Below are 57671 nucleotides of genomic sequence, written 5' to 3' on the forward strand. Positions count from 1 at the left end.
GCGACGTCGTCTACACCAAGCTCGACGAGGCACTGCTGCGCCAGGAGGCGAAGGGCGAGCCGAAGGAGGAGGTCGACGCGGTGGTGAAGATGCTGGCGGGACGCTGGATGGAATCGAAGGCGTCCGAGCCCGACACCAAGGACATGATCGAGTTCTGTGATGTGAAGGGGCTGCTGAAGGACCTTGAGGCGAACGACTCCGAGGCGAGCAAGGCGGGCGAGACGAAGATCGGCGGCAAGGCCGCCCTGCGGCTGACGGAGAAGGACGGCAAGGAGACCCACACGCTCGTGGTGGCCGCCGAGGGCGACCCGTACATCCTGCGTCTGGCGTCCAAGGGCGGCAAGGAGCCGATGACGATGGACCTGTCCGAGTTCAACGAGCCGGTCTCGGCGAAGAAGCCCGCCGCGAAGGACATCGTCGACCTGGGGCAGTGACGTCCGCCCGGGTGAGGTGCGCCCGGGTGAGGTGCGCTCCTGGGTGAGGTGCATGCCCAGGAGCGCACGGCCCGCTTCCTGAGCCCGGCAACGGCAGCGCGGCCCGCAGGTGCTTGCCGCTGGGCCGCACCGGGGCGACGACCTCGCCGAAGCCGTACCGCCCCGCGTTCTCCCGCAGCGCGGCCGGCATGCGGCCCGAGATCCCCTTCCCCTGGGGACGCTGCAGGCGCGTGTTCCCCTAGGGACGCTGCAGGCGCGTGTTTCCCCGGGGACGCTGTAGGCGCGTACGACTACGGTGCCGTCCGGGTCGGTGGCGACCAGTACGTACCGCGGGAACTCGACGGCGACCGCCCGTAGTTCCGTGGGGCCGACCCTAGTCGGCCCATACCCCCTGTGAACAGGCGTTTTCGACGTGACAGGCCCCTGGGAGGACCGACCCCGGGGGCCGTTTCGCTGAGGTCAGAACCGAGGGAACCGTGAGGTGTCCATGCCGCGTCCCCACCCGTGACTTCGTACCCGCGACGTACCCGTGACCTCGTACTCATGACGTCGTAGCCGCGACGTACCCATGACTTCGTACTCATGACGTCGTACCCGCGACTTCGTACCCATGCAGCACGCGATGAGGAGCAGCACCCATGACCCAGCCAGGCAGTACGCCGTCCCGCCCCCGGAGAGGCGCCGGGTGTTTGCAGAGCCTGCTGGTGCTGGCGGTGATTCTCGGCCTGGCCTACGGCGCGTCCAAGATCTTCGGCGACAAGGACTCCTCCTCGGCCTCGTCGCCCTCCTCCTCGGCCTCCCCTTCCTCCGCCTCGGACGGCAAGGGCGGTTCCTGGAAGGTGGGCGACTGCGGCGGGCCGGACCCGGAGAACAAGCCGGACGGCTACCGCGCGTTCGACTGCGACGACTCCGGGGCGACCTTCGAGGCGCTGGAGATCAAGAGCGCGAGCATCCTGCCCAACGCGATCCAGTGCCCGGCCGGTACGGACCTGATCATCCAGGTCTCCCGGGTCTTCGGCTCCGGCGGTGACAAGAAGGGCGGCGGCATCCCCACCAACACGGTCTGTGGCCGCAACCTGACGGGGGACCACCCCGGGGACGCGGGTGCCGGGGGCGGGCAGTTGGTGAAGGGCGACTGCATCACGTCGACCGCCAAGGAGATCGCCTGCGCCTCCGCCGGGACCGACGCCTTCAAGGTGCTCGACCTCGTCAAGGAGAAGGAGGAGTGCCCGCCGGCGACCACGGAGCCGATGCAGTTGATGATGGCGATGGGCAGGCCGTACAACGTGATCTGCGGGGGCAAGGTCTAGGGGCTGTCCGGCGGATCAGGGCCGGATGGGCCGCGGCGTCCGGTGCGGTGCGTCGCAAGGCGCTGGAACGTCCTCGTCGCGGAGCGGTTCGGGCGTCTCGGCAACGCCGCGAGGGATGGGGGCCTCCCCTGCTCGAGCGAGGCCGGGAGCTCGGGGAAGGGCCAGGGGCCGTGGATCCGGTCAAGATCTGCCGGACAGTCCCTGGGTCCCGTGGCCCGCCCGCCCCTTGCGGAGCCTGAAGGTCCGGGCCGCGCGGTCGGCCTGTGCCCTGCGGAGCCGTGGTGCGGCTCCGCAGGGCACAGGCGGCGTCCGGCTTACGGCCTCAGCCCCCGCACTGGGCCAGCATGGCCCGCTTGTCCGGTGCGGTGACGGGGAGTTCGTACTTGAGCGAGACCTGTGCGAACCGCAGCGCGTAGGAGCAGCGGACCGGCTTGTACGGCGGCAGCCAGGACGCGGGGCCCGAGTCGCGCTTGGCGCTGTTGGCCGGCCCGTCCACCGGCAGGAGGTTGAGCGGGTCGTTGGCGATCTGCTGCCGCTTGGCCTCGTTCCAGCGGGCGGCGCCCATCTGCCAGTTGTAGGACAGCGGCATCACATGGTCGATCTGCACCTTGGCCGCCTGCTGCTTGCGCCAGTCGATGCTCTTGCCGGTGTAGGGGTCCTTGAGCTTCAGCGAGACGACGACGCAGTTGGAGCCCGATCGGTGCTCTATGTCCTTGCCGTCGCGGGCGAGGAGGTCGTTGCGGGTGTCGCAGCCGTTGCGCGCGAGCGGGATGCCGTCGACCCCGTCCTTCCAGGCGGACCCGAACTTGCTCCGCTCATAGCCGGTCTTCGGGCCGCGCCCCTTGGTGGCGACCTTCTCGATGACCTTGCGCGCGGCGGCCCGGTCGGCGTCCGTCGTGAGGGGCGCCAGGCCCGGCTTCGTACCGTCGGGGTTGTCCAGCGGGCTGACGCCGAAGCCCTTGGCGGACTGCGCCCCGCCGTTCGCGCCCCCGCTCGTGCCGCCGCCGCTCTCCGCCGCGAGGTCGTCGGGGTCGCACCCGGCCAGGGCGAGCACGACGAGGGTGCTGAGGGCGGGCAGGGCCACTGCTCGGTACATACGGGGAGGTATCACGTGAAGCCATCCTGACGGGGAGAAAGCCGAACGCCGTGAATCCTATGGGCGTCTTCCCCGTGGACGGCGATTTCATGACTGGCCTTCAGCCCGTTCCGGCCCCGGAGCCGAGTTTCCGTCTTCGGCCGGCCCGGCCCCCACCCCCGCCCCCTCCGCCCTCGGAACCGGCCCCGGCACCGACCCCGGCTCCGGAACCGACCCCGGAGGCCGGGCTCCCGCTTTCGCCCGCCCGTCCCCTCACACCTTCCCGATGCCGAGGGTGTTCTCCCCGGGCAGCATCCCCGAGCCGATGGTCTCCAGCCAGGGCTCCCCCAGCAGCTCCACCAGCCGCTCGCGCCCCTCCTCCCCCAGGGCCCGCCACGGCGCGGCGGCCTCCTCGTCGGTGCGCAGCTCCACCTTCGCGCGCAGTTCGCGCCCCGCGTCCGTGGCCGTACCGTCCGCCTCCAGCAGCCCGCGCTCCCGGAGCCGCCGCCGGGCCGCGTCCCACTCCTGCGCGCTCCACCCACGGCTCGCGAACACCTCGGGGCGGGCCGCGCCGACCGCCGCGAAGGAGACCAGCGACTCGACCGGGTCGAGCCCGGCCGCGACGAGCGCGCCGATGTGCCCGTCGCCCCGGTGCTCGCGCAGGACGGTCGCCGCGTGCCAGAGCACCAGGTGCGGCGCGTCCGGCCAGGGCAGGGCGGAGTTGGCGGGGCCGAGAGACGGGCCACCGCCCCCGGCACGGCCTCCCGATCCCCGGGCGTCGCCCACGCTCCCCGCCGCCCGGAGATCCGGGGCGGCCGCCTCCGCCGCCGGGAGGCTCGGGGCACCCTCCGTCGCCCGGAGATCCGGCGCGGCCCCTTCTGCCCCCCGGAGGCCCGAGGCACCCTCAGCCGCCCTGAGGCCCGACGCGGCCTCCTCCCCCGCCCAGGCGCCCGAGGCCCCCTCCGCCGCCCGGCGCACCAACGCGGCGGCCTCGGCGAACTCCGCCCCCTCCACCCGCCGTTCCCCGAACAGCGCCCGGTAGGACCGGTCGACCGCCCGCAGCCGGGCCGCGCGTACGGCCTCGGGGTCGGCGGTCTCCCAGGCGGCCGGCACGTAGTCGTCCACCATCGCCGGAGCGAAACTGTGGAACGCCCTCGTCGCCTCCTCCGCCCCGACCGCGCCGAGCGGGGCCGCGCGCCAGGCGAAGTAACTGGCCCAGCGCTCCTCGGTGTCGTAACCCAGCGCGGCGGCCTCCGCGAACGCCTGCGGCGCGTAGTAGAGGACCGCGTGCAGGGGCTCCAGGAGGTGCCACATCTGCCGTACGCGGGCCGGTTCTCCGCTCATGATCTCCATCTCCGCCTCCCACTTCCGCATCCGCATCCGCATCTTGCCAATGACTAGATCGAGCTCCCAGCATGCGCACCACCCAGCAAACTTGTCAATGACAAGATACGGCGTAGGGTGCTGCCATGAGCAGCGAGCGCGAGCGCACCTATCACCACGGCGACCTGCGGCGGGCCATCCTGACCGCCGCCCTCGACGTCATCGCCGCCCACGGCCCCGCCGCCCTCAGCCTGCGCGACCTGGCCCGCCGGGCCGGGGTCTCGCACGCCGCGCCGGCGCACCACTTCAAGGACCGCACGGGCCTGCTGACCGCCGTGGCCGCCGAGGGGTACGCCCTGTTCGCCGACGCCCTGGCCGGAGCGCCGGATCTACGGGAGCGGGGCGTCGCGTACGTACGGTTCGCGGCGACGCACCCCGCGCACTTCCAGGTGATGTTCCGGCCGGACCTCTACCGCACCGACGCCCCGGAGGTGACCGCCGCCCGGACCCGGGCGACCGAGGCACTGCGCGCGGGCGTGGCGGACCTCCCGCCGGGCGGCCGGGGCGAGGACGGCCGGCTCGCGGGGGTGGCCGCCTGGTCGCTGGCGCACGGCTTCGCGACCCTGCTGCTCAGCGGCAACCTGTCCGACGCGATGGAGGGCCGGGACCCGGAGGCGGCTTTCCGGTCCCTCACCGGCCTGATCTTCACACCGGAGAACCGGCGCGACGACGGGGAAGCCGGCCTCTAGGCTGCCCCTCGTGGGCGTTTCCTGAGCAACGAACGAGGTCCCTCACCCGGGACCGAGAGCCGCCCGGCTCCGGCCGCCGGGCCCTGTTCGCCTGCCTGCCCACTCCGGGAGACCCGCACCATGCCGCACGCTCGCCCCTCCCGTACGCCCCACACCCCCCGCTCCTCCCGTACGCCCCCGCCCGCCGACGCCCTGAACCGCCGCATCGAACTGCTGCGGTCGACGGCCGAGGCCGACCCTCGTATCGAGGGCGTCCTCCTCTACGGCTCGTGGACGCTCGGCGAGGCCGACGCCCACTCCGACCTGGACGCCTTCCTGTACGTACGCGAGGAGGACGTCGAGACCTTCGACGGACGGGAGTTCGTGGCCCGGCTGGCCCCGCTCAAGCTGGCGTACACCAACATGCACGGCATCCTCGCCGTGGTCTTCGACGACCTGATGCGCGGCGAGTTCCACGTCGAGGCCACCGGCCCCGGCATCGCCGAGATCGCCACCTGGCGCGGCCAGGTCCACTTCCCCCGCCCCGAAGCGGCCGTGCTCCTGGACCGCACCGGCCACCTGGCCGCCGCAGCCCGCGAACTGGCCACGTTCCGCCCGCCGGACCCCGCCGCCACCGCCCAGCAGCTCACCGACGAACTGGCCAACTGGACCCTGATGCTGGCCCACATCCAGACCCGCGGCGAAACGGCCCGCGCCCACAACCTGCTGCACGCCGTGATCGCCCCGCTCCAGCTGAAGCTCTGCCGCCTGCTGCGCGGCTCGACCGTCCACTGGCTCACCCCGAGCCGCGCCCTGGAGGCGGACCTGCCGCCGGCGGACATCGAGCGGTACGCCACGACGACCGGGCCCCTGACCCCGGAGGCCCTCCGCACGGCGGCGGCGAACAGCTGGCGGTGGAGCCGCGACCTGGCGGCCGAGGCAGCGGACCGGTGGGGGACGCGGCTGCCGCTAGGGCTGCACGAGGAGATCGCGGTGGCGCTGTCGCCGGGGCGGTGACCTCAGCCGGTTTCGGGCGTGAACTCGTACTGCACCTCGTACAGATGCCCCGCCTTCACCATCACCGTCGCCTCGATGGGCCGGTCGTCGTCGCTGAACACCACCCGCAAGGTGCGCAGGACCGGCAGGTCGCCGGGGAGGCGGAGGAGGCGGTACTGCTCCTGCGTCGCGACGCGGGCCGAGACGCGGTCGACGCTGAGCCGGGGCGGGTGGCCGAGCGAGGCCAGAAGGGTGGGCGTGCCTCCCGGGATGCGGCGGCGCTCCGTGATGGCGGTGCCTTCAGCGATCTCCGGCGGGTAGTACGACGCGACGAGTTCGGCGGGCTCCTCGTCGATCGACAGCAGTTGGTAGCGGAGGATCGCCGTGCCGCCCGGTGGGAGCACCAGCGCGTCCGCGACATCCGCCGGAGGTTTGACCTCCATGACGTCCAGCAGCGTACTGCGGGCGCGTGCGCCGGAGTTGGCCGCTTCGACCAGCCAGCGGTAGGGCTCACCCGAAGGGGACGGCGCCATGTACGTGGCCGGCCGTATCGTGTGCTGGCGGTGTTCGCGTACGGTCACCGACGCGCCCGCCCGGCCGACCACGAGGCGCTCACTCTTGAGGCGCTGCACGGCCTTCTGGACCGTGGCGTTCGCCACCCCGAACCGGTCCTTCAGCTGAGCGGTGGAAGGCAGACTGTCGCCCGGCGCCAGTTCCCCGGACATGATGTCGTCCCGCAGGTCGGCCGCGATCCGCTCGTGCAGCGGACGACCGTCCACCTCTTCCGTCTCCGGTCCGCGCATCGTCATCCGATCCTGATCTCGTACCGCAGCTTCTGGCCCCGCGGAGGCATGATCATCACGTCGACCTGGACAGGCCGGTCATCCACGTCCAGGATGAGCCGGGTCAGTTCGAGGACCGGCTCGTCGGCTTTCAGGGCCAGCTCCGCCCGCTCGCTCTCGGAAGGCATGCGAGCGGCCACGTCTTCCCTGGCACGGACTCCCACATGCCCGAGTTCGGCGAGCAGCCGGACTGCTCCTCCTCGGATCTTCGCCGTGCCGGCGAGCCCCGTGCCCCGCGCGATTTCCACAGGGTAGTAGCTATCGGTCAACTCGCAGGGTTCGCCGTCGAGATACATGATCCGCCGCCGTGCGACGACCTGTCCGCCGGGTTCCACCGCGAGCAGGCCCGCCACGCGCCCCGGGGCGGCGACTTCACCGGCACTCACGATCTTCTGCGTGCCCCGTCGCCCCGCCGACGCCGCCTCGGCACTCCAGACGTCACCTCCGCCCTCAGTCGGCGTCAGGTAGTGAGCGGACGCGCTGATCACTTCACCCTCGCCCATGGTCTCCTCCTTCACCGACGACGGACCTTGCCGCTGCACACGGTAGGCGACTCCGTCGAACACCCCAAAGAATACCTTGCCGCCTTTCGCGAATAGCAGTACGGTTATCCCGTTACGATCCACGAGCAAGGCGGTGAACCACCGTGTCTCCTTCGCAGTTACGGCGCTTCCCCCGACGGCGCACATCCGTCGGTGCCTCACGCGATTTCGTCGTCGATGTCCTCACCGAGTGGCAGCTCACGGCCCTGATCGACGACATAGAGCTCTGCGTCTCGGAGCCGGCGACCAACGCCCTGCTCCACGGCGTCCCGCCGGGGCGGGAGTTCGCCGTCCGGCTCGACCTGGCCGATGACCTCGTACACCTGAAGGTCCGGGACAGCGGCGACGGTCGGCCGGAGGTTCAGCACCCGGACGAGAGCAGTTGCTCGGGACGCGGGCTGTTCCTCGTCGGTGAACTCGCCGTGGACTTCGGCATCGACCACCACGTCGTGGGCAAGACGGTGTGGGCCGCGTTCAAGCGGCCCGCGAAGCCATAGCGGCCCCGGGCCAGACGCGTCGGCCCCGCCGGAAACCCGGCGGGGCCGACGTACAGCGAGCTCCGGGCCTACGACCCCAGAATCGTCGTCAGGAACTCCCCCGTCCACGACAGCAGTTCGCGCCCCACCACCGGCTTCCCGCCGATCCTGCCCGTCGTCGGGCGCGGGACCAGGATCTGGTGGGCGGCGGGCTTGATGATGGTCTTGGGGTGCAGGCGCTTGAGGCGGAGTTCCTGGGACTCGCGGAGCTCCACCGGGGCGAAGCGGATGTTGGGGCCCTGGAGGACGATCTCGCCGACTCCGCAGGCGCGGGCCAGCATGCGCAGGCCGGCCACCAGGAGGAGGTTCTCGACCGGCTCGGGCAGGGGGCCGTAGCGGTCGGTCAGCTCCTCGCGGACCGCGCGGATGTCGTCCTCCGAGGTGGCCGAGGCGATCGCGCGGTACGCCTGGAGGCGCAGCCGCTCGCCGGGGGCGTAGTCGTGCGGGACGTGCGCGTCGACCGGGAGCTCGATCTTGACCTCCAGCGGGGGCTCCTCCTCCGCCCCGCCCTCCATCTGCGCCCGGTAGTCGGCGACCGCCTCGCCCACCATGCGTACGTACAGGTCGAAGCCGACGCCCGCGATGTGGCCCGACTGCTCGCCGCCCAGGAGGTTGCCCGCGCCGCGGATCTCCAGGTCCTTCATCGCCACGTACATGCCCGCGCCCATCTCCGTGTGCTGGGCGATGGTGGCCAGGCGCTCGTGAGCCGTCTCGGTGAGCGGCTTCTCGGGGGGATAGAGGAAGTAGGCGTAGCCCCGGTCGCGGCCTCGGCCCACCCGGCCGCGCAGCTGGTGGAGTTGGGACAGGCCGAAGTTGTCGCCGCGCTCCACGATCAGGGTGTTGGCGTTGGAGATGTCGATGCCGGACTCGACGATCGTCGTGGAGACCAGGACGTCGAACTTCTTCTCCCAGAAGTCCACCACCACCTGTTCCAGGGCCTGTTCGGACATCTGCCCGTGGGCCGTGGCGATCCGCGCCTCCGGGATGATCTCGCGGAGGCGGGCGGCGGCCCGGTCGATGGACTCGACCCGGTTGTGGATGTAGAAGACCTGGCCCTCGCGCAGCAGTTCACGCCGCACGGCCGCGCCGATCTGCTTCTCCTCGTACGGGCCGACGAACGTCAGCACCGGGTGGCGCTCCTCCGGCGGGGTGGTGATCGTGGACATCTCGCGGATGCCGGTGACCGCCATTTCGAGCGTACGGGGGATGGGCGTCGCGGACATCGTCAGCACGTCGACGTTGGCGCGGAGCTTCTTCAGCTGCTCCTTGTGCTCGACGCCGAACCGCTGCTCCTCGTCCACGATGACCAGGCCGAGGTCCTTGAACTTCGTCTCGGAGGAGAACAGCCGGTGCGTGCCGATGACCAGGTCGACCGAGCCCTCCTTCAGCCCTTCGAGCGTCGCCTTGGACTCCGTGTCCGACTGGAAGCGGCTCAACGCCCGCACGTTCACCGGGAACTGCGAGTAGCGCTCGGTGAACGTGCCGAAGTGCTGCTGGACCAGGAGAGTCGTGGGCACCAGCACCGCGACCTGCTTGCCGTCCTGGACCGCCTTGAAAGCCGCCCGGACCGCGATCTCCGTCTTGCCGTAGCCGACGTCGCCGCAGACCAGCCGGTCCATCGGGACCGTCTTCTCCATGTCCTCCTTGACCTCGGCGATCGTGGACAGCTGGTCGGGCGTCTCCGCGTACGGGAACGCGTCCTCCAGCTCCCGCTGCCACGGGGTGTCCGGGCCGAACGCGTGGCCGGGGGCCGCCATCCGGGCCGAGTACAGCTTGATCAGGTCCGCGGCGATCTCCTTGACCGCCTTCTTCGCCCGCTGCTTCGTCTTCGTCCAGTCCGCGCCGCCGAGCCGGTGCAGGGTCGGGGCCTCGCCGCCGACGTACTTGGTGACCTGCTCCAGCTGGTCGGTCGGGATGTACAGCCGGTCGCCGGGCTGGCCGCGCTTGGCGGGGGCGTACTCGACGAGCAGATACTCGCGGGTCGCGCCCTGGACCGTGCGCTGCACCATCTCCACGTACCGGCCCACACCGTGCTGTTCGTGCACGATGTAGTCGCCGAGCTCCAGCGTCAGCGGGTCGATCGTCTTCCGGCGGCGGGCCGGCATCCGGCCCAGGTCCTTGGTGGCGGTGCGCTGGCCGGTGAGGTCGGTCTCGGTGAGCACGGCGAGCTTCAGCGCCGGGTCCACGAACCCCTGGTCGATCGCGCCGCAGGAGACGTGCACGAGGGAGGGGGTGATCTCCCTGAGGTCCGCGTCCAGCCGGGCCGGGATGCCCTCGCCGCCCAGCACCTCGACCGTACGGGAGGCGAGCCCCTGGCCCTCGGTGACGTACACCGTGCGCCATCCGTCGGCCAGCCACCCCTTGGTGTCCGCGAGCGCGCGGGCGGTGTCGCCCCGGTACGCCTCCGGGGCGTGCATCGACAGCTTGAGCGTGTCCTCGTCCAGGTCCGCGTCGTCGGCCGCGAACGGGGAGGTGGACCACCACATCATCCCCAGCTCGCGGGCCCGGTCCCGGACGTCCGCGATGCTCCACAGCGAGGCCGCGCCCACGTCGATCGGGGCCTCGCCGCCGCCCGCCGTCGCCGCCCACGACGCCTGGAGGAACTCCTGACTGGTGGCGACCAGGTCGGCCGCCCGGGTCCGGACCCGCTCCGGGTCGCAGACCAGCGCCATCGCGTCCTTCGGCAGGACGTCGAGCAGCAGCTCCATGTCGTCCACCAGGACCGGAGCCAGGGACTCCATGCCCTCGACCGCGATGCCCTCCGCGATCTTGCCCAGCAGCTCGCCCAGCTCCGGGTGCGCCTCGGCGAGGGCCGCGGCCCGCTCCCGTACCTCGTCGGTCAGCAGCAGCTCACGGCAGGGCGACGCCCACAGCCCGTGCTCCGCGACCTCCAGGGACCGCTGGTCCGCGACCTTGAAATACCGGATCTCCTCGACGTCGTCGCCCCAGAACTCCACCCGAAGGGGGTGTTCCTCGGTCGGCGGGAAGACGTCCAGGATCCCTCCCCGTACGGCGAACTCGCCGCGCTTCTCGACCAGCTCCACCCGGGAGTACGCGGCCGCCGCCAGCGCCTCCACCACCTCGCCCAGGTCGGCGTTCTGCCCGCTGGTCAGCGCCACCGGCTCCAGGTCCCCGAGCCCCTTGACCTGCGGCTGGAGCACGGAGCGGACCGGCGCGACGACCACCGACACCGGACCCGTCTCCGGGTCGTCCTCGCGCGGGTGGGCCAGCCGACGCAGCACGGCCAGGCGGCGCCCCACGGTGTCCGAGCGCGGCGAGAGGCGCTCGTGCGGCAGGGTCTCCCAGGACGGGAACTCCGCCACCGTGTCCGGCGGCAGCAGCGTACGCAGGGCGGCGGCCAGGTCCTCGGCCTCCCGGCCGGTCGCGGTGACGGCCAGCACGGTCCTGCCGGTCTGCCGGGCCAGCGCGGCCACGGTGAACGGCCTGGCTCCGGGCGGACCCACCAGGTCCACATGCATGCGGTGGCCGTCAGCGGCGGCTTTCACCGCCTCGGCGAGCGCCGGGTCCGTTACGACGAGATCCAGCAGACCGTGCAGGCTCATAGGGGCATCCGTCCGGGTCATGAGGTCATGAGGCGTGTCATGAGGTGTTGCTGGCAGCCGGCTGCTGCCAGGGGGCAACGCGAAGGGCCCGACGCGTAGAACGAGCCGGGGGTTCCAGCGTACGACCCGGGACTGACAGCCGCTCCCGCAAGCGGGGCGGCGGGGGCCGCGTACCGGGCCCCCAGGGGGGCCGTGCGGCGGCGTACGGAACGGGGCCGGGTCGGGCCCGTGCGGCGGCGTACGGAACGGGGCCGGGCCGGGTTGGGCCCGGGTGGCGGCGGCTCGGTCGCGGTGCGGGCGGGGAGGGGGTGGCTCAGGCCCAGCCCGGAGCGGGGAGGCAGCGGGCCGGTCCCGGTCCGGGCGGGGATCGGGGCCGGTCCCGACCCCCGGCGGGGAACGGGACCGGCCCCGGCGGAGAGGCGGCGGCTCGGTCGCGGTCCGGCCGGGAGGGCGACGGCTCGGCCCCGACCCCCGGGCGGGGAACGGGTTCGACCCCGGGGCGTTCCTCCGAACGCCCCGGGGCCTGCCGGTCATCTCATCGCACGGCCGGCCACCGCAGTCGGCGCCGGCCGCTCGACGGCCCTCTCAGCCGTCCGTCGCGATGGCGTTGAGCACGTTCATCCGGCCCGCCCGGAAGGCCGGGACCAGTGCGGCGAACAGGCCGACCAGCGCCGAGCAGGCGAAGACCGTGATGATCGTCGGCCACGGGATCTCCAGAACCTCCAGGCCCTCCAGGGCCAGCAGCTTCTGGGCGGCCGTGCCCCAGCCCATCCCCAGGCCCAGTCCGAGCAGCGCGCCGAAGAGGGCGATCACGACGGACTCCAGCCGGATCATCCGGCGCAACTGGCGGCGGGAGAGCCCGATGGCCCGCATCAGGCCGATCTCCCGGGTCCGCTCGACCACGGAGAGGGCGAGCGTGTTCACGACGCCGAGCACCGCGACGATGATCACCAGGGCGAGCAGGCCGTACACGATGTTCAGCAGCTGCCCGATCTGGTTCTTCAGCGTCTCCTTGAAGTCGGCCTGGTTCTGCACCTTGTAGACCGGGTACTCCGCGAGTGCGCTCTTGAGGGCCGCGTACGCCTCCTTCTCCTTGCCCTCCTCGGCCTTCCCGAACATCGCGACGTTCTGCGGCATCTTGTCGGCCGGAACGTAGGAGGCGGCCGTGGTGAGGTTGGCGTACATCGCGCCGCGGTCGATGTTCGTGTCGTCGGAGGTGATCGCGGCGACCTTCAGCTTCGCCGTCTCCCCCGCCCTGAACGCGACGGTGAGGGTGTCCCCGACCTTGACCCCGTGCTTCTCGGCGTAGGTGTCGCCCACGGACATCGCGTCCTTGCCGTACGCCTTCGCCAGGTCGCCGGAGACGGCCGTGCGGCGGACGTCCTGCCGGTACGTCGGACTGGCGGCGCTGATGCCCTCGTCCACCGTCGTGCCGTCCGGGGCGGTGATCTTCGCCCTGAGGAATGTGTACTCGGACAGGTGCTCGAGGCCCGGGACGGCGCGCACGGCCTCGGCAGCCTGCGGGACGATCGGCCGGCCCATGTCGTTCTGGACGATGAAGTCCGCGCCCACCGAACGGTCCAGCTCGTCCGTGGCCGAGGCCACCATGGAGGACCCGACGACGGAGAGCCCGGCCACCAGGGCGAGGCCGATCATCAGGGCGGCGCCGGTGGCTCCCGTACGCCGGGGGTTGCGCAGGGCGTTGCGCTCGGCCAGGCGTCCGACCGGGCCGAAGAGGCGCAGCACGACCGCGCCGAGGGCCCGGACGACCACACCGGCGAGCAGCGGGCCGATCACGATGAAGCCGATCAGGGTCAGCACCACGCCGAGCCCCAGGAACATCGAACCTTCGGCCGCCTTGTCCGCCTGCGTCGTCGCCAGCAGGGCGGCGGCGCCGGCCGCGGTGAGGACCAGGCCGATACCGGCCCTGACCCAGCCGGACCGCCCGTCCGCGGGGGTCCCGGCGTCGCGCAGCGCGGCCATCGGGGACACCTTGCCGGCCCGGCGGGCGGGGATGTACGCGGCCAGGACGGTGACGACGACGCCGAGCACGAGCCCGACGACCGGGGTCGTCCAGACGACGGTGAGGTCGCCGGTGGACAGCTCCATGCCCACGGCGCCCATCGCCTTCATCAGCCCGACCGCGAGCCCGACGCCGGCGGCGATGCCGAGGAGCGAGCCGACGATGCCGAGGAGGACAGCCTCCACCAGCACGGACCGGTTGACCTGCTTGCGGCTGGAGCCGATGGCCCGCATGAGCCCGATCTCGCGGGTCCGCTGGGCGACCAGCATCGAGAAGGTGTTGACGATGAGGAAGATGCCGACGAGCAGCGCCAGCCCGGCGAAGCCGAGCATCGCGTACTTCATGACGTCCAGGAACGCACCCATGGAGTCCTTGTTGGCCTCCGACGCCTCGTGCTGCGTCTGGAGCCGGTACGCGGCGGAGCCGTCCAGTGCGGCGGCCACGTTCTTCTTCAACTGCTCGTCGCTGACGCCCTCTTCACCGGTCACCGAGACCTGGGTGAAGACGCCGGGGGCCCCGAGGAGGTGTTTCTGCGAGGTGGCGGTGTCGAGGTAGACGACAGCCGCGCCGGGGTTGGTCACGGTGAAGGAGGCGATGCCGCTGATCTTCGCCCTGACGTCGCCGGTGGCGGCGATGACGCGCAGCTCGTCGCCGAGCTCCAGGCCGTGCTTCTTCGCGGTGTCGCCGTCGACCATCACCTCGGTGGGGCCGCGCGGGGCCTGGCCCGAGGTGATCTTCATGGACCGGAGGTCGTTCTCGGTCCAGTTGCCGGCGAAGGTCGGGGCCCCGGTGTCGGACCCCAGGTTCTTGTTGTCGCTGTCGACGACGGTGACCGCCATGGAGACGACGGCGCCCTCGGCCTGCTTCACCCCCTCGGCCTTCGCGACCTGCTCGACGACGGAGGCGGGCAGCGAGGCGGGCTTGCCGTTGTCGGGCTGCTCCCCCTCGTCCACCGCGGCCTTGGGGCTGACGGTGACGTCGGGCGACGTCACGGCGAAAAGCTTGTCGAAGGTGGTGTTCATCGTGTCGGTGAAGACGAGCGTGCCGCACACGAACGCCACCGACAGCATCACCGCGACGGCGGAGAGGGCCATCCGGCCCTTGTGCGCGAGGAAGTTGCGCACCGAGGTCTTCCAGACGGTCATGAGGTCCGCCCGCGCGCGTCGAAGTGCTTCATCCGGTCGAGGACCTGGTCCGCGGTGGGGTTGCGCATCTCGTCGACGATGGAGCCGTCCGCGAGATACAGCACCCGGTCCGCGTAGGAGGCGGCGACGGGGTCGTGGGTGACCATGACGATGGTCTGGCCCAGCTCGTCGACCGACTTGCGGAGGAAGGAGAGGACTTCGGCCCCGGCCCGGGAGTCCAGGTTCCCGGTGGGCTCGTCACCGAAGATGATCTCCGGCTGGGCGGCGAGCGCCCGGGCGACGGCGACGCGCTGCTGCTGGCCGCCGGAGAGCTGGGTGGGGCGGTGCTTGAGGCGTTCGGCGAGGCCGACCGTCTCCACGACCTGCCGCAGCCACGCGGCGTCGGGCTTGCGGCCCGCGATGTCCATCGGCAGCGTGATGTTCTCGATCGCGTTGAGCGTCGGGAGCAGGTTGAACGCCTGGAAGATGAACCCGATCCGGTCGCGGCGGAGTTGGGTGAGCTTCTTGTCCTTGAGCTGGGTGATCTCGGTCTCGTCGAGGAAGATCTCGCCCGACGTCACCGTGTCGAGCCCGGCCAGGCAGTGCATCAGCGTCGACTTGCCGGAGCCGGAGGGGCCCATGATCGCCGTGAACTGCCCGCGGGCGATGTCCACGTCGACATGGTCGAGCGCGACGACCCGGGTCTCCCCGCTGCCGTACGCCTTGACGACCTGCCGCGCTCGCGCCGCGACGGCCGTACGCCCTCCTCCAGTGCCCCCGTGCCTGGGAATGGTCACAGCCGTTGTCACGGTATGTCTCCTATGTCGGTGTATGGCTCGACGCCGCAGAAGGGAATGCGGTCCGGCCCGGGTCCGCGTACGGGTAGAGCTCAAGTCTGGGTTCGGGAGGCGGTCCGGCGCGATGGTGCCCAGCGCAGACCTGAGGTGGGGTTATCCCCACCCGCCCCCTGATGTGCGCCGCCGCCGCGACGTAGGAACAGATTAAGGAAACCCCCTCGCCCACCACGTCCTCCGCCGGGAGGAAGGGCCCCTGGCCACTATGAGGGGGTGCCCCCTAGGGGGAGTCGTCCTCCGGTGGGAGGCGAGGTCAGGGGTGCTTTCCGCCCCGGCAGACCCCCGCCCCAACCGGAGCGGAAGCCTCCGCCGTACGGGGACGAGTCCGGGGCCGGGGACCGGGACCGGAGGACCCGGGGGGGGCGGAGGCCGGGCAGCGGAACCCCGGCGTACCCGGACCCGACCCCGGCCGCCGGCCCCGAACCACCCGGTGACACCGCCGAACCGCCGTTACGCCCCCACGCCCGTTCCCCGGATGAGACAGTGCCCGGGGAGATACGTGCATAGGGAAGGAAACCCGGTGAGCGGCACGGAAGCCAGGGGCGGCAAGGGCAGGGGACGGGGCACGGGCGGCACGGACGACACAGGAGACGCGGGCGGCACGGGCGGCCCGGAAGGAAAGGGCGGTACGGAAGACACGGACCGTAGGGAAGGTAGAGGCGGTACGGAAGGCAAGGGCAGTACGGACGACCGGCGCGGCAAGGACGGCACCGGCGGCCCGCCCATCCCGGGCGACGCCGCCGGGCCAGGGCCCGCCCTCACCACCCCCCGGGGCCGCCGCCCCGTCGTCGCGGCCCTCATGCTCGGCATGGCGCTGGCCGCCATCGACGGCACCATCGTCTCCACCGCCGTACCCCAGATCGTCGGCGACCTCGGCGGGTTCACCGTCTTCTCCTGGCTCTTCTCCGGCTACCTGCTCGCCGTCACCGTCACGCTCCCGGTGTACGGGAAGCTCTCCGACACCTTCGGCCGCAAGCCGGTCCTGATCGCCGGCATCATCCTCTTCCTCCTCGGCTCCCTGCTCTGCGCCGCCGCCTGGAACATGGGCGCGCTCATCGCCTTCCGCATCGTCCAGGGCCTCGGCGGCGGCGCGCTCCAGGGCACCGTCCAGACCATCGCCGCCGACCTCTACCCGCTCAAGGAACGCCCGCGCATCCAGGCCAAGTTGTCCACCGTCTGGGCCACCTCGGCGGTGGCGGGACCGGTGGTCGGCGGACTGCTCGCCGGGTACGCGGACTGGCGCTGGATCTTCCTGATCAACCTGCCGGTCGGCGCGATCGCCCTCTGGCTGGTCGCCCGCCACCTCCACGAACCCGCACGCCCCCGCCCCTCGACCCGCCCCCGTATCGACTGGGCGGGCGCGCTCGCCGTCTTCGCGACCGGCGCCCTGCTGCTCACCGCGCTCGTCCAGGGCGGGGTCGCCTGGCCCTGGCTCTCGGCGCCCTCGCTCGGCCTGTTCGCGGCGAGCGCGGCGCTGGCCGCCCTGACCGTCGTCATCGAACGACGGGCGGCGGAACCGATCATCCCGGGCTGGGTCTGGCGGCGGCGCACCATCGCCTCGGTCAATCTGGCGCTGGGCGCGATGGGCCTGCTGATGGTCGCGCCGACCGTCTTCCTCCCCACGTACGCGCAGTCGGTCCTGGGCCTCGGCCCGATCGCCGCCGGTTTCGTGCTCTCCGTGATGACCCTGAGCTGGCCGGTCTCGGCGGCCCTGTCGGACCGGGTCTACAACCGCATCGGCTTCCGCCTGACCGCGATCATCGGCATGAGCGCCGCCCTGCTGATCCTGCTGGCCTTCCCGCTGCTCCCCTACCCCGGCGAACCCTGGCAGCCCGCCCTGATCATGCTCCTCCTCGGCGCGGCCCTCGGCCTGTTCCAACTCCCCCTGATCGTGGGCGTCCAGTCGACGGTCGGCTGGTCCGAACGCGGTACGACGACGGCGTCGGTCCTCTTCTGCCGCCAGGTGGGCCAGAGCATCGGCGCGGCCCTCTTCGGCGCGGTCGCCAACAGCGTCCTGGCCGCCCGCCTCCTCGACGCCCCCGTACCCGGCCTCCCCGACGACCTGGACGCGGTCGCCCGCACCCTGGAGGACCCGGGGGCGCTCTCGGCGGCGGCGACGGACTACCTGCGCCGGGCGGTCGACGCGGCGGTGGACTACGTCTACATCGGGGCCGCCGGAGCCGCCGCCCTGGCCCTGCTCGCCCTCATCACCCTCGCCCCGCGCCGCTTCCCCGTACTCCCCGACACGGAGACGGGCACGGGCACGGGCACGGACGCGGCCGGGACCGCCGACGCCTCCGACCGGCAGAACGCCGCTCCCTAGCCCCGTGGCCGGAAAAGATCGCCGGACGCCCGTCGCCGACTGCCGTCACCGTGACGCCGTCTACGATGCTTTGCATGCACCGAACAATCATTCCGCTACTCTTGACCGCCCTCCTGATACCTGCGGCCGCCGCTCCCGCGACGTCCGCGCCGAAGGCCAAGAGCGCCTACGTGGACACCAGAGTCCGCGACTGCAAGGGCAGCGGCCCCGGCTGCCGCCCGGGCCTGGTGGTGTACCACTGGCACAAGCGCGGCGCCAAGGTGCGAGGGGTCAGCTGGGTGTACGCCTCGAACGAGAGGGTGAAGTCCGGTACCGCCCGCTGGATCGTCAAGAAGCCCGGCGGCAAATGGAAGACCGGCGGCAAATGGAAGAAGGCGGTCCACAAGGGCGGCTTCGTGGAGACCACCTGGGGCCGGGCCGGTCACACCGGCCCGAAGTACCCGCGCGGCACGAAGATCTGCGCCGAGTTCCGCAAGCTCACCACGAAGGCGTGCGTGACGCTGAAGTAGCCTTCCGGACCGACCCGACGCGCCCCCGCCCGAGCGGGGGCGCGTTCGTTCGCCTTGGCGGGGGCCCGTTCGTCTTGGCGGGGGCGCGTTCGTCCCGGCCGGGGGGGCGCATTCGTCCTGGCCGGGGGCCCGTTCGTCCTACTGCGGCCCGCCGCCGGTCCCGACGAACTCGCTCATCCTTCCCCACCGTCCTCTTCGCGGTTCAGCGCGGCGCTGCCCGCCCAGAGCCCCAGAACCCCCACGACGGCCACACCCGTCCCCACGGCCGCTTTGCGCCCCGCCTCCGCGGCCGCGTTCTTCAACTGCCTCGGGTCCCGGGCCGCGTCCCACCACCGGGTCTCCTCCCATGAACGCCGACCGGACTCGATGCCGAGCGGCCTGTGGAATTCATCGACGGCGATGCCGACACGGTTGATCGAACCCACCACGGCCCGGTGCGTCGGCAGATGCAGCAGCACATGCGAGTTGGCCGTGCCGGCAGCCGCGTCCATGCGCGCCATCAGGTTCTCGATCCTCCGCAGGATGAGTTCCCGCCGCTTGTGCCGGTCGTCCTTCAGCACGAGCCGACGCCCGTCCAGCTCGTCCGGAGACGCCTCCAGCACCCGCTGCAACCGCAACACGTCCAGTGCGCCCTGCAATTCGAAGCAACGAGCCACAACGGCCAGCAGCTCCTGGACCTCGGGCTCCGCCTTCTTCATCGTCCCGGCGAGATCAGCGACCTTCGCCGTGCCCTCCATCCTCTCCGCGAGGGCGTCGAGCCGGCGCAGCGCCCACCCCAGGGCGTCCGTGACCGTATGGGTCCTGGCCTGCACGGTCGACCAGGTGTCGTCGTCGACCCGCCCCGTCCGTTCCAGGGCGTTCACGGCGGAATCGATGTCGAGGCCCGCTCCGAACATCCTCCCCAACTCGACATCCCGCTGACCTCGGATCACGTCGTCGATCTTCTTGTCGATCGACACGAGATAGCTCTTGATCTCGCTCATCTCCTGCTGCATCGCGAGCTGCGCCATGATCCCCGCGGCGCCGGAGAGAAAAGCCGGGTTGGTCGAAAACGAGCCGGGCCCCTCCGCGATCCGGATCCATGAGTCGATGGAGCCCCGTTTCCCCACCATCGCGTAGCTGACGCCCGGCTTCTTGCCTTCCATCAGCCCGAACTCCTTGACCAGGCGCGCGGATTCCTCGGTCATCTTCAGCCAGCGTCCCGATTCGGCCGCGATGCCGGAACCTGCCTGCGCGGCTACGGCCCCCGCGCGAAGGAGCGGTCGGAGCCTGCGCCGTCCGAGGTCCTTCGCCGACGCCAACAGCCCCTCGGAAGCGAGGAAGCCCTCGACATCCGTCCGGCTCCCGATGACCGCGAGTCCATCGTCGTCGCTGACCAGCTGAATCGTGTTGTCCATCGCCCGCCCCCTGTAGTGACTCCTCGCGGCTGAGAGTAGTCAGGATGCGCGGCGCAGGAGCTTCCCTCACCGGAAGACGTCAGCGTCGTCCCCCCGAAGACGTCGGCGTCGTCGCCGGCCCGGTCGTGTCCCCGCGACGGGGCCGCCCCGCGTGCCACGATCTGGGCACGAGACCCTCTGAGCGCACCGACACCCGGCGGCTCGGAGCCGACACACCGGGAGCGCCGCATGCGAATCCATCTGACCAGCGTCTTCGTCGATGACCAGGACAAGGCCCTGCGCTTCTACACGGACGTGCTGGGCTTCGTGAAGAAGCACGACGTCCCCATGGGGGCCGAGGACCGCTGGCTGACCGTCGTCTCACCGGAGAGCCCCGAGGGCGTCGAACTGCTGCTGGAGCCCGACAAGCACCGTGCCGTGAAGCCGTACACCACCGCCCTGGTCGAGGACGGCATCCCCGCCACGTCCTTCGCCGTCGACGACGTACGGGCGGAGTACGACCGGCTGCGCGGACTGGGGGTGCGCTTCACCCAGGAGCCGCTGACGATGGGCCCCGTCACCACCGCCGTACTGGACGACACCTGCGGCAACCTCATCCAGATCGTGCACAGCGGGTAGGACGGCCCTTCCACAACCCTTCCTACGACTCACCGCCCGGCCGAGCCGGGCGTCCGAGACCTCGATGATGATCCGCCAGTGCTCCATGGACCTCGCACACCTCGCACACCCGCACACCCGCACACCCGCCCACTCGACCCTCGATACTCGACACTCGACACTCGACACTCGACGAGACATGACGACCGATCGTGAGACGAGACATGACGACCGATCGTGAACGGACCGGGCCCGCCTGGGGGACCTTCCTGGAGCTGGAGTCCCCCGCTGAGGGGCCGCTGCACGCGCGGCTGGCCCGGGCGCTGCGCATCGCCGTCACCGGCGGACGTCTTGCCGCGGGCAGCACCCTCCCCGCGAGCCGGGTCCTCGCCGCGGATCTGCGGTGCTCGCGGTGGGTGGTGACCGAGGCGTACGCCCAACTCGTCGCCGAGGGCTACTTCGAGGCCCGCAGCGGCTCGGCCACGCGGGTGCGGGCTCCTGCCGGACCCGCCGGCGTACGGGGTGGCGCGCGTGAGGACAGGGGCCGCTGGACACCGCGGTTCGACCTGCTGCCGGGGGTCCCCGACCTCCGCGCGTTCCCGCGTAAGCGCTGGGCCGACATGGTGCGCGCGGCGACCACCGAGCTGACCTGGGACGAGCTGGGCTACCCCGACGCGGCGGGGCTGCCACGGCTGCGCCGGCAGCTCGCCTCGTACCTCGCGCGCGGGCGCGGCGCCCGGGTGGAGTCCGGACAACTCGTCGTCTGCGCGGGCACGTTGGACGCGGTCATGCGGCTGTGCCGGGGCCTGCGGGCCGCCGGGCACACCGACATAGCGGTCGAGGACCCCGGCTGGACGCAGCTCCGCCTCACCGTGGCCGCTGCCGGACTGACCCCCGTGGCCGTACCGGTGGACGAGCACGGGCTGCGCGTCGACCTCCTGCGTCGGGCCGCCGGGGTCCGGGCCGTGATCGTGGCGCCGGCCCACCAGTTCCCCACCGGCGTCGTCCTCGCCCCCTCCCGCCGCGCCGAACTCGCCGACTGGGCCCGCGAGGTGGACGGCCTGGTCATGGAGGACGACTACGACGCCGAGTTCCGCTACGACCGCCATCCCGTGGGAGCCTTGCAGGGGGTCGCGCCGGAGCACGTCGCCCTGCTCGGTTCGCTCAGCAAGACGCTCTCCCCCGCCGTGCGGCTGGGCTGGATCGCCGCTCCCGAACGGTGGACCGACGCCCTCACCGCGAAGGCCACCGGAGGCGCCCCGCCGCCCGTCATCGACCAGGACGCCTTCACCCGCTTCGTCGCCTCCGGCTCGTACGACCGCCATCTGCGGGCCTCCCGCCTGCGCTACAAGCGCCGCCGCGACCACCTCCTCCGCGAACTCGAAGCCCGGCTGCCCGGCCGGCCCGTCAGCGGGGCGGCAGCCGGGTTCCACCTGCTGCTGCCCCTGAGGGACTGCCCGGCGGGCGCGGTGGTGGACGAGGCGGCACAGGCGGACGTACGCCTGGCGAGCCTGGACGACTACCGCGCGGCCCCGGCCGCCACGGGTACCCCGACAGCCTCCACCCTCGTCATCGGCTACGGGAACCTCACCGACCAGGCCGTGCCGGGCGCGGTCCAGCGTCTGGCCCACGCCATCGAACGCGTACAGGCCGCAGAGCACGGCACACGGGTCAGACGGCCGGGCTGAGCGCCGCCGTGTCCAGGCGCTCCTTCAGCTCCCCCGGCAGCTCCAGCTCCACCGCCCCCAGGATCTCCTCCAGCTGCTCCACCGAGCTCGCCCCCACGATCGGGATCACCGGCCGGTCACCGGCCATCAGCCAGGCCAGCACCACCTGGTTCACGCTCGCCCCCAGCTCGTCGGCCACCTCACCGAGCACCGCGAGACGCCGCACGCTGCCCGGGTGGTCGTACGCCTCCGGCAGCGGCTTGTCCGGCCGCGTGTAGGCGCCCGAGATCAGCGACGAGTACGCCATGAGCGTCATGTCGGCCTCGCCCCGCACATAGTCCAGCAGCTCCTGCGTGACGTGCACATGGGCGGTCTCCGGCAGGCCCAGGTCGAAGCGCGGCTGGAGGTAGGAGTAGCGCTGCTGCACGCACGTGTACGGGGTCATCCCGGCCGAACGGGCCACGCTCCGGGCCCGTTCGGTCAGCCAGGTGGCGTGGTTCGAGCAGCCGAGCACAGCCGCCTTCCCCGTCCTGACCAGCGCGTCGAACGCCTCCACCGTCTCCTCCAACGGGACGGTCCGGTCCTCGATATGGGACCAGTAAAGGTCGACCCGGTCCGTGCCGAGGCGCCGCAGGCTGTCCTCCGCCGCCTTCCGGATGACCGGCCCCGACAGGCCCTCCGCCGTCTCCAGGCCGGTACCGGGCACCGTGGGCCGCGCGCCCGTCTTGGTGGAGAGCAGCACCTGGTCACGCAGGCCCGGTCCCCGGGCGGCCAGCCACCGGCCGATGGTGGCCTCGCTCTCGTCGCCGGTCCCGCCCGGCGCCCAGAACGCGTAGTTGTTGGCGGTGTCGAGGAGGTTGCCGCCCGCCTCCACGAACCGGTCCAGGATGGCGAAGGACGTCTCCTCGTCGACCGTCGTGCCGAAGGGCAGCGTGCCCAGGGACAGGGCACTGGCAAGGGGACCGGCAGGTCCTCCGATACGGCGTCGCAGCATGCGGAACTCCTCGGGGTGTCCGGATTCTCACGCCGGGCGTGCGCCCGGCGGAACTGGCACCACCGTAGGCACCGAACGGATCGGTATCCCGGGCCAATTCCGCGGCGATAAACCAGACCGCTTTCCCTCGGGGGCCCGCAGTCGCCGCCCCCTCGGTCCTCAGTCCTCCCCCGACCCGGCAGCCGCCCTCTCAGTCCTCCCCCGCCCCCGCCGTCACCCGCCCCGTCAGCGCCGCCAGGGAGCTGCGGACGTGGGCCATGTGGGCCTGGACCTCCTCGCGGCCCTCCTCGTGCTCCCGCAACACGCGCTCCGTCTCCCGGACGATCCGCTCCTCCCGGACCCGGGCCCGGGACAGCACCTCCGCCGCCCGCGCCTCCGCGTCCTCCTGGCCGTGGCGGGCCGCCTCCCGGGTCTCCGCCAGGCCGCGCGCCGCCTCCGCGAGCAGGGCCTCCGCGCGCTCGGTCAGCGCCGTGTGGCGGGCCTCCAGCGCCGCTTCGGCGGCGGCGATCTCCGCCTCGGCCGCCTTCAGGCGCTCCGCGTGCTCCTGGTCCTGATGGGCCAGCACACTCGTCGTACGGCTGCGGGTCTGCGCCATCGCGGCCTCCGCCTCCCCGCGCACCTCCCCGGCCTCCTTGCGGGCCGCGCCGAGCACCCCCTCGGCCTCCCGCACCGCCTCGGCGACCCGCTCCTCCGCCGCCTCCACCGCGGCAGCCCGCACCGCGTCCGCCGCCGCCCGCGCCGCGTCCGCCAGGGAACGGCCCTCGGCGTCGGCCGCGTCCGCCAGCTCCTGGCCCGCCGCCACCGCGTCCGCCCGCAACGACTCGGCCTGCTCCCGCGCCAGCCCCAGGATCTGCTGGGCCCGCTCCCCCAGCTCCGCGTAATCCTGCTCGGGCAGCGCCGCCACGGTCTCCGCCAGCCGGGCCGCCTCCGCCGCCAGCTCTTCCGCCAGCCGCCCCAGCCGCACCAGCTCGGTGAGCGCCGCGTCCCGCTCGGCCGTCAGGGCGGCGGTGGCCCGGTCCACCTGCTCCGGACGGTAACCCCGCCCCCGCACGCCGACGACGTCGTACCCAGACACCGGTCCAGCACTCATCCCTGAAACCTCTCTCCGACAGCCGGGCAGGCAGACACGCGGGCACGCGGATCGCCCCGCTATACGCCAAGGATGCGGTAATTGGTGCCAGAAGTCGGAATCGATCAGGCGGATTCCAGACGGAAAGCGACCGGCGTCACAAGCCCGGAACGCGGCAAGGCACCCGTTCCGTCCCCGGCCCGGGCGCCTCGTACCCCGCGTATCAGCCAAGCCTCCGGCTCAGAGCAGGCCGTCCCACATCTGCTCCAGCAGCACCGACCACCAGCTCTCCGGCGACGCCAGCGCCGCCGGATCCAGCGCCGCCAACTGTGCCTGGAAATCGACGGTCCAACGCCCCGCCTGCTCCGGCGTCAGCCCGAACCGCAGCCGCCACATCCGGCCCAGCAACGCCATCGACCGCACGAACTCCGGCAGCCCCGTGTTCACGAACTGCGGAGCCGCCGACTGCCCGCCGGGACCCGCCTCCACCGGCACGGCCACGATGTTCGCCGTCCCGTACTGGACACAGATCGCCCGCCCGAAGTCCGTACCCATCACCAGATACGACCCCGCGTCCGGCGCGGCCCGCACCTGCCGCTGCGCCGCCAGCTCACCCAGCGTCGGCACCACCGGCTGCCCCGGCTGCGCCCAGAAGAACGGCCCGAAATCAGCGGGCAGCCCCGCCCACACCAGCGTCACCGCGACCGCCTCGGGCACGCCCTGCCGGGACACCGCCCGCTGATCGAACCGCAGGATCCCCTGCGGACCGAACGCCTGCACCAGCTCCTCGGCCACCCCCTCCGGCGGCAGCACCGGCGCGGGCGGCATCTGCGGCAGCGGAGCGCGCACCGGGGCCGGCCGCGCCGGACCGTCCGCCACCTGGTGCAGCTCGCCCTGGTGCGTCAGCAGATGCTGCATGCCCTGCTGCCGGCTCGCGTGATCGGCGCCGTACGGGGCGACGCTGGTGATCCGCACCTGCGGCCAGGTCTCCCGGATCATCCGCGCGCAGTACCCGCCCGGCAGCTCACAGGACTCCAGCTCCGTGTGCAGCTCGATCACCTGCTGCGGGGAGACGTTCATCGCCCGCAGCTCGTGCAGCATCTGCCACTCGGGGTGCGGGGTGCCCGGCGCGGAACGGCGGATCAGCTGCTGCTCACTGCCGTCCGGCGCGCGGAACCGCAGCACCGCCTGATAGCCCGGGCCCACGGTCGGCAGACCGCTGGGCTGCTGCGGATAGCCGTACGCCGCCGGAGGCGGGGTGTGCGCACCGGGGGGCGGAGGCGGCTGCGGTACGTGACCGGGGACGCCGCCCCCCTGAGGAGCCCCGGGCGGACCGGGGGGACCCGGAGGACCGGGCGGGCCCGGAGGGTTGGGCGGGCCGGGGACGGGGATCGGGCCGGAGTTCGCGAACATCGTCTCGGCGTGGTGCACCCCGGGGGGCGGAGGCGGCGTGGCGCCCGGCGGCCCCGGAGGGCCGGGAGGCTGCGGAGCGCCCGGGACGCCGGGAGGGCCCGGCGGGCGGGGCGCGCCCGGGGCCGGGACGCCCGCGCCGATGCTGCTGCCGTCCGCGAACATCGTCGCCGCGTGGTGCACCCCGGGAGGCGGAGGCGGCGTGGCGCCCGGCGGCGGCCCCGGAGGGCCGGGAGGCTGCGGAGCGCCGGGCGGGGGCGTGGCGCCGGGCGGACCGGGCGGGCCGAGCTGGGAGACGAGCTGCGTCGGGATGTACCCGCCGGCCGGAGCACCGGGCGCACCCGGCCCGGAGGGCGGCGGCGTCGCACCGGGGCGCACGCCGGGAATCCCGGGCGCACCGGGCGGCGGCGGGGTCGCCGAACCGCCCCCGCGCGCACCACGCGGCGGCACCACGGCCTTGCTGGTCGCCGCGTCCGCGATGTCACCGGCACCCGGAGGAACGTGGGAGCCGTGGGAGGGCGGGGACGCCTGGGAGCCGTGGGAGCTGTGCGGGTCCGGGGAGTCCTGCGAGCCCTGGTCCGGCCTGAGGGCCGGCGCCACCTGCGTACGCGGCAACTGGCTGCCCCCCGACATCAGCGCGGTGGGCGCCTCCGCCGACACCACCGGCGGCGGGGCCTCCTCGTCGTCCGTCCCGGACAGCGGCGGCGCGAACACCGTCGCCGGCAGCGGAACGGCCCCGTCGTCGGAGTCCGAGGAGTTGGTGTCCGTACCCGCCCACGGAGTCGCTCCGACAGGTGTCCCCCCGGAGGCCCCGGGGGCCCCAGCCGCGCTGCCACCGGCAGCGGGCCATGACGTCGCGCCTGTACCCGCGTCCGCGCCCGTACCCGAGGACGAAGACTCCTCAGCGGCATCGGCATCGGATGTGGATGCGGGGGCGGACGCGGCACCGGTCGTGGGGGCCTCCGCCGCTTCCGGCCGGCTCCGCTCCACCCGGTGGTCCGGGATCCCCAGCTTGTCCGCCGCCTCCTGGAGCCACTCCGGCGGGCTCAACAGGAACGACGTCTGGTTCAGGTCCACCCGCTGCGGCGGCTCCGGCGCGGCGGCCGGCGCACTCGTGGTGACCCCGTACTCCTCCTCGTACCGCCGGATCACCTCGCCCACCGGCAGCCCCGGCCACAGCGTCGCCTCACCGCTGTCCCGGGCGATCACCAGCCGCTGACGGCCCCCGTCCGAGACCGGGCCCTCCGCCCGGTCCTCGGCCCACACCACGAACCCGAGCTCGAACTCGCGGACCCGGACCTCTCGGTGCTGATACGCGGGCACGTCACCGTTGACCCACTCGTCCGCCCGCTCCTGCGCCTGCGCGAAGGTCACCACCGCGCTCACCCCTCCACCGGGACGGCGCGCGCGAAGCCGCCGTCCACCATCAGGTTCGCCACCGTCTCCAGCTCCGGCGGATTGCCCGCCAGACGCTGAAGGAAGACGTCGAAGTCCGCACCACAGGGCAGCAGCAACCGCTCGACCCGCTCCTGCACGCTCCAGCCGTCCTGGTCCCGGGCGTCGTCGTACGGGCAGAACCACACCGAACCCACGTCCTGCCCCCGCACCTTCAGAGCCAGAATCCCGCCCTGTACGAACGCGACGCCCAGGTAGTCCTTGGTGAAGTGGTCCCGCAGACACTTGTTCACGTACACCAGATCGTTCACCCCGGCCTCGTCACGCACCGTGAAGAACGGCTGGTCCACCAGCAGCCCCAGCTCCGCGTCGAGCGCCGCGCCCACGGGGGCCGAACCGCCCGCCGCCTTGAGGAAGGAACGGTACGCCCCCGGCAGCCGGTAACCGAGGTCCTCCTCGACGCCCTGGATCTGCTGCTCGCTCACCGCGACAGCGCCCTTCGGCAGCCGGAAATGCGCCGGACGCGTCTCCTGCAACGGGCGCGTGCCCCGCCGGTCCTGATCCACCTCGGTCGTCGCCAGACCACCGTGATGACGCAACAGCGCCTTCACCTCGACCGGCACCAGCTCCATCCGCCGGCCACCCGACACGTGGTGCCAGGTCCAGCCGTGCGGCGTCGCCACCGCGTCGATCGTGTCCCACAGCTCATGACCGACCGCCGCCATCGCGGCGTTCGCCGACACGTAATCCGTCAGCCTCAGCTCATCGACGCCGAAGCCCTGCGGCGGATCGGCGATCTCCGCAGCCGCCCGCGCGTACGCCGAGAAATCCGGATGGCCGTTCTCGCCCACGCGCACACCTCTGGGGTGGCGGGACGCCCGGACCGGGTCCGGGAAGTGCACGACCTGCCCGGCATAGGCCGCGTTCGGTGGCGCGGATTGCTGCCCGAGCCGACCTGTCGTCATGGCGGTTGCCCCCTGCTGCGTCTGGTGGTTCCGCACAGCCTAAGCGGTGGGGCGACGGCCAACCCCGTCCAGCCGGTTCCGTCACCAACGGTCACATTCACGTGACGGATCAGCGACGGTCTCGCACCTTCCGGCGACACGCAGAGGCGTTTGGCCGCCCCAGCTTCCCCACCACCCGGCACATTTGGCAGGCTGTCCCCGCAACTCGGGGGATTGCAGGGAGGGACGACAACACGATGCACTCGGCACAAACAGTCACATCCGGTACGTCCAGCACGTCCGGCACGCCCGGTCCGCCCGGCGCATCCGGCACAGCGGGAACAGCGGGAACATCAGGGGACCCGCGACTCCACTGGAGCAGCACCGAGACCAGCCGCACACCTCAACTGCTCCACCGCCGCGACGGGATCCTCCCCGCCGTGGCCGCCGCCCTGTCCGTACGCGGGGAAACACTCACCTGCACCGCGGGCAAGGGCGACCAGCCGCCCGTACTGCACCCCCTCGTACAGGACCTCCTCGACACCCTCACCAGCGGCCAGCGGGAACGCTTCACCGGCCGCTGCCCCGAAGCCATACTGCTCTCCCGCCAGCTCACCGCCGCCGAGAGCGGCCGCTCCAGACGCGCCCAGCGAAAACCCCTGACCAACGGGGAAGCCCGCCGCGCCCTCAAGCACTCCCGGATCACCGCCCGCCGCATCCGCGAGGACGGCGACCCCCTCCACGGCAGCTACGCACCGCCCTGCCGCTCCTGCGCCGCGCTCCTCTCCCACTTCGGCGTACGCCCCGTCGACCTCACCACCGCCGGCGCCGCCACCACCGCCGAGAAGGGCTGACCGCCCACCGATGCACGACCACCGTCCGCACCTCCCGCAGCAGCACAGCTCCACCCGCTTCCCCGTCCCCATCGACGCCGCCCTCCGCGAAGCGGGGTGGCAGCCCGGGCGCTGGGACATCCGGCAGGCCGAGGAGTGGGCCGACGCCCTGCGCGCCCACACCTCGCCCGCCGGGCACCGGCACGCGGTCTTCCCGGCGGCGGTCGAGGCATGGGCGGAGTTCGGGGCCCTGCACGTCACGGCGTCCGCGCCGGGCCGGCACATCGCGCCGGCGGCCGTCCGCATCAACCCGCTGCACGGGCTGCACCTCGCCCGGACGCTCGGCGACCTCGGGCGGGCCCTGGAGACGGAAGTCGCCCCGCTGGGGGCGGAGGGCGAGGAGCAGGCGGTCCTCGCGATCGACACCGAGGGGCGGGTCTACAGCATCGACCACACGGGCGACTGGTTCCTGGGCCAGGACATCGACGAGGCGCTGGCCACCCTGATCACGGGCACGCAACCGTCCCGCCTGTCCAGCCCCGGCTGACCCGGCCCGCCTCCACGTCCCTGACGAACCCGGTCCGCCTCTCCAGCCCGTCCGACACTTGAGGACGAACCCGACGCCCACCTCCAGCCCGTCCGACACTTGAGGACGGACTCGTCGCCCACCTCCAGCCCGTCCGGCACTTGAAGACGAACCCGACACCCACCCCCAGCCCATCCGGCGCTTGAAGACGAACCCGACACCCACCCCAGCCCGTCCGGCGCTTGAGGACGGAACCGTCGCTCGGGACGCACCAGCACCATGACGTCCCCGGACACGGAGGGGTCGCCGCTCCCCACAGCCAGGGTTCCGTCCTCAAACGCCGGACGGGCTGGAGGTGGCCGGGCCCCGCCCTGTGAACGCCGGACGGGCTGGGGGTGGCCGGGCCCCGCCCTGTGAACAGCGGAAGGGCTGGGGTGGCCGGGCCGCCCTAAACAGCGGACGGGCTGGGGGTGGCCGGCCCGCCCTGTGAACGCCGGAAGGGCTGGGGTGGCCGGGCCGCCCTGAACAGCCGACGGGCTGAGGGTGGCCGGGCAGGCGGGCCAGGCGCGCCTCACGCCCCCGGCGGGCCGGGGTGGCCGGGCAGGCTCGTGGACGGGGGCGCCTCAGGTCCCGGACGGGTCCGGGTCGTCCGGTAGTACCGCTGACACCCGGAACCCACCCGCGTCCGTAGGACCGGACACGAACACACCCCCCAGCCCCAACACCCGCTCCCGCATCCCCACCAACCCGTTCCCCCCGCTCGGCAACCCCGCATCCGCCACCGCCGCGTCCGAAGGACCGTTCTCCACCTGCATCGCGACCTCCGACTCCCGGTGCGCCAACCGCACCCACGTCTTCGCCCCCGCCGCATGCTTGTGGACGTTCGTCAGGGCCTCCTGAACCACCCGGAACGCCGTCTGCTCGACCTCGGGCGCGTACGGGCGCAGCTCACCGTCCACCGACAGCTCCACCACCATCCCCGCCTGCCGCGACTGCGCCACCAACGCCTCCAGCTCGCTCAGCCGGGGCCCGTCCTCCGACGCCGCGGCCGCGACGGCCGCAGCCGCCTGCGCCACCGAGGCCAACGGAACCGCACCCCCGCCCGCAGCCGCGGGCGCCACCAGCGCGTCCCCGCTCCGCAACACCCCCAGCATCTCCCGCAGCTCCGTCAACGCCTGCCGCCCCATGTCCCCCACCAGCGCCGCGTTCCGCACCGCCTTCGCCGGGTCCTTCGGAGCCACCGCCTGCAAAGCCGCCGCATGCACCACCATCAGACTCACCCGGTGGGCCACCACGTCATGCATCTCCCGCGCGATCCGGGTCCGCTCCTCCGTACGCGCCCACTCGGCCCGCTCCTCGGCCCGGTCCGCGAGCAGCGACAACTCACGCTCCAGCGAATCCGCCCGCTCCCGCAGGCTCTCCATCAACCGCCGCCGCGCCCCTATGTAGAGGCCGAACAACACGGAAGGAGCCGTCAGGCCCACCGCCATGAACACCGACAGCAGGGGCACGTACCAGTCCCCCGGCCCGAAATCATCCTGCTCGGCCACGCTCTGCCGCAGTCGCACATAGGTGACGATGAACGTCCCCACCAGCGCCATCCCCGCCAGTACGACGGTGATTCGGCGCGGCACCTCGGACGCCGCCAGCGTGTACAGGCCCACCAGGGCCATCAGGAAGCCCATCTCGGCGGGCGTCATCGCGATCGTCACCAGCACCACGGCGATCGGCCACCGCCGACGCACCAGCAGCACCGAACCCGCCAGCACCCCGAACACCACACCCACCGGCACCGGCACCCCGGTGTTCCGGGCGAACTCCACCCCCTCCAGGCCACACTCCAGCGCCGACACCAGCGCCAGCCCCACGTCCAGGGCGACACTGCGCCGCCGCTCCCACCACCAGTAGCCGCGGGTGGTCGACCCCGCCGCTTCCCGGTCTGCCCCCGTTGCGGTCATGGAATCCAGCCTACGGGCGGACGCATCCCATTTTCCGGTGACCGGCAACAGCACGTTCCGCGTTCGAACGAGTACGAAACACACGCCGATCGCCTGAAATGGCGAATCGACCGCGCTTTCGACCCGGACGTTCGCATTCCGGACGACCATCACCGTATGACGGAAACCACAAGCAAGTACGCCGACTTCGAGGGCTTACGCGCCCAGGCGGTGGCGCTGCGCCGGGAGGGGCTGAGCGTTCGGCAGATCAGGGACCGACTGAAGGTCTTCAACAACGACATGCTCCACCGCCTCCTCAAGGGCGAGCCCGCCCCCGAGTGGACAAAGCGCCCGAACGCCAAGGACGACCTGCGGGGGAAGGCACGGGAGCTGCGCCTCCAGGGCATGACCTACGACCAGATCCAGGTGGAGCTGGGGTGCTCGAAGAGTTCGATCTCCCTCTGGGTACGGGATCTGCCGAAGCCGGAGCCGCGCTACACGAAGGAGGAGCGTCTCGCACGGATGAACGCGGGCCTGGCCGGTCTGCGCGCCAGCCAGGACCAGGAAAGGCTGGAGACCAAACGGGCCGCGCGCGAGTCCATGGGCGAGCTCTCTGATCGGGAGCTGTTCATCGCCGGGGTCACGCTCTACTGGGCGGAGGGCATGAAGGACAAGTCATACAGCCGGCGAGAGAGCCTGCTTTTCATCAACAGCGACCCCAACGTGATCAAGGTCTACCTGCGTTGGCTCGAACTACTCGGCGTCACCCATGAACGTCTCTACACCTCCGCGTCAGCATCCACGAGTCGGCAGACGTCGTGGAAGCCGAACGTTTCTGGTCCGAACTGACAGGGGTACCCCGCGCCGACTTCATGAAGGCGACACTCAAGAAACACACCCCTAAGACCAACCGCAAGAACACAGGCGCGGCCTACCGCGGCTGCCTCGTCATCTACGTGACCAAGAGCGCGGAGCTCTATCGTCGCGTAGAAGGCGCTTGGTACGGCATAGTGTTGGGTGCCGAGCCGGCGAACCGGCACGATGTCCGGTTTAGTCGGCATTAGTCCCCCATGGTGTAATCAGGCAGCACTGCGAGTTTTGGTCTCGTATGTCCAGGTTCAAATCCTGGTGGGGGAGCTTCGGCACGCGGGCCCCGACCACACCGGTCGGGGCCCGCCCCCGTTTCGCGCCGAAACACCCCCGGTATCCTGCGGATGACCACCACCCGAAGCCGAAGGGCACATCCGTGAGCGCAACCAGCCCGGCAGCCGTCGTCGTCCTCGCAGCGGGTGAGGGCACCCGTATGAAGTCGAAGACCCCCAAGGTCCTGCACGAGATCTCCGGGCGCTCGCTCGTCGGACATGTCGTCGCCGCCGCCCGTGAGCTGGACCCCCAGCACCTCGTCGTGGTCGTCGGCCATGCCAGTGAGCAGGTCACCGCCCACCTGAACGCCGGTTACGCCCCCCTCCGCACCGCCTTCCAGGCCGAGCAGAACGGGACCGGGCACGCCGTCCGCATGGGGCTCGAAGAGCTCGGCGGGTCCGTCGACGGCACCGTCATCGTCGTCTGCGGCGACACCCCGCTGCTCTCCGGCGAGACGCTCGGCGCGCTCGCCGCCACCCACGCCGCCGACGCCAACGCGGTCACCGTCCTGACCGCCGAGGTCCCGGACTCCACCGGTTACGGGCGCATCGTGCGCGACCCGGCCTCCGGCGCGGTCACCGAGATCGTCGAGCACAAGGACGCCACCGACGAGCAGCGGGCGATCTCGGAGATCAACTCCGGGGTGTTCGCGTTCGACGGGTCGCTCCTGGCCGACGCGCTCGGCAAGGTGCGCACCGACAACAGCCAGGGCGAGGAGTACCTCACCGATGTGCTGTCCATCCTGCGCGAGGCGGGGCACCGGGTCGGGGCGTCCGTGGCGGGCGACCACCGGGAGATCCTCGGCATCAACAACCGGCTCCAGCTCGCCGAGGCGCGCCGGCTGCTGAACGAGCGGCTGTTGGAGCGGGCGATGCTCGCGGGCGTGACGATCGTGGACCCGGCGTCCACGTTGATCGACGCGACGGTGACGTACGAGCGTGACGCTCTCGTGCACCCGGGCACGCAGCTGCTGGGGACGACGCATCTCGCGGAGGACAGCGAGGTGGGGCCGAACTCGCGGCTCAAGGACACGGTCGTGCACGCGGGCGCGCGGGTCGACAACGCGGTGACGGACTCGGCGGAGGTGGGCCCGGGGGCGTCGGTGGGTCCGTACGCGTATCTGCGGCCGGGGACGCGGATGGGGGCGAAGGCGAAGGCCGGTACGTACGTGGAGTTGAAGAACACCACGGTCGGCGAGGGGACGAAGGTCCCGCATCTCAGTTACGTCGGCGACGCGACGATCGGCGATCACACGAACATCGGCGCGGCGAGCGTTTTCGTGAACTACGACGGGGTCGCCAAGCACCACACGACGATCGGCTCCCACTGCCGTACGGGGGCGGACAATATGTTTGTGGCGCCCGTCACGGTCGGGGACGGGGTCTACACCGCCGCCGGGTCGGTCATCACGAAGGACGTGCCGGCCGGTTCGCTGGCCGTGGCGCGGGGCCAGCAGCGGAATATCGAGGGCTGGGTCGCCCGGAAGCGTCCGGGGAGCGCCGCCGCTCAGGCTGCTCAGGCGTCACCGCAGGAGCCCGCGGGCGAAAGCTGACCGGAAACAGGTGCGCCGGTGACGGCGTACCGTGATAGATGCTCACCCATTTCGGCTGGCTCGTTGCACATCGGGACCTCTGCGTGCAGCGCCAGATACATGTCTGAGGAGACTGTGCTGTGACCGGGATCAAGACGACCGGCGAGAAGAAACTGATGCTCTTCTCCGGCCGCGCCCACCCCGAGCTGGCCGAGGAGGTCGCACATCAGCTGGGTGTCGGTCTCGTGCCGACGAAGGCTTTCGATTTCGCCAACGGTGAGATCTATGTGCGGTTCCAGGAGTCGGCACGTGGCGCGGACTGCTTCCTGATCCAGAGCCACACGGCTCCGATCAACAAGTGGATCATGGAGCAGTTGATCATGCTGGACGCGCTGAAGCGCGCGTCGGCCCGCTCCATCACGGTGATCGTGCCGTTCTACGGGTACGCCCGTCAGGACAAGAAGCACCGTGGCCGTGAGCCGATCTCGGCGCGGCTGATCGCGGACCTGATGAAGACGGCGGGTGCGGACCGGATCCTCACCGTCGATCTGCACACGGACCAGATCCAGGGCTTCTTCGACGGCCCGGTGGACCACCTGTTCGCGCTGCCGATCCTGGCGGACTACGTGGGCGCGAAGGTCGACCGTTCCAAGCTGACGATCGTGTCGCCCGACGCGGGCCGGGTGCGGGTCGCCGACCGCTGGTGCGACCGGCTGGACGCGCCGCTGGCGATCGTGCACAAGCGCCGTGACAAGGACGTGCCGAACCAGGTCTCCGTCCACGAGGTCGTGGGCAACGTCGAGGGCCGGGTGTGCGTGCTGGTCGACGACATGATCGACACGGGTGGCACGATCTGCGCCGCCGCGGACGCGCTGTTCGCGCACGGTGCGGAGGACGTCATCGTGACGGCGACGCACGGTGTGCTGTCGGGTCCGGCGGCGGACCGGCTGAAGAACTCGAAGGTGAGCGAGTTCGTGTTCACGGACACGCTGCCGACCCCGGGTGAGCTGGAGCTGGACAAGATCACGGTGCTGTCGATCGCGCCGACGATCGCGCGTGCGGTGCGTGAGGTGTTCGAGGACGGTTCGGTGACGAGCCTCTTCGAGGAGCAGGGCTGACGGCAGTGCTGACAGCGGGCCCCATGGCCCTGCGTTGATCCACTTTGGGGTACGGCCTCCCCGCCGGGTAGACTCAGCGAGTTGCTCGGCGAGGGAGGCCGTACCCCTGTGTACGGCGGTCCGTTATCGACGCGCTCTTCGTAGCAGCCCAGTCGTGGGCCGGGTGACCGTTCGTGTTCCGTATGTCGACGGTTCCGTCACCTGACGAGGAGTGCAACCATGGCTGAGATCAAGCTCGCCGCTGAGGTCCGTACCGAGTTCGGCAAGGGCGCTGCCCGCCGTACCCGTCGTGCCAACCAGGTCCCCGCGGTCATCTACGGCCACGGCGCCGAGTCGGTCCACATCACGCTGCCGGGTCACGAGCTGCAGCTCGCGCTGCGTACGGCCAACGTGCTGATCGGTCTGGAGATCGACGGCAAGGACACGCTGGTCATCCCGAAGGCCGTGCAGCGTCACCCCCTCAAGGGCACCATCGAGCACGTCGACCTGCTGACCGTGAAGCGCGGCGAGAAGGTCAACGTCGAGATCGCGGTGCACGCCGAGGGCGACCTGGCGCCGGGCGCCAACCTGCTGGAGTTCGTGCTGAACACGCTGCTCGTCGAGGCCGAGGCCACCCACATCCCCGAGTCCGTGACGGTCTCCGTCGCGGGCCTGGACGCCGGTGACTCGATCGCCGCCAAGGACATCCCGCTGCCGAAGGGCTCCGTGCTCGCCGGTGACGAGGACGCCATCGTGATCCAGGTCGTCGCCGCGCAGGCCGAGGAGCCGGCCGCGGACGCCGGTGAGGCCGAGACCGCCGAGGTCTGATCCTCGCCGTTCCCGTTCCACTGCTTGCACGACGTTCCACCTGCTTGACTGACGGGGTGGTGGTTCCCTTCCGGGGGAGCCGCCGCCCCGTTTCGGCTGTGAGCCCCGCAGACGATCCGTGCCCCGCGTACGGCCTGTGCCCCCGCATATGAGGAGACCGAGCGCTGATGTCCGACGCCACCGACCCCTGGCTCATCGTGGGCCTCGGCAATCCCGGCCCCGAGTACGCGGCGAACCGGCACAACGTCGGGTTCATGACGGCCGATCTGCTGGCCGAGCGGATCGGCGGGAAGTTCAAGCGGGCGCAGAAGGCGCAGGCGCAGGTGGTGGAGGGGCGGATCGGTCCGCCGGGTCCGGGGAGCCGGCGGGTGGTTCTGGCGAAGCCGATGTCGTACATGAATCTGTCGGGTGGCCCGGTGACGGCGTTGCGGGACTTCTACAAGGTGCCGACTGATCATGTGGTGGCGGTGCATGACGAGCTGGACATCGATTACGGGATGCTGCGGCTGAAGCTGGGCGGCGGGGACAACGGGCACAACGGGCTGAAGTCGATGACGAAGGCGATGGGTCCGGACTATCACCGGGTGCGGTTCGGGATCGGGCGGCCGCCCGGGCGGATGCAGGTCGCGGATTTCGTGCTGAAGGATTTCGGTTCGGTGGAGCGCAAGGAGCTGGCGTTCCTGGTGGACCGGGCGGCGGATGCGGTGGAGTGTCTGCTGGCGGAGGGGTTGGAGCGGGCGCAGAGCGCGTACAACTCCTGACATTCCTGCCCCTGGTGGGGTGTTTTCCGGCCACAGGTTGACCGGGGGCTGTGCTCTGGCCAAGGATCTGCCCCCATGAAGCGGAGCTCTTCCCAGCGTGCGGCGCTCGTGGGCCGCCGGACGGTGATGGGGCTGGTGGCCCTGGTGCTGCTGGTCGCGGGGGTGTGGTCGTCGTGGGCCACCGCGCACCATGTCGTGCTGGCCAAGGGGCGCGAGCACGGCACGCTGACGGTGACGGAGTGCGGTCGGGAGACCTGCACCGGCCGGTACGAGCCGGACGCCGCTTCGCCGGCTCGGGCGCGGGTGACGGTGGAGCGGTCGGTCGCGGCGGAGAAGGGCGACCGGATTCCGGTGGTGGTGAAGCCCGGTACCGATGCGGTGGTGCGCACCGGGGCGCCGGGCTTTCTGCATGCCTGGATGCCGCTCGGCGGGGCGATGGTGCTGGCCGGGTTCGTGATCGGCGGCGGGCTGCGGATGACGCGTACGGCGTGGGGGGTCGGAACGGCGGGGGCGACCCTGCTGGTGGCGACGTTCGTCGCGCTGTAGCAGGGCCGCCCCTTTCCTTACGCGGTACTCGGCCGGTGTTGCTTTCCCCTACGCGGCACTCGGCCGGTGTTGCTCTCCTTACGCGGCACTCAGCCGGTGTTGCTCTCCTTACGCGACACTCGGCCGGTGTTGCTTTCCTTTACGCGGTACTCAGCCCGTGTTGCGCAGGCCCGCCGCGACGCCGTTGACGGTGAGCAGCAGGGCGCGGGCGAGGAGCGGGTCGGGCTCTTCGCCGCTTTCGGCGGCTTGGCGCTGGCGGGCGAGCAGTGAGACCTGGAGGTAGCTGATCGGGTCGAGGTAGGCGTCGCGGATGGCGAAGGTCTGCTGGAGCGCCGGGCTGGTGCCGAGCAGTTCGGTGGAGCCGGTGACCTTGAGGACTTCCCTGACGGTGAGCGCGTGCTCGGCCTCGATGGCGTCGAAGACGTGCTTGAGCTCGTCGGGGACGAGCGTGTCGACGTAGTGCCGGGCGATGCGCAGGTCGGTCTTGGCGAGCGTCATCTCCACGTTGGAGAGGAAGTTGCGGAAGAAGTGCCAGTGCTCGTGCATCTCGTCGAGGACGGTGTCGAGTCCGGCTTCGCGCAGAGCCTTGAGGCCGGAGCCGACGCCGTACCAGCCGGGCACGATCTGCCGTGACTGGGTCCAGCCGAAGACCCACGGGATGGCCCGCAGGCCGTCGAGGGAGACGCCCGAGCCGGGGCGGCGGGAGGGCCGCGAGCCCAGGTGCAGGTCGGCGAGCTGGTCCACGGGGGTGGAGGCGAGGAAGTAGGAGGGGAGGTCGGGGTCCTCGACGAGCTTGCGGTAGGCGCTGTGGGCGGCGTCGGAGACGGTGTCCATGGCCGCGTCCCAGCGGGCGAGGGCTTCGTCGGACTGGCGGGGCGCGGTGTGCAGGGCGGATGCCTGGAGGGTGGCCGCGACGGTCAGTTCCAGGTTCTCGCGGGCGAGGGCGGGGATGAGGTACTTGTCGGAGATGACCTCGCCCTGTTCGGTCACCTTGATCTCGCCCTCCAGCGTGCCCCAGGGCTGGGCGAGGATCGCGTCGTGGGAGGGGCCGCCGCCGCGGCCGACGGTGCCGCCGCGGCCGTGGAAGAGGCGCAGGCGTACGCCGTAGCGGTGGGCGACGTCGCGCAGTCGGCGCTGGGCGCGGTGGATCTCCCACTGGGAGGTGGTGATGCCGCCGAACTTGGAGGAGTCGCTGTAGCCGAGCATGACCTCCTGGACGTCGCCGCGCAGGGACACGAGGCGGCGGTAGGAGGGGTCGGCGAGCATGGCGTCGAGGATGACGTCGGCGGCCTTGAGCTCGTCGGTGGTCTCCAGGAGCGGGACGATGCCGATCTTGGCCCAGCCGGCGTGGAGGTCGAGGAGTCCGGCCTCGCGGGCGAGGACGGCGGCGGCGAAGACGTCGTCGGCGCCCTGGCACATGGAGATGATGTAGGACTCGATGACTTCGGGGCCGAAGCGTTCGAAGGCTTCCTTGATGGTGTGGAAGACGCCGAGGGTCTTCTCGCCGTCCGCGTCGAGCGGGGCGGGGGTGGGCGCGAGGGGCCGGCGGGAGCGGAGTTCCTTGGCGAGGAGCTTCTGCCGGTAGTCGCGGGGCATGTCGGCGTAGCGCCAGGACTCCTCGCCGAGGCGGTCGAAGAGCTGGCCGAGCGCGTGGTGGTGGGCGTCGGCGTGTTCGCGTACGTCCATGGTGGCGAGCTGGAGGCCGAAGGCGGCGAGCGTGCGGATGGTGCGGTCCATGCGGCCGTCCGCGAAGAGGCCGCCGCGGTGTTCGCGCAGGGAGGTCTGGATGAGGGCCAGGTCGGCGATGAGCTCGGAGGTGCCGAGGTAGTCGCAGCCGGGGCGGTGGGGGGTGCCCTTGGCGAGGCGCTCGCGGGTGTTGACGAGCTTCTGGCGGATGCAGGTGGCCTTGAGGCGGTAGGGCTCCTCGGCGTTCAGCCGCTTGTAGCGGGGGCTGATCTCGGGGAGGCGCTCCAGGTCGGCCTGGAGGGAGGTGAGGAGCTCGTCGGTGGCTCCGGTGTAGCGGATGGAGTTGGAGAGCAGGCCGCGCAGGTAGTCGATGAGTTCGAGTGCGTCGGTGATGCCGTGTTCGTGCTGGAGGATCAGGACGTCCCAGGTGACGGCGGGGGTCACGTTGGGGTTGCCGTCGCGGTCGCCGCCGATCCAGGTGCCGAAGGTGAGGGGGCGGGTGCCGGCGGGGAGTTCGACGCCGACGCGCTCCAGTTCGGCGGCCAGGTCCTCGAGGACGTCGCCCACGGCGTTGGCGTGGAGTTCGTCCAGGTAGTAGATGGCGTTGCGGGCCTCGTCGGCGGGCTCCGGGCGGACGACGCGGAGTTCGTCGGTCTGCCAGATGAGGTCGATGTTCTCGGCGAGCCGGAGGTCGTGGCGGCGGCGGTCGGCCTCGATGACCGGGGTCTCCAGGAGCTCGGCGATGCGGCGGAGCTTGTTGAGGACCGAGCGGCGGGCGGCTTCGGTGGGGTGTGCGGTGAAGACGGGCCGTACGTTCAGGTTCTTGACGGTGGCGCGCAGGTGCTCGGGGTCGGCGTCCTTGAGCCGGTCGGCGGTGCGGGCCAGGAGTCCGCCTTCGGCGGCGCGGCGGTCGCGCATCTCGTGGGCGCGGTGGACCTGCTCGGTGACGTTGGCGAGGTGGAAGTAGGTGGAGAAGGCGCGGACGAGCTGTGCGGCGGTCTCCAGGTCGGTGTCGCCGAGGAGTTCGGCCGCCGCTTCGCCGTCCGTGCGGGTCAGGGCGCGTACCCGCTCGACGAGGTCGAGGAGTTCCTGGCCTTCCTGGCGTACGAGGGTTTCGCCGAGGAGGTCGCCGAGGCGGCGGATGTCGGCGCGCAGCTCGGGGCTGGCGGCGGGGGTCTGGTCGGCACTGCTCACAGTGTGCGGCTCCTTGCAGTGAATGAGGAGGTGCGTCGCTTCGGCGTTTCCTCCCGGTGACGGTGGCGGTGGGAGGACGCGTGGGCGGGGTCAGGGGCCCTGCGGCAGGCAGCGGTGCTGTCGCCACGCCCCGACGAGCGGGTGCGGACCGCGCTGTCCGACCCTTCCAGGATAGGTGTCGTCGCCTCCGGCGTGTCCGCTGCCCTGGCAGGGGTAGACGAACTCCGTCGGCACGGGGTGCCCTACCCCGCCAAGGGCGTGGGGTACCGCGGGTGACGGGCTGGACCGGCTTCTCGTGTTGTGGGGCCCGTCACTGTCATACTTACCAAGCCGTAGGTTACGGAACCGTAGCCACGGCCGTCCGAGTACAGCTTCCTCACCCTCCGGGGGATTCCCCTATGCCGTCCACGCCGTCCACGTCCGATGTGATCGACGCGAGCGACCCATCCACTCCGGCCGCCGCCTCCGGCCTGCCGCCCGCCACGCTCGGCGGGGACAAGAAGAGGTCGATCGAGCAGTTCGCGCTGCTGGCGTTCATCGTGGTGCCGTTCGTGGCCCTGGTGGCGGCGGTTCCGCTGGCGTGGGGCTGGGGGGTGAGCTGGCTCGACATGGGGCTGATGGTGGCGATGTACTTCATCGGCTGCCACGGCATCACGATCGGTTTCCACCGGTATTTCACGCACGGTTCGTTCAAGGCGAAGCGTCCGTTGCGGATCGCGCTGGCTGTGATGGGTTCGCTGGCGGTGGAGGGGCCCCTCGTGCGGTGGGTGGCCGATCACCGCAAGCACCACCGGTTCTCGGACGCGGAGGGCGATCCGCATTCGCCGTGGCGGTTCGGGGAGAGCCTGCCGGCCCTGATGAAGGGGCTGTGGTGGGCGCACATCGCATGGATGTTCGACGAGGAGCAGACGCCGCAGCAGAAGTACGCCCCCGATCTGATCAAGGACCCGGCGATCCGGGGCATCTCGCGCCACTTCCTCTCCTTCACGATCGTCTCGCTGGCGATTCCGCCGCTGGTGGGCGGTCTGGTGACGATGTCGTGGTGGGGTGCGGCGACGGCGTTCTTCTGGGGTTCGCTGGTACGGGTGGCGCTGCTGCACCACGTGACGTGGTCGATCAACTCGATCTGCCACGCGGTCGGCAAGCGCCCGTTCAAGTCCCGTGACCGTTCGGGCAACGTGTGGTGGCTGGCGGTGCTGTCGTGCGGCGAGTCGTGGCACAACCTGCACCACGCGGACCCGACGAGCGCGCGGCACGGCGTGATGAAGGGGCAGATCGACTCCAGCGCCCGGCTGATCCGCTGGTTCGAGCAGCTGGGCTGGGCGTACGACGTGCGGTGGCCGGATGCGGACCGTATCGATGCCCGGCGCACGTCCGTACCGGCCGACGCGGCATGATTGACGACGTGGCGACCGATCCCAGCACGAGCAGCGAGAAGAGCAGACCTTCCCCGTCCCGGCGGACCCGGCGGGTCCGGATGACCGGCAAGGAGCGCCGCGAGCAGCTCTTGGACATCGGCCGCGCCCTGTTCGCCGACAAGGGTTTCGAGGGCACGTCGGTGGAGGAGATCGCGGCCCGCGCCGGGGTGTCCAAGCCGGTGGTGTACGAGCACTTCGGCGGCAAGGAGGGCCTGTACGCGGTCGTGGTGGACCGTGAGATGCGCCAGTTGCTGGACATGGTGACGGGGGCGCTGACGGCGGGCCATCCGCGTGAGCTGCTGGAGCAGGCGGCGTTCGCGCTGCTCGACTACATCGAGTCGTACACGGACGGGTTCCGGATCCTGGTGCGGGATTCGCCGGTGGCGCAGTCGACGGGCACGTTCGCGTCGCTGATCAGCGATATCGCCACGCAGGTGGAGGACATCCTGGGCCTGGAGTTCAAGGCCCGCGGCTTCGACCCGAAGCTGGCCCCGCTGTACGCGCAGGCGCTGGTGGGGATGGTGGCGCTGACGGGCCAGTGGTGGCTGGACGTCCGCAAGCCGAAGAAGGCGGAGGTCGCGGCGCACCTGGTGAACCTGTGCTGGCACGGGCTGGAGAACCTGGAGGCGAAACCGCGGCTGATAGGGCACCGGAAGAGCTGACCGCGTAACCCTTCCGCACGCCGTCACCCGTTGTGATGATGTGTGCGGATTTCCCGCCGTAGTGTGGTCGGGAGGGCAGAGGATTCGTCCATGGGAGGAACCATGACCGCCGAGCCGACCACCGCGCACAGCTCCCGCTGGCCGGTGCCCCCGCAGGACGGATACACCGTGGACGATCTGTTCACGCTGCCCGATCTCCCGCCGCACACAGAGCTGATCGACGGGAGCCTGGTTTTCGTGAGTCCGCAGCGACGTTTTCACCAAAAGACGATCGACCTGTTGGTGAATGCCCTGCGCAGTATCGCTCCGGCCGATGTGAAGGTGGAGCGTGCGATGACGGTGGTTCTGGACCAGCGCAACGGTCCAGAACCCGATGTGTCCATCGTCAAGTCTTCGGCCACCACCGGCCTTGAACAGACGCATTTCAAGGCCGCCGACGTCCTCCTCGCCGTCGAGGTCGTCTCCCCCGACTCCGAGGCCCGCGACCGTGAGACCAAGCCCCACAAGTACGCGACCGCCGGCATCCCGCACTTCTGGCTGGTGGAGATGACGGGCACCGACCAGCACCCGGTGGTGCGGGTCTACGAGCTGGACCCGGTGACGAAGGCGTACGCGCTGACCGGCATCCACCACGACCGGCTGAAGACGGGGGTGCCGTTCCCGGTGGACCTCGACATCTCGGCGGACGCGCTCAAGGAGCTGTAGGAGCGGTCGTCACTTCTCCTTGCGGGCGACCGCGAAGATGCGGCGGAACGGGAAGACCGTGCCGTACGGGCCCGGCGGATACGCCTCGCGGAGCAGGTCGCGGTATTCGGCGACGAACGCGTCGCGGGCCTCGGGGTCGTCGGCCAGGGCGGTGAGGACGGGGCGCAGAGCGGTGCCCTTGACCCAGTCGAGGACGGCGTCCTCGCCCTGGAGGGTCTGGAGGTAGGTGGTCTCCCAGACGTCCGCCGTGCAGCCCAGGTCGCGGAGGCGGGTGAGGTAGTCGGTCGGCTCCAGGACGGAGGCGGTGCGGTCGCCGGTCCCGTGGAGGCGGGCGCGCCAGCGGTCGGAGGCGCGGAGGTCGGCCAGGAGCGTGTGGCTGGGGGCGGTGAAGTTGCCGGGGACCTGGAAGGCGAGGGCGCCGCCGGGGGCGAGGGCGTCGAGCCAGCGGGGGAAGCAGTCGGCGTGGCCGGGGATCCACTGGAGCGCGGAGGTGGAGACGATCAGGCCGTACGTCTCGGGGGGCGTCCAGGTGGCGGCGTCGGCCTCCGCGAAGTCGAGCAGGGGCGGCCGGGCGTGGGCGGCGGCCTCGGCGAGCATCTGCGGGGAGGTGTCGTAGCCGGTGATACGGGCGGTGGGCCAGCGGTCCGCGAGGAGGACGGTGACGTTGCCTGCGCCGCAGCCGAGGTCGGCGATACGGGGGCCGGGGCGGCCGGGGGCGTCGGGGAGACCGGGGGCATCGGTGTCGGCGCTGGCGTCGGCGTCGGCGTCGGGGAGGTCGTCGATCCGGGCCAGGAGGTCGCGGAAAGGGCGGGTGCGGTGGTCCGCGTGGCGCAGGTACTGCCGCGGATCCCAGGTGGGTTCGGTCACGGGCGTCATGGGGATCAGGATCACGCCCACAATCTCTTGATGTCAAGACACTTGAATTCAAGAGACTTCACGTCGACAGACCCTCTACACTGATCCACATGGAGGACGAGGTCGACCGACTGGTCGCAGCATGGCGCCGAGAGCGCCCCGACCTCGACGTGGAACCACTCGAGGTGCTCAGTCGCGTCTCCCGTCTGGCACGCCACCTCGACCGGGCCCGCCGGATAGCGTTCGCCGAGCACCACTTGGAGCCGTGGGAGTTCGACGTGCTGACCTCGCTCCGCCGGGCCGGCCCCCCGTATCAGCTCTCCCCCGGGCAACTGCTCACCCAGACCCTGGTCACCTCCGGCACGATGACCAACCGCATCGACCGCCTCACCAAGAAGAACCTGGTCGAGCGGCTGCCCGACCCCAGCGACCGGCGCGGCGTCCTCGTCCGGCTGACCGCCGAGGGGCGCGACAAGGCCGACCAGTCGCTGGCCGGGCTGCTCGCCCAGGAGCGGGCCATCCTCGGTGAGCTCTCCCGCCACCAGCGCGGCGAACTGGCGGGCCTGCTACGCCAGTTGACTGCCCCGTTCGACAACATCCCCGGGTAGCACAGCCGTTACGGGCTCCGCCGGGCCCACCCCGGCCCGCCGGGCCAGCGCCACGGCGGCGAGCGTCGAGTGCACCCCGAGCTTGCCCAGGACGTTCTGCATATGCGTGCGCACCGTGTGCGGGGAGAGGAACAGCCGCTCCGCGACCGCCTTCCTGCCGAGCCCGGCCACCATGCAGCGCAGCACCTCGCGTTCGCGGGGTGTCAGGGACTCCACCAGCTGCTCGCTCTCGGTGCGGTGCTTGCGGGCGGCGGTCAACTCCCGCAGGACGCCCGTCAGCAGGGCCGGCGGGAGATGCGTCTCGTCCCGCAGCACCCCCCGTACCACCGTGAGCAGCCGTTGCAGCGAGCAGTCCTTGGCGACCCATCCCGACGCCCCCGCCTGGAGCGCCCGGGCGGCGGAGCGCGGGTCGTCCCGCTCCGCGAGCACCACCGAGCGGACGGCGGGCCGGGTCGCGCGGACCCCGGCGACCAGCGAGATGCCGTCGACGAGACCCGCGCCCTCCTGCCGGGGCGCGGGGACCGCCGGGAGCCCGCCGACCGCCGGGGGCTGGACGCCGCCGACCGTCGGGGGCTGGACGCCGTTCGTCGTCGGGACGCCGTTCGTCGTCGGGACGCCGCCCCCGGCCTGGACACCGCCGCCCACCGCGTGCACGCCGCCGTGGGACTGGCCGCTCGTAGCGTGCACACCGCCGGGGGGCTGGCCGCCCACCGCGTGTACGCCGCCGTGGGACTGGGCACCCAGTTCGGCGTCGACCAGGATCACGTCGTACGCACGACCCTCGGCGGCCGCGCGCTCCAGGGCGCGCAGTGCGGCCGGGCCGCTGCCCGCCGCCGCCACGTCCACGTCCGGTTCGGCCGCGAGGGCCGCCGCGAGCGACTCGGCGAAGATACGATGGTCGTCGACCACCAGAACCCGGATTCGAGCCACAGACACCCCCATCAGCGGGAACGGACAACTGCGGGTACGGCGTCCGGAGCCTTCCGGGTGGCCCGTGGTGCTCCGACCGCCGTCGTATGCACCGCCTGCCACCCTGCCCCGGGCCGCCGTACCCGACTCTCTCGCCCCCTGATTCAGCACCGGCCCCCACCGGCGCTGGGATCAGCGTACGGGCGGGGGCCGGAGGGGGGAGGCGATTCACGGAACTGACCGTGCGAGGCGTTTAGGGTGGGGTTCATGTTTCGTCTTGTGACAGAAGTGGACAAAGAACGTCGAATTCTGCTGAGCGGGCGTCTACGCGACGACAACAGGGCGACATCGGCCGGGCTGCGCGCACTGCTCTCCACCTCCGCCGAGAACGAAGTCCCGCTGGAGGTCTGGGCGTTGGACGAGCAAGGCGGCGTCACCGGCGGGCTGACCGGGCGGACCTGGGCGTACTGGCTCCATGTCGAACTGCTCTGGGTCGACACCCGCCACCGCTCCCGCGGCCTCGGGTCCCAACTGCTCGCCGAGGCCGAGCGGGTGGCCCGCACGGAGCGGGACTGCACCCGCTCCCGGCTGGAGACCTGGGACTTCCAGGCCCCGGACTTCTACCGGAAGCAGGGGTACGAGGAGATCGGCCGGGTCGAGGACTACCCGCCCGGCGTCACCGAGTTCATCCTCGCTAAGCAGCTCTGAACGACCTTTGCGCGTAGGGCAGTTCAGCGCAGGCGGCGGGCGCCGGCCGAGGGTGCGGCGGCGAAGACGCCAGGGGCCGCGTGTCCCGCCCCGGCGAACGCCTTCGTGACGGCCTCGGCCACCGCGCCCGCCGCCGCTTCCTCCACCAGCACGATCGCGGAGCCGCCGAAGCCGCCCCCGGTCATCCGCGCCCCGAGCGCCCCGGCCTCCCCCGCTGCCGCGACCGCGAGGTCCAACTCGACGCAGGAGACCCGCAGATCGTCGCGGAGCGAGCGGTGGCCCTCGTTCAGGACCGGGCCCGCCGCCCTTGCGTCGCCCGCGTCGAGCAGCGCGATGACCTGCTCGACCCGGCGGTTGTCGCCGACGACATGGGTCACGTAACGGATGACGGACTCGTCGGCCCCGGCGTCCGCGAGGGTGGCCAGGGCCGCGCCGAGCCTCTCGTACGGGAGGTCGCGCAGGGTGGGTATCCCCAGGAGCCGGGCGCCCTCCTCGCAGCCGGCCCTCCGTTCCGCGTACGCCCCGTCGCCCAGCGCGTGCTTGACCCGGGTGTCCACGACCAGGAGCGTCAGGCCCTGGGCGGCCAGGTCGAAGGGGACCTGGCGCACGGTGAGGTCGCGGGTGTCCAGGTGCAGGGCGTGGCCCTCGGTGCAGCAGGCCGAGGCCATCTGGTCCATGATCCCGCAGGGCACGCCGACGAAGTCGTTCTCGGCGCGGCGGCCGACGACGGCGAGTTCGGGTCCGCTCAGGCCGAGTTGGAAGAGGTCGTTGAGGGCGAGCGCGGTGACGACTTCGAGGGCGGCGGAGGAGGAGAGCCCCGCGCCGGTGGGGACGGTGGAGGTCAGGGCGATGTCCGCGCCGGTGACAAGGTGCCCGGCCTCGCGCAGCGCCCACACGACACCGGCCGGGTAGGCGGCCCAGCCGTGGCCGGAGTGCGGGGCCAGCTCGTCGACGCGCAGGGAGACGACGCCGCCTGGCACGTCGGAGGAGTACAGGCGCAGGGTGCCGTCCTTGCGGGGCGACACGGCGGCGCGGGCGGTGTGCGGGAGGGCGAGCGGCATGACGAAGCCGTCGTTGAAGTCGGTGTACTCCCCGATGAGGTTCACTCGTCCGGGTGCGGCCCAGATGCCCGCGGGCTCGCTCCCGTACAGCTCGGTGAAGGTGACGGCGGGGTCGGCCCCGGCCTGTCCGGCGGGGTCGGTCCCGGCGGAGTTGGAGGCCCAGGCCCGTCCGGCGGTCCCGGCCTGTCCGGCGGAGTCAGCGGAGCCGGGGGCCCCGGCCTGCCCGGCGGTCACGGCCTGTTCGGCGGTCTCGGTCATGGGGTGCTGGACTCCTGTCGGCGGGCGAACTCCCAGGCGTCCGCGACGATTCCGGCCAGGTCGGCGCGGGTCGGCTGCCAGCCCAGGCGTTCGGTGGCGGTGGCGGCGGAGGCGACGAGGACGGCCGGGTCGCCAGCTCGGCGCGGGGACGGGGTCTCGGGGACCGGGTGGCCGGTGACCTTGCGGACGGTCTCGACGACTTCGCGTACGGAGAAGCCGTTGCCGTTGCCGAGGTTGCAGATGAGGTGCTCGCCGGGGGCGGCGGCGTCCAGGGCGAGGAGGTGGGCCTCGGCGAGGTCGGCGACATGGATGTAGTCGCGGACGCAGGTGCCGTCCGGGGTGGGGTAGTCGTCGCCGTAGACGGAGATCGACTCCCGTTTGCCCAGGGCCACTTGGAGGACGAGCGGGATGAGGTGGGACTCGGGCGTGTGGCGTTCGCCGCAACTGCCGTACGCACCCGCCACGTTGAAGTAGCGCAGCGAGACGGCGGCCAGGCCGTGGGCGGTCGCCTCGCCGCTGATCATGTGGTCGACGGCGAGCTTGGAAGCGCCGTAGGGGCTGGTGGGGGCGGTGGGGGCGGTCTCGGTGATGGGGCTGGAGACCGGTTCGCCGTAGGTGGCGGCGGTGGAGGAGAAGACGAGGGTGCGCACGCCGTGTTCGCGCATCGCGGCGAGGAGGGCGATCGTGCCGCCGACGTTGTTGACCCAGTACTTCTCGGGGTCGGTGACGGATTCGCCGACCTGGGAGTACGCGGCGAAGTGGAGGACGCCGTCGAAGGAGGGGTCCAGGTGGCGGGCGGCGTCCTGGATGCGGCCCTCGACGAAGACCGCGCCGGCCGGGACGCCCTCGCGGAAGCCGGTGGAGAGGTCGTCCAGCACGGTCACGGCGTGCCCGGCCTCCAGCAGGTGCTGGGCGACCACGCTGCCGACGTATCCGGCACCGCCGGTGACCAGGTACTTCTTCCGGGGTCCGCCGGCGTTCCGGGGGTTGCCGGCGGTCTCGGGGCCGCTCACTCGCTCGGGCTCGCTCACGCTCTCGGGCTTGCTCACTCGCTCGGGCTCGCTCACGCTCTCGGGGTTGCTCACTCGCTCGCTACCTCTCGCAGTCGCTGGGCCGCGGCCTCCGGCGGCACATCGTTGATGAAGACGCTCATACCGGATTCGGAGCCCGCGAGGAACTTCAGCTTGCCGGAGGTCCGGCGAATGGTGAAAAGCTCCAGATGCAGCGCGAAGTCCTCCCGGCCGGGGACCCCGAACGGCGCCTGGTGCCAGGCGGAGATGTACGGGGTCGGCGGCTCGCCGGGTCCGAAGATCCGGTCGAAGCGCTTCAAGAGTTCCAGATAGACCTGTGGGAACTCCGCCCGCGCGGCCTCGTCCAGCTCCCGCAGGTCCGGGACGCGGCGGCGGGGGTGGAGGTGCACCTCGTAGGGCCAGTGGGCGGCGTACGGGACGTAGGCGATCCAGTGGTCGGCGGCGAGGACGACGCGGACGCCGTCCTTCTCCTCGCGGGCGACCACGTCGTCGAAGAGGTTGGAGCCGGTCTCCGCGCGGTGGCGGGCGGCCGAGGCGAGCATCAGCTCGGTGCGGGGGGTGACGAAGGGGTAGCCGTAGATCTGGCCGTGCGGGTGGCCGAGGGTGACGCCGATCTCCGCGCCCCGGTTCTCGAAGCAGAAGACCTGGGTGACCTGGTCGAGTGCGGCCAGGGCGGCGGTGCGGTCGGTCCAGGCGGCGAGGACCAGTGCGGCCTGCTCCTCGGTGAGGCCGGCGAAGGACGCGTCGTGGTCGGAGGTGAAGCAGACGACCTCGCAGCGTCCGGAGTCCCCGGCGAGGGAGGGGAAGCGGTTCTCGAAGACGGCGACGTCGTAGTGGTCGTCGGGGATCTCGCTGAGGCGGCCGTCCCGGCTGGGGCAGAGCGGGCAGGCGTCGGCCGGGGGGTGGTAGGTGCGGGCCTGGCGGTGCGAGGCGACGGCGACCGCGTCACCGAGCAGCGGGTCGCGGCGGATCTCCGACGAGGTCGACACGGTGTCCAACGGGCGCAGGTCGACGGCGTCGCGGACGGCTCCGTCGTCGGAGTCGTAATAGATCAGCTCACGGCCGTCCGCGAGACGCGAAACCGTCTTCTTCACCAGGGTCCTCCACCCGCTCCTCCCAACATAACCGCACATAACAAATCACAACCGAACACCTTCGTCAACGGGCCAGCCATCCGACTCGGCGGGCCGCCTCCCGGAGGTGTCATATCTGGACATTCCCTCGCACTCGATCACGATCGAACAAAGAACCCCAACGGAACTGTTCATTTAACGAACGCAGGGGCGTAAGTTCCCTCGGGTTCAGTTCGCGCAACGAAGCGAGTACCCCCACATGCAGACACTGGCCGAAGGGCTTCGGCTCCCCACGAACGGGCTCGACTACGCCATCCTGGCGATCTACTTCGTCGTCGTACTCGGCATCGGCTTCGCGGCCCGTGCCAGCGTGCGGACGAGCCTCGATTTCTTCCTCTCCGGACGATCCCTGCCCGCCTGGGTGACCGGTCTCGCCTTCGTCGCGGCGAATCTCGGCGCCACCGAGATCCTCGGCATGGCGGCGACCGGCGCGCAGTACGGCGTGGCGGTGGTCCACTGGTACTGGATCGGCGCCATCCCCGCCATGGTCTTCCTCGGCCTGGTGATGATGCCGTTCTACTACCGGTCCAAGGTGCGTTCCGTACCGGAGTTCCTGCTCCAGCGGTTCGACAAGTCCGCGCACCTGCTGAGCTCGATACTCTTCGCCTTCGCGGCGATCCTGATCGCGGGCGTCAACCTCTACGCCCTGTCGATCGTCGTGGAGGCGCTGCTGGGCTGGCCGCAGTGGGTCGCGATCGTCGTCGCGGGCCTGTTCGTGCTGGTCTACATCACCATCGGCGGCCTGTCCTCGGCGATCTACAACGAGGTGCTCCAGTTCTTCGTCATCCTCGCCGCGCTGATCCCGATCACCGTGCTGGGCCTCAAGCGGGTCGGCGGCTGGGACGCCATGAGCGACTCGCTGACCAAGCAGCACGGCGGCGACTTCATGACCGCCTGGGGCGGCACCGGCATCGGTGACGCCAACCCGCTGGGCGCCAACTGGCTGACGATCATCCTCGGTCTCGGCTTCGTGCTGTCCTTCGGCTACTGGACGACGAACTTCGCCGAGGTGCAGCGCGCCCTGTCCGCGAAGAACCTCTCCGCCGCCAAGCGCACCCCGCTGATCGCCGCGTTCCCGAAGATCTTCATCGTCTTCGCGGTGATGATCCCGGGCCTGGTCGCCGCCGTGATCGTGCCGCAGATCGGCACCCCGGACTCGGACCTCACGTACAACGACGCGATCCCGCTGCTGATGCAGGAACTGCTGCCCAACGGGGTGCTCGGCATCGCGGTGACCGGTCTGCTCGCCGCGTTCATGGCGGGCATGGCGGCCAACGTGTCGTCGTTCAACACGGTGTTCACGACGGACATCTGGCAGCGGTACGTGGTGCGGGACAAGCCGGACGCGTACTACCTGAAGTTCGGGCGTCTGATCACGGCGATCGGGGTGCTGGCCTCGATCGGCACAGCGTTCATCGCGGCGAGCTTCTCGAACATCATGAGCTACCTGCAGACGCTGTTCTCGTTCTTCAACGTGCCCATGTTCGTCGTCTTCATCATCGGAATGTTCTGGAAGCGCGCTTCCATGAAGTCCGGTGTCTGGGGGCTGATCGCGGGCACCGGCGCCGCGATGGTCAACTACTTCTGGATCTACAAGGGCGGGGTCATCGACATCCCGTCCGACCAGGGGGCCAACTTCGTCTCCGCGATCGTCGGCTTCGTCGCCGGGGCCGTCGTCATGGTCGTCGTCACGCTCTTCACCGCGCCCAAGCCCGACGCGGAGCTGGCAGGTCTGGTGTACGGGACCGAGTCCCCGAGCCCCGACGAGGCGCTGGAGGAGGCCGACCGGGCCTGGTACCGCAAGCCCGCGCTGCTCGGCTGGGGCGCGATCGTGCTCGCCGCACTGTGCTACGTCCCCTACTCGTTCTGATCGGAGGAACTCACCATGTCCGACCTGCACAAGGAAGTCTCCGAACTGGAGCGCAAGTCCGCGACCGCGGCCCGTCTCTTCGACATCCGGCGGATCATCGGCGGCCTGTTCGTGGTCTACGGGGTGATCGTCACCATCGCCGGGATCAGCCCGTCCGACGCCGACCTGAAGAAGGCCGAGGGCGTCCACATCAACCTGTGGACCGGCCTCGCGATGCTGGCGCTCGGCCTGTTCTTCCTGGTCTGGATGAAGCTCCGCCCGGCCGAGGCCCCCGCCGCCCCCGAGCCGGAACCGGAGCCGGGGGCGGCAGCGGGACCGAAGGCCGACGCGGGCTGATCCGCTTTCCGCACGCCGTTCCCGTGACGTTCCCGCAGGGGGCCGCCCGGCCCCCTGCGCCCCCTTGCTTACCTTGAGGTGACCACCTACAAAAGAGTGCGTACTTGATCATGGTGCGGGCGTGCACGAGCCTGATCGGCATGAACGCCAACAGCACCGACAGCACCGACAGCACCAGTGACACCAGCACCACCGACAGCTCCGCCAAGACCCCCGTCACCCTCCTCGGCCTCGGCGACATGGGCATCGCGCTCGGCCGCGCCTGGCTGGCCGCCGGGCATCCGCTGACCGTGTGGAACCGGACCCCGGAGAAGGCCGGCCCGCTGACGGCCGAGGGGGCGCGGGCCGTGGCCACCCCGGCCGAGGCCGTCGCGGCGGCGAGCGGTCCCGTCGTCCTGTGTCTGCTGGACGACGCCTCCGTGAGCGAGACCCTGGAGGGCGTCGACCTGCGCGGCAAGGACGTGGTCAACCTGACCACCAACACGCCCGCCGAGGGGCGGCGGCGTGCCGCCTGGGCCTCGGAGCGCGGGGCCCGCTTCCTGGACGGCGGGATCATGGCCGTTCCCCCGATGATCGGCATTCCGGAGACCGGCGGCTATGTCTTCTACAGCGGTGACCGGGCGCTGCTCGAACAGCACCGCGAGACGCTGGAGGTTCCCGCCGGCGTGACGTTCGTCGGCGAGGACGCCGGTCACGCCGCCCTGCACGACATCGCCCTGCTCAGCGCGATGACCGGCATGTTCGCGGGCATCACCCACGCCTTCGCCCTGGTGGAGCCCGAGAAGGACCTCGACCGGGCCCGGTTCGCCGGCCTGCTCGCGGAGTGGCTCGGCATCATGTCCGGGTCCGCGCAGGATCTCGCGGCCCAACTGGAGAGCGGCGACTACGAGGAGGGCGTCGTCTCCAACCTCGCCATGATGGCGACGGCCAACGAGACCTTCGTGGCCACGGCCCGGGAGCAGTCCGTCGACCCCCGGCTGCTCGTCCCCTTCATCGACGTGATGCGTCAGAGGGTGGACCAGGGGTACGGCGACGAGGGCCTGGCGGGCACCGTCGGGCTGATCAGGAGCGAGTGACGCCGCCGCTGCCGCCGCCCGTCACGCCGTTCGCCGCGCCGTTCGCGGGGTGGCCCGCCGCGCCGTGAGCCAGGTGCCCCGCGGCGCCGCTCGAAGCCCGGTCCAGCAGTCCCGTACGGGCCGCGAGGGCGGCCGCCTCCAGCCGGGAGCCGACGCCCAGCTTCATCAGGACCCGCTGGACGTGCGTACGGGCGGTGCTCGGCGCGATCCGCATGCCGGCCGCGATCAGCCGGGTGTCCTCGCCCTCGGCGACCCGGACCAGTACCTCGGCCTCGCGCGGGGTGAGCATCCGGAGCAGGCGGCGGCCCTCGTCGTCGGGCTGGGCCGCCGGGTTGAGGAGTTCGGCGAAGGCGGCCCGCAGCAGTTGCGGGGCGACGGCGCTCTCCCCCGCCCGCGCCTTCAGCATCGCCCGCTCCACGCCCTCGATGCGCTCGTCGTGCCGGACGTACCCCGCGGCCCCGGCCGCGAACGCGGCGGCTATCCCGCGCGGGCTCGGCACCGGGCCGAGCACCACCACCGCCACCTGCGGGCGCTCCTGGCCGATGCGCGTGATCGGGTCGAAGACCCCCGGCGCGGCGGGCGACGCCGTACCGAAGAGGCAGACCTCCGGGGCCCTGCTGACCACCAGCTCCGCCGCCCCGGACGTCGGGGCGGCCGCCGCGAGCACCCGGTGCCCGCGCAGCTTCAGCGCCGAGGCGAGTGCCTCGGCGAGCAGGCGGTGATCATCGACCACCATGAGCCGCACGCTCATCGAACAAGCCCCCCAGTACGCCCCGGACACCGCCCCCCGGCCTCCTGCCCCGGCAAGCTACACGCTTGTTCGACGCCGTGGGCCCCTTACGGGGGAGAAGCCCCCCAGAATGTCGAATTCTGCGTCATTCAGGGCTACTTGACCGGAAGAAAACGATCAGCCCTGCCGGTCGGTGATCGATCGGCAGGGCTGTTCGGAACAGCTGGTGAAGCTGCGGTGATCAGTCGGTGCGGAAGCCCACCGCAAGGTAGTACTTCTCGTCCGGCAGGCTCGAACTGCGCTCGCTGATCAGCTGCTGGGCGAGGAAGAAACGCCCGTTGCCGTAGAGCAGCTCGGAGTGGGTGGTGGTGAACCGGGTCTCCGCGTCCCGCACCGCCCGGTCGCCCGGGTTCTCCAGCAGCAGCGTCTCCTTGAACGTCTCGCCGTCGATGGAGACGACCTGGCCGCCCTTGTCGTACGGGGGGTACTTGTACGCGATGATGTTCGTGCCGTCCATCCGGAGCGGGTACATGGCGTAGCGTTCGCCCGCGTCCGCCCGGCCGCCGACGAGCTTGCCGGTGGTCAGGTCGAAGGCGACGACCTCGTTGGTGTCGCCGTAGTCGCTGGTCCCCTCGTGCTCCTCGGTCGGCAGGTAGAGCCGGTTGTTGCCGACGACCGCGAACCGGCACTGCTCGACGGAGGTGGAGGCGCACCGCGCCCCGTACTTCTCCGCGTCGGCCGAGATCCGCACGGTCAGCTTGCCCGTCTTCGCGTCGATCGAGAAGAAGTCGGAGATGCCGCTGCCGTCGGTGGCGGTCTCGCCGACGTTGGCCGCGACCACCAGCGGCTTGGTCGAGACGATGGAGGCGTACTCGACGCCGGCCGGCATCCGGTACGAGGACAGCGGTGCGCCGGTCGTCGGGTTCAGCGCCTGGATGGAGAGCTGCGGGCTGTCGTACGCACCGCACTTGCGGACCACGGCGAGGGCCTCGCCGCCGCCGTACCCCATGTCGTAGCAGCGGTCCGCGCCGACCTTCGGCTTCCAGAGCTCGGCGCCGTTGTCCAGCTTGAAGGCCGCGCCGCCCTGGAGGCCGCCCGCGGCGACCGTGGTCCCGCTGACGGTCACCTCGTCGAACCGGACGGGTGTGTCACCGCCGGAGGCGGCGGTGATGGACTTGCTCCACAGGAGCTTGCCGGCGCTCAGGTCGACCACGCCGACCTGGTTGCAGGTGGGGTACTTCTTCTCCTTGGTCGGCTTGCCCTCCTTGAAGAGGATCGCGGTCTTGAAGTCCTTGGTCATGTGCCGGGACGCGCCGCAGACCTCGCCGGACACCGGCACGGACCAGAGCTTGGCGCCCTTGTCCAGGTCGTACGCGACGACCTCGTTGACGCCGCTCTTCACGTACGCCTTGTCGGTGATCCAGGAGCCCTTGACCGAGGTGACGTCCTTGACCACCGGCTGCGGGAGCTGGAAGGCGACCCTGGACTTGGTGTTGGCGGGGGCCTTCTCGGTGCCGCCGGCCAGACCGCCGCCCTCACCGCCCTTGCCCTCGCCGCCCTGGCCCTCCTTGCCGCCCTTGCCCTCGCCGCCGGTGGAACCCGAGGAGGAGGCCCCGGTGTTGCCGCCGTCGTCCTGGCTGGAGGCGTAGATGACACCCGCGCCGATGATCAGCACCACGGCGACGGCCGCGGCGACGATGATCTGCATCTGGGTGTTGAACTTCTTGCCGCTGCCGCCGGGCTGCGGCGCCCCGGCCCCGTACTGCGGCTGCATCGGCTGGGTCGGGTAGCCGTACCCCTGGCCGTAACCCTGCTGCGGCGTCCCGGGCTGGCCGATCTGGCCGTGCTGAGCGGGCGGCCCCTGCTGCGGGTAGCCGTATCCGGGCTGCGGGGCCTGAGGGGGCTGCGGGTAGCCGTACCCGTTGGGCTGCGGGGCCGGCGGGGTCGGGTAGCCGCCCGGCGGGGGCGGCGGGCTGCCGTAACCGCCCGCGGGCGGGGTGGGCGGGCTGCCGTAGCCCCCGGCGGGCGGGGCCGCGGGCGGCTGCTTCGCGAAGGGGTCGGCGGGCGGCGGCGTCGGCGCGCCGTAACCGCCGGGCGGCGGGTCCTGCGGCGCGCCGAACCCACCGGAGGGCGGCCCGGACGGAGGCCCGGCGGGCGGTCCGCTCGGGGGCCCGGCGGGCGGTCCCGAAGGCGGTCCGGCAGGCGGTCCGCTCGGAGGTCCGGAGGGCGGGCCCGAAGGCGGACCGCTGGGGGGCTGGTTGCCCGGCGGCTGGTCGCTCGGCGGCTCGTTGGGGGGCTGCTGGGGTGGCTGGGGCGGCTGGGTCATCGCGTACGTACCTCGGGTGACGAGTGGGGGTGGGGTCGCGTCCGGCCGGGAGGGGCCGGGTGCCTTCGGATGCCGTCGTGGAGCGTCACTTGCTGAACACCAGCGCCGTCGCCTGCTCCATCTCCTGCTTGTCGTTGCCCCCGCTGACCCGCTTGGTGAGGACGAAGGAGCGGTCGCCCTCGTAGCGGATCGCGCCGTTGGAGAAGCCGTCCTCGATCTGCTTGGTGCCTTCCGGGTGCTGGAGCAGGACGGTGGGCTTGCCGCCCGTCGCCGGGAGCGTGAGGATGCCGCCGGCCTTGTCGTACCGCGGCTCCAGGTACAGCAGCACGTTGCCGCCCTCCATGCGCAGCGGGCGCACGGTGCGCTCGGCCGGGGCGTCGGCCTTCCACTTGGGCTTGCCGGTGTTCAGGTCGAAGGCCACGACCTTGTTCGTCCGGTCGGAGCCGCTGGCGTCCGGCTCGGTGGGCAGGTAGAAGGTGTCGGCGTCGACGGCGAAGCCGGAGCAGCCTTCGAGGGTGCGGTTGAAGAGGGCGAAGCCCCTGCCGCAGTCGGCGCTGACCTTGTCGCTCTTGTCGGGGATCAACTGGGAGCGGAGCTTGCCGTTGTCGGTGAGCGCGGCGATCGACCACGTCTTCTTCTCGCGGTTCTGGAGCGAGACGACGACCGGGCTGGCCGAGTAGACCTTCTCGACCTCCCAGCCGCGCGGCGGCTTGAACGACCACTTGACCCTGCCGGTCGTCGGGTCGACCTCCTGGACCTCGTGCTGCGGGTTGTCGACGTCGTCGTTGCGGCAGTTGGCCGCGGCGATCAGCTTCGCGCCGCCGGCGAACCCGAAGGGCTTGCAGTTGCCCTCGGGGGTGCCGAAGAGCTCCTTGCCGTCGCTGATCCGGTAGGCGTTGGCGTTGCCGGTCCGCCCCACGGCGACCGTGTCCCCGCTGATCGCCAGGTTGATGTCGGAGAGGATGTCCCAGGTGCCGTTCTTCTTGACCGTCGTCTTCCAGCCGGCCTTGCCGGTGTTGAGGTCGATCATCTGGAGCTGGGTGCAGTTGGCCCGGTCGGTGGTGCCGTCCAGGATGCCGATGACGATCTTCCCGTCCGCGGTCGCCGTGGCGGGGGTGGAGCAGATGTCGGCGGGAAGCTTCAGGGTCCACTTCTGCTTGCCATCGGCGACCGAGTAGCCGGAGATGCCTCGGTACAGGCCCGTGACCATGGTGTCGCCGACGAACCAGGGCCCCTGGAGGGGCGAGCCGAGGCTCGGCACGTCGACGTCGTTCTTCTGCATCCAGGCGACCTTGGCCTCGCCCGGCTTGCGCCCGGCGTTGAGGTCGTCGTCCGTCTCCCGGCCGTCGCCGGTGCCGTCGCCCTCGTCGACCGTGGGCGACTCGCTGGGCGCCTTGGGGTCGGCGCTGGTGTCGTTGCTGGAACTGGCGGTCGGCTTCTTCTCGTCGCCGTCGCCGCTCACCGCGAAGTAGACGCCCGTGCCGACGACCAGGACGACGGCGAGGGCCGCCGCGGCGATGACGCCGGTCTTCCCCTTGAAGGGGCCGCCGGAGCCGCCCGGTCCGCCCGGGGCGGGGGCGCCGGGGTACTGCTGCTGCGGGTAGCCGTAACCGGGCTGCGGCTGCTGTCCGTACGCACCGGGCTGCTGCTGTCCGTACGCACCGGCCTGCTGGCCGTATCCGCCCGGGGCCTGCTGGCCGTATCCGCCCGCCGGGGGCTGCTGGCCGTAGGGGCCGGCCTGCTGACCGTACGGGCCGGGGGCCTGGCCGGGGGGCTGCTGACCGTACGGCCCCGAGGGCTGGCCGGGTGCCTGGCCAGGAGCCTGGCCGGGTGCCTGGGGATAGCCGTAACCGGGCCCGCCGGGGGGCGTCTGCGGGTAGCCGTAACCGGGGCCGCCCGGCGGCGGGGTCTGCGGCGGGCCGGCCGGCGGCTGCGGGGGCTGGGCGGGCGGTCCGGCGGGCGGCTGCGGCGGCTGGGCCGGGGCCGGCGGCGGGCCCGGAGGCGGCTGAGGAGTCCCCTGCGAGGGCTCCTGCGGAGCCCCGAAGCCTCCCTGCGGCGGTTGCTGGCTGGGCGGCTGGCTCATCAGCGCGTCCCCCTTCGTGCGGTCCTGTGCCCGGTCCGGTCTCCCCCGCGATTCCGAAAGAGGGTTCAATTCCCCTCGGAAAGGAGCGAATCGGGCATGGATCCCGCGGTGTTACGACAGTCGGCGGGGCTTCTTTGTACCACCCGCACGTCATCGAACACCGGA

46 protein-coding genes and 2 pseudogenes (1 of these 48 only partly in view) are annotated in these 57671 nt (G+C 71.6%); 25 read left to right on the forward strand and 23 right to left on the reverse strand.

Features of this window, described 5'->3' with window-relative positions:
* Positions 1–434, forward strand: partial view of a hypothetical protein gene (locus ACLJPL_RS21875; protein ID WP_411082568.1) — the 3' portion only. It extends 292 nt beyond the left edge of the window; only the last 434 of its 726 coding nucleotides appear in the window; the start codon falls outside the window, past its left edge; its stop codon occupies positions 432–434.
* A gap of 88 nt (positions 435–522) precedes the next feature.
* On the opposite strand, the pseudogene ACLJPL_RS21880 reads toward ACLJPL_RS21875, so the two are convergent.
* Positions 523–806 (reverse strand): annotated as a pseudogene (locus tag ACLJPL_RS21880) (N-acetyltransferase); the annotation flags it as partial.
* 266 nt (positions 807–1072) lie between these two features.
* Between ACLJPL_RS21880 and ACLJPL_RS21885 the strand changes: the two are divergent.
* On the forward strand, positions 1073–1744 hold the full coding sequence (locus ACLJPL_RS21885; protein ID WP_411082569.1) for a hypothetical protein: 672 nt from the start codon (positions 1073–1075) through the stop codon (positions 1742–1744).
* Positions 1745–2066: 322 nt separating this feature from the next.
* Here the strand turns inward: ACLJPL_RS21885 and ACLJPL_RS21890 are convergent, their stop codons facing one another.
* Together ACLJPL_RS21890 and ACLJPL_RS21895 are read right to left on the reverse strand one after the other, a co-directional pair.
* Positions 2067–2840, reverse strand: a complete 774-nt coding sequence (locus tag ACLJPL_RS21890; protein ID WP_411082570.1) for an HNH endonuclease family protein — start codon at positions 2838–2840, stop codon at positions 2067–2069.
* 252 nt (positions 2841–3092) lie between these two features.
* Positions 3093–4163: an SCO6745 family protein gene (locus ACLJPL_RS21895; RefSeq protein WP_411082571.1), complete on the reverse strand. Its 1071-nt coding sequence runs from the start codon at positions 4161–4163 to the stop codon at positions 3093–3095.
* Positions 4164–4288: 125 nt separating this feature from the next.
* Between ACLJPL_RS21895 and ACLJPL_RS21900 the strand changes: the two genes are divergently transcribed.
* Both ACLJPL_RS21900 and ACLJPL_RS21905 read left to right on the forward strand, forming a co-directional pair.
* Entirely contained in the window at positions 4289–4891 is a 603-nt protein-coding gene (locus ACLJPL_RS21900; protein WP_411082572.1) for a TetR/AcrR family transcriptional regulator, read from the forward strand.
* A gap of 120 nt (positions 4892–5011) precedes the next feature.
* A complete protein-coding gene (locus ACLJPL_RS21905) occupies positions 5012–5887 on the forward strand; it encodes a nucleotidyltransferase domain-containing protein (protein WP_411082573.1) in 876 nt (291 codons plus the stop codon).
* A gap of 2 nt (positions 5888–5889) precedes the next feature.
* Here the strand turns inward: ACLJPL_RS21905 and ACLJPL_RS21910 are convergent, their stop codons facing one another.
* Entirely contained in the window at positions 5890–6675 is a 786-nt protein-coding gene (locus ACLJPL_RS21910; protein WP_411082574.1) for a GntR family transcriptional regulator, read from the reverse strand.
* The gene (locus ACLJPL_RS21915; RefSeq protein WP_411082575.1) at positions 6672–7211 is read right to left on the reverse strand and encodes a GntR family transcriptional regulator; all 540 of its coding nucleotides are present in this window, start codon (positions 7209–7211) and stop codon (positions 6672–6674) included. Before ACLJPL_RS21915 ends, ACLJPL_RS21910 begins: the two co-directional genes overlap by 4 nt.
* Positions 7212–7354: 143 nt before the next feature.
* On the opposite strand from ACLJPL_RS21915, the gene ACLJPL_RS21920 reads away from it, so the two are divergent.
* Positions 7355–7747, forward strand: coding sequence for an ATP-binding protein (locus ACLJPL_RS21920; RefSeq protein WP_411082576.1), 393 nt, complete (start codon positions 7355–7357; stop codon positions 7745–7747).
* A gap of 68 nt (positions 7748–7815) precedes the next feature.
* Here the strand turns inward: ACLJPL_RS21920 and mfd are convergent, their stop codons facing one another.
* The 3 genes from mfd to ACLJPL_RS21935 form a co-directional block, all read right to left on the reverse strand.
* On the reverse strand, positions 7816–11349 hold the full coding sequence (gene mfd, locus ACLJPL_RS21925; RefSeq protein ID WP_411082577.1) for a transcription-repair coupling factor: 3534 nt from the start codon (positions 11347–11349) through the stop codon (positions 7816–7818).
* Positions 11350–11934: 585 nt separating this feature from the next.
* Positions 11935–14517, reverse strand: a complete 2583-nt coding sequence (locus ACLJPL_RS21930) for an ABC transporter permease (RefSeq protein ID WP_411082578.1) — start codon at positions 14515–14517, stop codon at positions 11935–11937.
* A complete protein-coding gene (locus tag ACLJPL_RS21935; RefSeq protein ID WP_411082579.1) occupies positions 14514–15305 on the reverse strand; it encodes an ABC transporter ATP-binding protein in 792 nt (263 codons plus the stop codon). Before ACLJPL_RS21935 ends, ACLJPL_RS21930 begins: the two co-directional genes overlap by 4 nt.
* A gap of 565 nt (positions 15306–15870) precedes the next feature.
* Here ACLJPL_RS21935 and ACLJPL_RS21940 point away from each other — a divergent pair.
* Together ACLJPL_RS21940 and ACLJPL_RS21945 are read left to right on the forward strand one after the other, a co-directional pair.
* Entirely contained in the window at positions 15871–17673 is a 1803-nt protein-coding gene (locus ACLJPL_RS21940) for an MFS transporter (protein ID WP_411082580.1), read from the forward strand.
* Between the two features lie 74 nt (positions 17674–17747).
* On the forward strand, positions 17748–18182 hold the full coding sequence (locus ACLJPL_RS21945; RefSeq protein ID WP_411082581.1) for a hypothetical protein: 435 nt from the start codon (positions 17748–17750) through the stop codon (positions 18180–18182).
* Between the two features lie 173 nt (positions 18183–18355).
* Here ACLJPL_RS21945 and ACLJPL_RS21950 read toward each other — a convergent pair whose 3' ends face one another.
* Positions 18356–19579 carry a hypothetical protein gene (locus ACLJPL_RS21950; RefSeq protein ID WP_411082582.1) on the reverse strand — a complete coding sequence of 408 codons (1224 nt, stop codon included), beginning with the start codon at positions 19577–19579 and terminating at the stop codon, positions 18356–18358.
* Between the two features lie 228 nt (positions 19580–19807).
* On the opposite strand from ACLJPL_RS21950, the gene ACLJPL_RS21955 reads away from it, so the two are divergent.
* The gene (locus ACLJPL_RS21955; RefSeq protein ID WP_411082583.1) at positions 19808–20197 is read left to right on the forward strand and encodes a VOC family protein; all 390 of its coding nucleotides are present in this window, start codon (positions 19808–19810) and stop codon (positions 20195–20197) included.
* Between the two features lie 203 nt (positions 20198–20400).
* Positions 20401–21864, forward strand: a complete 1464-nt coding sequence (locus ACLJPL_RS21960) for a PLP-dependent aminotransferase family protein (RefSeq protein WP_411082584.1) — start codon at positions 20401–20403, stop codon at positions 21862–21864.
* Here the strand turns inward: ACLJPL_RS21960 and ACLJPL_RS21965 are convergent.
* From ACLJPL_RS21965 to ACLJPL_RS21980, 4 genes are all read right to left on the reverse strand, one after another.
* Entirely contained in the window at positions 21848–22837 is a 990-nt protein-coding gene (locus ACLJPL_RS21965; protein WP_411082585.1) for an aldo/keto reductase, read from the reverse strand. The genes ACLJPL_RS21960 and ACLJPL_RS21965 overlap by 17 nt on opposite strands.
* Before the next feature lie 190 nt (positions 22838–23027).
* The gene (locus ACLJPL_RS21970) at positions 23028–23927 is read right to left on the reverse strand and encodes a cellulose-binding protein (protein WP_411082586.1); all 900 of its coding nucleotides are present in this window, start codon (positions 23925–23927) and stop codon (positions 23028–23030) included.
* A gap of 219 nt (positions 23928–24146) precedes the next feature.
* Positions 24147–26693: an SUKH-4 family immunity protein gene (locus ACLJPL_RS21975; RefSeq protein ID WP_411082756.1), complete on the reverse strand. Its 2547-nt coding sequence runs from the start codon at positions 26691–26693 to the stop codon at positions 24147–24149.
* 5 nt (positions 26694–26698) lie between these two features.
* A complete protein-coding gene (locus tag ACLJPL_RS21980) occupies positions 26699–27676 on the reverse strand; it encodes an SMI1/KNR4 family protein (RefSeq protein ID WP_411082587.1) in 978 nt (325 codons plus the stop codon).
* A gap of 236 nt (positions 27677–27912) precedes the next feature.
* Here ACLJPL_RS21980 and ACLJPL_RS21985 point away from each other — a divergent pair, with 236 nt between their 5' ends.
* Positions 27913–28509, forward strand: a complete 597-nt coding sequence (locus ACLJPL_RS21985; RefSeq protein WP_411082588.1) for a YwqJ-related putative deaminase — start codon at positions 27913–27915, stop codon at positions 28507–28509.
* A gap of 10 nt (positions 28510–28519) precedes the next feature.
* Positions 28520–29035, forward strand: coding sequence for an SUKH-3 domain-containing protein (locus tag ACLJPL_RS21990; RefSeq protein ID WP_411082589.1), 516 nt, complete (start codon positions 28520–28522; stop codon positions 29033–29035).
* 602 nt (positions 29036–29637) lie between these two features.
* On the opposite strand, the gene ACLJPL_RS21995 is transcribed toward ACLJPL_RS21990, so the two are convergent.
* Positions 29638–30972 (reverse strand): sensor histidine kinase, encoded by a 1335-nt coding sequence (locus ACLJPL_RS21995; RefSeq protein WP_411082590.1) that lies wholly within the window; start codon positions 30970–30972, stop codon positions 29638–29640.
* Positions 30973–31128: 156 nt separating this feature from the next.
* Between ACLJPL_RS21995 and ACLJPL_RS22000 the strand changes: the two are divergent.
* From ACLJPL_RS22000 to ACLJPL_RS22025, 6 genes and pseudogenes are all read left to right on the forward strand, one after another.
* Positions 31129–32015: pseudogene (locus tag ACLJPL_RS22000) on the forward strand (hypothetical protein).
* A 182-nt stretch (positions 32016–32197) separates the two neighbouring features.
* Positions 32198–33646: a bifunctional UDP-N-acetylglucosamine diphosphorylase/glucosamine-1-phosphate N-acetyltransferase GlmU gene (gene glmU, locus ACLJPL_RS22005; RefSeq protein ID WP_411082591.1), complete on the forward strand. Its 1449-nt coding sequence runs from the start codon at positions 32198–32200 to the stop codon at positions 33644–33646.
* A gap of 119 nt (positions 33647–33765) precedes the next feature.
* On the forward strand, positions 33766–34743 hold the full coding sequence (locus ACLJPL_RS22010; RefSeq protein WP_030568593.1) for a ribose-phosphate diphosphokinase: 978 nt from the start codon (positions 33766–33768) through the stop codon (positions 34741–34743).
* Between the two features lie 219 nt (positions 34744–34962).
* The gene (locus ACLJPL_RS22015) at positions 34963–35550 is read left to right on the forward strand and encodes a 50S ribosomal protein L25/general stress protein Ctc (protein ID WP_411082592.1); all 588 of its coding nucleotides are present in this window, start codon (positions 34963–34965) and stop codon (positions 35548–35550) included.
* Between the two features lie 167 nt (positions 35551–35717).
* Entirely contained in the window at positions 35718–36311 is a 594-nt protein-coding gene (gene pth, locus ACLJPL_RS22020; protein WP_411082593.1) for an aminoacyl-tRNA hydrolase, read from the forward strand.
* Positions 36312–36386: 75 nt separating this feature from the next.
* A complete protein-coding gene (locus ACLJPL_RS22025) occupies positions 36387–36857 on the forward strand; it encodes a hypothetical protein (RefSeq protein WP_411082594.1) in 471 nt (156 codons plus the stop codon).
* Between the two features lie 150 nt (positions 36858–37007).
* Here ACLJPL_RS22025 and ppc read toward each other — a convergent pair whose 3' ends face one another.
* Positions 37008–39737: a phosphoenolpyruvate carboxylase gene (gene ppc / locus ACLJPL_RS22030; protein ID WP_411082595.1), complete on the reverse strand. Its 2730-nt coding sequence runs from the start codon at positions 39735–39737 to the stop codon at positions 37008–37010.
* Positions 39738–40135: 398 nt separating this feature from the next.
* Here ppc and ACLJPL_RS22035 point away from each other — a divergent pair, with 398 nt between their 5' ends.
* From ACLJPL_RS22035 to ACLJPL_RS22045, 3 genes are all read left to right on the forward strand, one after another.
* Positions 40136–41134 (forward strand): acyl-CoA desaturase, encoded by a 999-nt coding sequence (locus ACLJPL_RS22035; protein ID WP_411082596.1) that lies wholly within the window; start codon positions 40136–40138, stop codon positions 41132–41134.
* Positions 41131–41817, forward strand: coding sequence for a TetR family transcriptional regulator (locus ACLJPL_RS22040; protein WP_411082597.1), 687 nt, complete (start codon positions 41131–41133; stop codon positions 41815–41817). Before ACLJPL_RS22035 ends, ACLJPL_RS22040 begins: the two co-directional genes overlap by 4 nt.
* 102 nt (positions 41818–41919) lie before the next feature.
* Positions 41920–42522, forward strand: a complete 603-nt coding sequence (locus tag ACLJPL_RS22045) for a Uma2 family endonuclease (RefSeq protein ID WP_411082757.1) — start codon at positions 41920–41922, stop codon at positions 42520–42522.
* A 9-nt stretch (positions 42523–42531) separates the two neighbouring features.
* Here the strand turns inward: ACLJPL_RS22045 and ACLJPL_RS22050 are convergent, their stop codons facing one another.
* Positions 42532–43398: a trans-aconitate 2-methyltransferase gene (locus ACLJPL_RS22050; RefSeq protein ID WP_411082598.1), complete on the reverse strand. Its 867-nt coding sequence runs from the start codon at positions 43396–43398 to the stop codon at positions 42532–42534.
* 89 nt (positions 43399–43487) lie between these two features.
* Between ACLJPL_RS22050 and ACLJPL_RS22055 the strand changes: the two genes are divergently transcribed.
* Positions 43488–43985: a MarR family winged helix-turn-helix transcriptional regulator gene (locus tag ACLJPL_RS22055; protein WP_411082599.1), complete on the forward strand. Its 498-nt coding sequence runs from the start codon at positions 43488–43490 to the stop codon at positions 43983–43985.
* On the opposite strand, the gene ACLJPL_RS22060 is transcribed toward ACLJPL_RS22055, so the two are convergent.
* Complete coding sequence (locus ACLJPL_RS22060) at positions 43944–44915, reverse strand: LuxR C-terminal-related transcriptional regulator (protein WP_411082600.1); 972 nt, start codon at positions 44913–44915, stop codon at positions 43944–43946. The two genes, ACLJPL_RS22055 and ACLJPL_RS22060, sit on opposite strands and share 42 nt — an antisense overlap.
* 246 nt (positions 44916–45161) lie before the next feature.
* Here ACLJPL_RS22060 and ACLJPL_RS22065 point away from each other — a divergent pair, with 246 nt between their 5' ends.
* Entirely contained in the window at positions 45162–45602 is a 441-nt protein-coding gene (locus tag ACLJPL_RS22065; RefSeq protein ID WP_411082601.1) for a GNAT family N-acetyltransferase, read from the forward strand.
* Positions 45603–45625: 23 nt separating this feature from the next.
* Here the strand turns inward: ACLJPL_RS22065 and galK are convergent, their stop codons facing one another.
* The 3 genes from galK to galT all read right to left on the reverse strand — a co-directional run bounded on the left by galK (position 45626) and on the right by galT (position 49046).
* Complete coding sequence (gene galK, locus ACLJPL_RS22070; protein WP_411082602.1) at positions 45626–46921, reverse strand: galactokinase; 1296 nt, start codon at positions 46919–46921, stop codon at positions 45626–45628.
* Positions 46918–47934: a UDP-glucose 4-epimerase GalE gene (gene galE / locus ACLJPL_RS22075; RefSeq protein ID WP_411082758.1), complete on the reverse strand. Its 1017-nt coding sequence runs from the start codon at positions 47932–47934 to the stop codon at positions 46918–46920. The genes galK and galE overlap by 4 nt, the downstream gene beginning before the upstream one ends.
* 68 nt (positions 47935–48002) lie before the next feature.
* Complete coding sequence (gene galT, locus ACLJPL_RS22080; protein WP_411082603.1) at positions 48003–49046, reverse strand: galactose-1-phosphate uridylyltransferase; 1044 nt, start codon at positions 49044–49046, stop codon at positions 48003–48005.
* A 238-nt stretch (positions 49047–49284) separates the two neighbouring features.
* Between galT and ACLJPL_RS22085 the strand changes: the two genes are divergently transcribed.
* From ACLJPL_RS22085 to ACLJPL_RS22095, 3 genes are all read left to right on the forward strand, one after another.
* A complete protein-coding gene (locus ACLJPL_RS22085) occupies positions 49285–50955 on the forward strand; it encodes a sodium:solute symporter family protein (protein WP_411082604.1) in 1671 nt (556 codons plus the stop codon).
* Positions 50956–50970: 15 nt separating this feature from the next.
* Positions 50971–51291 carry a hypothetical protein gene (locus ACLJPL_RS22090; RefSeq protein ID WP_411082605.1) on the forward strand — a complete coding sequence of 107 codons (321 nt, stop codon included), beginning with the start codon at positions 50971–50973 and terminating at the stop codon, positions 51289–51291.
* A gap of 140 nt (positions 51292–51431) precedes the next feature.
* The gene (locus ACLJPL_RS22095; protein WP_411082606.1) at positions 51432–52367 is read left to right on the forward strand and encodes an NAD(P)-dependent oxidoreductase; all 936 of its coding nucleotides are present in this window, start codon (positions 51432–51434) and stop codon (positions 52365–52367) included.
* On the opposite strand, the gene ACLJPL_RS22100 is transcribed toward ACLJPL_RS22095, so the two are convergent.
* The 3 genes from ACLJPL_RS22100 to ACLJPL_RS22110 form a co-directional block, all read right to left on the reverse strand.
* On the reverse strand, positions 52354–53118 hold the full coding sequence (locus ACLJPL_RS22100; protein WP_411082607.1) for a response regulator transcription factor: 765 nt from the start codon (positions 53116–53118) through the stop codon (positions 52354–52356). The two genes, ACLJPL_RS22095 and ACLJPL_RS22100, sit on opposite strands and share 14 nt — an antisense overlap.
* 220 nt (positions 53119–53338) lie before the next feature.
* Positions 53339–55423: a PQQ-binding-like beta-propeller repeat protein gene (locus tag ACLJPL_RS22105; protein WP_411082608.1), complete on the reverse strand. Its 2085-nt coding sequence runs from the start codon at positions 55421–55423 to the stop codon at positions 53339–53341.
* An 85-nt stretch (positions 55424–55508) separates the two neighbouring features.
* Positions 55509–57506, reverse strand: a complete 1998-nt coding sequence (locus ACLJPL_RS22110) for a PQQ-binding-like beta-propeller repeat protein (RefSeq protein WP_411082609.1) — start codon at positions 57504–57506, stop codon at positions 55509–55511.
* Positions 57507–57671 lie beyond the last annotated feature (165 nt).

The sequence above is a fragment of the Streptomyces sp. cmx-18-6 genome, from assembly GCF_046548915.1.
Taxonomy (GTDB): domain Bacteria; phylum Actinomycetota; class Actinomycetes; order Streptomycetales; family Streptomycetaceae; genus Streptomyces.

Coding starts and splice junctions, on each gene's coding strand:
- ACLJPL_RS21930 (WP_411082578.1), bottom strand. CDS start 14,517: ATGACCGTCTGGAAGACCTCGGTGCGCAACTTCCTCGCGCACAAGGGC.
- ACLJPL_RS22040 (WP_411082597.1), top strand. CDS start 41,131: ATGATTGACGACGTGGCGACCGATCCCAGCACGAGCAGCGAGAAGAGC.
- ACLJPL_RS22035 (WP_411082596.1), top strand. CDS start 40,136: ATGCCGTCCACGCCGTCCACGTCCGATGTGATCGACGCGAGCGACCCA.
- ACLJPL_RS22025 (WP_411082594.1), top strand. CDS start 36,387: ATGAAGCGGAGCTCTTCCCAGCGTGCGGCGCTCGTGGGCCGCCGGACG.
- ACLJPL_RS22100 (WP_411082607.1), bottom strand. CDS start 53,118: ATGAGCGTGCGGCTCATGGTGGTCGATGATCACCGCCTGCTCGCCGAG.
- ACLJPL_RS21990 (WP_411082589.1), top strand. CDS start 28,520: ATGCACGACCACCGTCCGCACCTCCCGCAGCAGCACAGCTCCACCCGC.
- ACLJPL_RS22095 (WP_411082606.1), top strand. CDS start 51,432: ATGAACGCCAACAGCACCGACAGCACCGACAGCACCAGTGACACCAGC.
- ACLJPL_RS21915 (WP_411082575.1), bottom strand. CDS start 7,211: ATGGGCGAGGGTGAAGTGATCAGCGCGTCCGCTCACTACCTGACGCCG.
- ACLJPL_RS21955 (WP_411082583.1), top strand. CDS start 19,808: ATGCGAATCCATCTGACCAGCGTCTTCGTCGATGACCAGGACAAGGCC.
- ACLJPL_RS22105 (WP_411082608.1), bottom strand. CDS start 55,423: ATGACCCAGCCGCCCCAGCCACCCCAGCAGCCCCCCAACGAGCCGCCG.
- ACLJPL_RS22045 (WP_411082757.1), top strand. CDS start 41,920: ATGACCGCCGAGCCGACCACCGCGCACAGCTCCCGCTGGCCGGTGCCC.
- galK (WP_411082602.1), bottom strand. CDS start 46,921: ATGACCGAGACCGCCGAACAGGCCGTGACCGCCGGGCAGGCCGGGGCC.
- ACLJPL_RS21905 (WP_411082573.1), top strand. CDS start 5,012: ATGCCGCACGCTCGCCCCTCCCGTACGCCCCACACCCCCCGCTCCTCC.
- ACLJPL_RS22015 (WP_411082592.1), top strand. CDS start 34,963: ATGGCTGAGATCAAGCTCGCCGCTGAGGTCCGTACCGAGTTCGGCAAG.
- ACLJPL_RS22110 (WP_411082609.1), bottom strand. CDS start 57,506: ATGAGCCAGCCGCCCAGCCAGCAACCGCCGCAGGGAGGCTTCGGGGCT.
- pth (WP_411082593.1), top strand. CDS start 35,718: ATGTCCGACGCCACCGACCCCTGGCTCATCGTGGGCCTCGGCAATCCC.
- ACLJPL_RS21985 (WP_411082588.1), top strand. CDS start 27,913: ATGCACTCGGCACAAACAGTCACATCCGGTACGTCCAGCACGTCCGGC.
- ACLJPL_RS21945 (WP_411082581.1), top strand. CDS start 17,748: ATGCACCGAACAATCATTCCGCTACTCTTGACCGCCCTCCTGATACCT.
- ACLJPL_RS21890 (WP_411082570.1), bottom strand. CDS start 2,840: ATGTACCGAGCAGTGGCCCTGCCCGCCCTCAGCACCCTCGTCGTGCTC.
- ACLJPL_RS21950 (WP_411082582.1), bottom strand. CDS start 19,579: ATGGACAACACGATTCAGCTGGTCAGCGACGACGATGGACTCGCGGTC.
- ACLJPL_RS21900 (WP_411082572.1), top strand. CDS start 4,289: ATGAGCAGCGAGCGCGAGCGCACCTATCACCACGGCGACCTGCGGCGG.
- ACLJPL_RS22055 (WP_411082599.1), top strand. CDS start 43,488: ATGGAGGACGAGGTCGACCGACTGGTCGCAGCATGGCGCCGAGAGCGC.
- ACLJPL_RS21995 (WP_411082590.1), bottom strand. CDS start 30,972: ATGACCGCAACGGGGGCAGACCGGGAAGCGGCGGGGTCGACCACCCGC.
- mfd (WP_411082577.1), bottom strand. CDS start 11,349: ATGAGCCTGCACGGTCTGCTGGATCTCGTCGTAACGGACCCGGCGCTC.
- ACLJPL_RS21960 (WP_411082584.1), top strand. CDS start 20,401: ATGACGACCGATCGTGAACGGACCGGGCCCGCCTGGGGGACCTTCCTG.
- ACLJPL_RS21910 (WP_411082574.1), bottom strand. CDS start 6,675: ATGACGATGCGCGGACCGGAGACGGAAGAGGTGGACGGTCGTCCGCTG.
- ACLJPL_RS21965 (WP_411082585.1), bottom strand. CDS start 22,837: ATGCTGCGACGCCGTATCGGAGGACCTGCCGGTCCCCTTGCCAGTGCC.
- ACLJPL_RS21885 (WP_411082569.1), top strand. CDS start 1,073: ATGACCCAGCCAGGCAGTACGCCGTCCCGCCCCCGGAGAGGCGCCGGG.
- ACLJPL_RS22090 (WP_411082605.1), top strand. CDS start 50,971: ATGTCCGACCTGCACAAGGAAGTCTCCGAACTGGAGCGCAAGTCCGCG.
- ACLJPL_RS22085 (WP_411082604.1), top strand. CDS start 49,285: ATGCAGACACTGGCCGAAGGGCTTCGGCTCCCCACGAACGGGCTCGAC.
- ACLJPL_RS22050 (WP_411082598.1), bottom strand. CDS start 43,398: ATGACGCCCGTGACCGAACCCACCTGGGATCCGCGGCAGTACCTGCGC.
- ACLJPL_RS21895 (WP_411082571.1), bottom strand. CDS start 4,163: ATGAGCGGAGAACCGGCCCGCGTACGGCAGATGTGGCACCTCCTGGAG.
- ACLJPL_RS22065 (WP_411082601.1), top strand. CDS start 45,162: ATGTTTCGTCTTGTGACAGAAGTGGACAAAGAACGTCGAATTCTGCTG.
- ACLJPL_RS21980 (WP_411082587.1), bottom strand. CDS start 27,676: ATGACGACAGGTCGGCTCGGGCAGCAATCCGCGCCACCGAACGCGGCC.
- ACLJPL_RS21970 (WP_411082586.1), bottom strand. CDS start 23,927: ATGAGTGCTGGACCGGTGTCTGGGTACGACGTCGTCGGCGTGCGGGGG.